We start from the raw sequence: 56,236 nt of genomic DNA, 5'->3' as shown, positions 1-56,236 counted from the left end.
CTAGGGGCGCCCGGCCAGGGTGAACGGAGTGGGGCTTGGCTCTGGAGGAGCAGTTTTTGAGGCCGTTTGTGCTGAGCCTGTCGAAGCATGTCGGTGCTGCGGCTCCTCCACCGGTCCTCACATCGTGCCAAAAAACCGGTAGCACACCGCAATCGCCGCCACCACGCCCGCGAACTCGGCGATCAGCGCGCAGCCTACCGCATGGCGTGCGCGCTGGATTCCCACCGCGCCGAAATACACCGCCAGCACATAGAACGTGGTTTCGGTGCTGCCCTGGATGGTGGCCGCGGCCAGGGCCGCAAAGCTGTCCACGCCCTGGCTCTGCATGGTCTCGATCAGCATGGCGCGCGCCGCGCTGCCCGAGAACGGCTTGACCAGCGCCGTCGGCAGTGCGTCGACAAAGCGCGCATCCCAGCCGCCCGCATCGACCAGCCAGCGAATGCCCGACAGCGCATAGTCGAGCGCGCCCGATGCGCGGAACACCCCCACTGCGCAGAGCATGGCGACCAGATAGGGCAGCAGCCCCCGGGCGACGTCGAAGCCTTCCTTGGCGCCTTCGATGAAACTGTCGTAGACCGGCAGCCTGCGCCAGGCGCCCAGGCACACGAACAGCAGGATCAATCCAAACAGCGTGAGATTGCCCAGCAGCGACGACAGCGTGGCCAGCGCCGCGGCGCTGAGCGTGGTGAGCAGCGCCATGAAGCCGCCCAGCAGCAGGGCCACCGGCAGCAGATAGGCCAGCACCACGGGATCCCAAAGCCGCAGGCGCTGCACCAGACCAACGGCCAGCAACGCCACCAGCGTCGATGCCGAGGTGGCCAGAAGAATCGGCAGGAACACCAGCGTGGGGTCGGGCGCGCCCTGCTGCATGCGGTACATGAAGATCGTCACCGGCAGCAGCGTCAGCGACGAGGCGTTGAGCACCAGGAACAGGATCTGCGCGTTGGTCGCGGTATCAGGGCGCGGGTTCAGCGTCTGCAATTCGCGCATGGCCTTGAGGCCCATGGGCGTGGCCGCATTGTCGAGGCCCAGCGCATTGGCGGCGAAGTTCAGCGTGATCAGGCCCAGCGCCGGATGGCCGCGCGGCACTTCCGGCATCAGCCGCGCGAACAGAGGCCCCAGCGCCCAGGCCAGCCATTGCACCACGCCGGCTTTTTCCGCGATGCGCAGGAAGCCGAGCCACAGCGTCAGCGTGCCAAAGAGCAGCACCATGACTTCGACCGACAGCCGGGCCATGGCGAACAGCGCCTGGACCATGGCCGCAAACACCTGGCTTTGCCCGCCGACGAGCCACTGGGCCAGAGCGGCCACGGCCGCAATGATGAAAAAGCCCAGCCACAAGGCATTGAGCATCGGGAGTCTCCTGCTGGAAGAGGCGGCCCAACGGGGCGTTTGCCATCTGGCCGCTATTGTCGGGGCAGGCAGCGCGCCGTCGCTGCATGACAGCGCATAAATCCCGTGACCTGCCCGAAAATGTTCCAAAATGTCACGAAGTTGTCTTGCGCGCTTTGCATCATCTGGCCATTGCTGCCCGTCCGCCTGCCTGTGCCCGTTCCGTGACTGCCCTGTACGCCCGCTGCCTGTATCTGCTTTTGCAACTGCGCCCGCCTGCTTCCCCGATGCCCTTGCGCATGGGTTGGCGCGGCATGCGGATGGCCTGCATTGCGGGGGCACTGCTGGTGTTGGGCTTGGTGTGGTGGCTGGCCTGGCAGAGCGTCGAAGCCGAGCGCGAGCAGTTGCAGCTGAGCACGCGCCAGCAGCAGGCCAGCCTGGCGGCGGTGGTGGCGGAGAATCTGGCGCAGGTGGTGAACAAGGGCCGGCTGATGGCGCTGGCCGCGGGCGACGCGCTGGCTGGCCATGGGCGCGGGGAGCACTCCGCCGCCGAGGTGCACCGCCGGCTGTCCCCGATGCTGGTGGCGGAGCACAGCTTTGCCCGCTATCTGCTGCTCGACGCGGCATTTGCGCCCGTCGATTCCTCGTATCCGATCGCTCGCGCCGAACTGGCGCCGCTGGTGGCCGCGTTGCGCCAGGTGGGGCCCGCGCCCGGGGAGTCGGCACGGCTGCTGCCGGCGGCGCGCGACGCGGCATCGGGCCACCCCGACCTCTGGCAAATGCCGCTGGCTTATGCGCTGCGACCGGTGGAGGCCGACAACGTGCGCGTGGCGGGCGGCTATCTGGTGCTCATGCTGGACCTGGGCTACTTACTCAACCTGTACCGCGACGTAGAAATGGGCGCGGGCAGTTCCATCCACCTGCTCGACGCGCAGGGACGGGCGCTGGCGGAGCTGGGCGCGCAGGGCCTCACCATGCCGTTTTCGCGCAGCCAGGCGGCGCCGATGGCGCTGATGTCGGGCAATCGCGGTGCGGCGGTGGCGGCGCTGCAGCCGGGCGCCGCTGCCAGCCAGTTCAGCTGGCGGCGCAGCGCGCAGTCGCCGTTCATCGTCGTGGCGAGCCGGGGCCTGGAATGGGTCGATGCGCCCATGCGCGAGGGCAGCCGCAAGGTCTGGACGCTGCTGGGCGTGCTGAGCCTCTGCCTGCTTCTGGCGGTCGGCGGGATGCTGCGCGTGCTGCGCCACCAGGAAGGCCTGTTTGTCGCACTGAGCGTGGCCAACCGCGACAAGCACACGCTGATCGACCAGCTGGAGCAGGAAAAGGCGAAGGCACTGGAACTGGCGGCGAACGACCATCTGACCGGGCTGCACAACCGCCGCATGTTCAACGAACTCGTGGCCAGCCACCTCGCGCTGGCGCGGCGCAGCCGCAAGTTCTACGCCCTGATGTACCTCGACCTGGACCGTTTCAAGGCCATCAACGACACGCTGGGCCACCATGTGGGCGACCTGCTGCTGCAGGCCGTGGGGCAGCGGCTGCGCCAGCTGCTGCGCAGTTCCGACATCATTGCGCGCATGGGCGGCGACGAGTTCGCGGTGCTGGTCACGGGCATGGATGCGATGGCCGACATGGACGCGCTGGCGGCCAAGCTCATCGAGCAGCTGAGCCAGCCCTACGACGGGCTCGAGGGCCACAGCCTGCAGGTCACGCCCAGCATCGGCGTGGCCTTCTTTCCGCGCGATGGCCACGACGTCACGCTGCTGTGCCGCAATGCCGATGCCGCGATGTACGCGAGCAAGCGCGCCGGCCGCGGCCGCTTCAGCTACTACGATGCCACGGCCAGCGCCGACAGCGCGCGCAGCTACGCGCTCGAGCGCCAGTTGCCGCGCGCGGTCGCCGACCGGCAGCTGGTGCTGCATTTCCAGCCCAAGGTGCGGCTGCATGACTGCCGCATCATGGGCTTCGAGGCGCTGGTGCGCTGGCAGCATCCCGATTACGGGCTGATCTACCCGGGCGAGTTCATTGCCGCGGCCGAGGTCACGGGCGCGATCCGCGCTCTGGGCGACTGGGTCCTGCAGGCCTGCTGCGAGCAGGCGGCGGCCTGGCGCGGCCAGGGGCTCGAGCCGGTGCCGATTGCCTTCAATGTCTCGCCGGTGCAGCTGCGCGACGGCGCATTTGCCGAGCGCCTGGCCGCGCATATCGCGCAGCACGGGATCGAGGCCGGCGACCTGAGCATGGAAATCACCGAAAGCTGCCTGCTCGAGCCGCGCGCACTGGCGCTGAGCGTGCTCGAACAGGTGCGCGCGATGGGCGTGTCGATTGGCCTGGATGATTTCGGCACCGGCTTCTCCAGCCTGAGCCAGATCAAGGACCTGCCGATCGACACCCTCAAGCTCGACCGCTCCTTTGTCAACGACATCCGCAGCAGCAGCGAGGCCGGGGTGATCGTGACCTCGGTGATCACGCTCGCGCACAACCTCAAGATGCGCGTGGTCGCCGAGGGTGTCGAGCTGATGGACCAGCTGGTCTATCTCAAGACCGCCGGCTGCGATGAAGCCCAAGGCTATTTCCTCAGCCGCCCGGTGGGCTCGCATGCCGCGGAGGACTTGCTGCGCGCGGGCTATCTGTACCCGGCGTGAAAAGGCGCTGCGCATGACACTCTCGACCCACGACGCCGTGAAGCGGCGACAAATGCTGGCGCAATGGCTGTCCATCGGCCTGGGGGCCGCTGGCACGGCGCGGGCCCAAGCGCGTTCTGCGCCCGCGCAGTGCGCACCGCTGCCGCAGCTGCGCTTTGCCGTCATTCCCAAGACCCAGGACGATGCGCAGACCCGGGCCTACGGCTTGATGGCCCAGGCGCTGTCCGCGGCGCTGGGAATGCCGGTCGAGATGGTTCCCGCTGCGTCCTATTCGGCCGTGGTCCAGGGGTTGCAGGCGGGGCGCATCGATGTGGCCGAACTCGGGCCTGCAACCTATGTGCAGATGCAGCGCAATGGCGCGGTGGCGCTGCCGTTTGCGGCCTTGGTCAACAGGCCCGGCACATTGAACCGCTACCACGCGCTGCTGGTGGTGCGCCGCGGCTCGCGCTGGCGCGGCTGGCAGGACCTGCGCGGCGCGACGCTGGCCCTGGTCGATCCGGCCAGCACCTCCGGCGCCTTGCTGCCCCGGCTTGCGATGCGCAAGCTGAGCGGCATGGAACTCGAAGCCTATTTTTCGCGCGTGTCCTATGCCGGCTCGCACAACCGCGCGCTGGCCGCCGTGCGCGACGGGCTGGTCGACGCGGCATTCGTCTCGAGCGAGCGCCTGGCGCTGGCGCAGGAGCGCGGGCTGGTGGCGGCCGGCGAGCTGCGCACGCTCTGGACGTCGGCACCGCTGCCCACCGATGCGCTGGTGATGCGCAGGCAGCTGTGCCCGGCGTTGCAGGCCCGGCTGCGCCAGGTCTTCGTGCAGCAGCAGGCGCTGCTGCAGCCGGCGCTGCAAGCCCTGGGCAAGCAGGGCGTGGTGGCGGTCGAGGCCAGCGACTACGCCGAGGTGGCGCGCATGCTGGGCCCTGGCGCGCCTTGAGCTGCCTCAGCGCGCCTTGGGCTCGAGGCGCAGCAGCTGGCCGTTGCCGGCGTCGGTCAGCACGTACAGCAAGCCGTCCGGGCCTTCGCGCACGTCGCGCACGCGCTGGCCCAGCCTGGGCAGCAGCAGATGGCGCGCGGTGACACGGCCGTCCCGGACTTCCAGGCGCTCGAGCATGCGGCTCTTGAGCGCCCCGACCACCATCTGCCCCTTCCATGCCGCGCCATATTTGTCGCTGCTGATGAAGGCCATGCCCGACGGCGCAATGGACGGCACCCAGTAGTGCAGCGGCTGCTCCATGCCGTCCTGCGCGGTGATGCCCTTGCCGATCGCGCCGCCGCCATAGTTCTCGCCATAGGTGATCACGGGCCAGCCGTAGTTCTTGCCGGGCGCGGGGCGGTTGATCTCGTCGCCGCCCTGCGGGCCATGCTCGTGCACCCACAGCTGGCCGTCCGGGCCCAGCGCCGCGCCCTGCGGGTTGCGGTGGCCCCGGCTCCAGATCTCGGGCAGCGCGTCGGCGCGCTGCCTGAAAGGGTTGTCGGCAGGCACGCTGCCGTCTTTGCCGACGCGCACCACCTTGCCGAAGTGGCTGCGCAGGTTCTGCGATTCCTCCTTCGCGGTGGAGCGCTCGCCCAGCGCCAGGAACAGCGTGCCATCGGACTTGCCGTCCACCTGGCGCTCGACGATGCGGCAGCCGAAATGCAGCCGGCTCGCGTACTTGGGCTGCTGCGAGAAGATCACCTTCACGTCTTCAAGGCGCGTCGCGTCGCTGGAGAGCCGGGCGCGCGCGAGCGCCGTGCTGTTGACGGCGGTATCGCCATTCGGGCCGGGTTCGGAAAAGCAGAAGTACAGCGTGCGGTTGCGCGCGAAATCGCTGTCGAGTTGTACGTCGAGCAGGCCGCCTTGTCCGCCTGCGGCAATGGCCGGCAATCCGGCCAGCGGTGCGAGCAGGCGGCCGTTGGCTTCGACGATGCGCATGCGGCCGGGCTTTTCGGTGACCAGAAAGCGCCCGTCCGGCAGGAAGGCCAGCGCCCAGGGATTTTCCAGCCCGCTGGCAACCGGTCTTGCCTCGACATCCGGTGCCCCGGCCGCGGCCGGTGTCGCGGCCAGCGGCTGCGCATGCGCGGCGGGCGCCAGGGCCAGGGTCAACAGGGCGGCCGCGGCAGCGACGGGGAGGGCAAAGACAGGGCGCATGGGCAATCATCTCCTCGGACAAGTGGACAAAAGGGCTGCCTGCATTGTTTTCCGGCCACCCCCGATCTGCGCGATGTCCCTGCGCGGGGATTGGATAAATGCCGCTGCGGCCTGTGCGCTGGCGGAAATTTCCAGCGCCACCATGCGAAAAAAACCAAAGCGGCTTTGGCAAACTTGCTGCAATTGCTGCGCCGCAGGTGTATAACCTGCACCCTTTGGGGTGCGCATCCCGGTCGGGGCGTGCGCGCCTTTCACCTGAAGGAAATATTCATGGGCGCGCAGTGGAAATCAAAGGGCAAGGCACTGGTTGCCGACGCCAAGGGCAAGCTGTTTGGCAAATTGGCCAAGGAAATCATGGTGGCCGCCCGCGGCGGTGCCGATCCGGCCGCCAACTCCAAGCTGCGCCTGGTCGTCGAGCAGGCCCGCAAGGTGTCGATGCCCAAGGACACCCTGGAGCGCGCGATCAAGAAGGGCGCGGGCCTCACGGGCGAGACCGTCAACTTCGAACATGTGATCTATGAAGGCTATGCGCCGCACCGCGTGCCGGTCATGGTCGAATGCCTGACCGACAACCTCAACCGCACCGCGCCCGAGATGCGCGTGGCCTTCCGCAAGGGCCAGATGAGTGCCGTGGCCTGGGATTTCGACCATGTAGGCATGATCGAGGCCGAACCTGCCGAAGCCGGCGCCGACGCCGAACTGGCCGCCATCGAGGCCGGTGCCCAGGACTTCGAAGCCGGCGAAGCCGAAGGCAGCACGCTGTTCATCACCGACCCGACCGATCTGGACCTGGTCGCGAAGGCGCTGCCGGCGCATGGTTTCACGGTGCTGTCCGTCAAGCTTGGCTACAAGGCCAAGAACCCGATCAGCGCGTCGAGCCTGAGCGCCGAGCAGCTCGAAGAAGTGCAGGCCTTCCTGGCGGGCATCGACGACAACGACGATGTGCAGAACCTGTTCGTGGGTCTGGTGGACTGAGCTGCCACCGGGCGCGCCGGCAGCGGCTGCGCGCCAGCGTAAAAAAACCGCCTTGGTTGCCCAAGGCGGTTTTTTTGTTATTTCGTGCCGAAGATCCGGTCGCCGGCGTCGCCCAGGCCCGGCAGGATATAGCCGTGGCTGTCGAGCTCGCGGTCGATGGCCGCCGTGTAGATCGGCACATCGGGGTGGGCCTTCTGCATCGTTGCAATGCCTTCGGGCGCGGCCAGCAGACACATGAACTTGATGGACTTGGGGTTCATCTGCTTGAGGCGCGCCACGGCGGCCGCGGCCGAGTTGCCGGTGGCCAGCATCGGGTCGACGACGATGATGTCGCGCTCGGCCATCTCGGAGGGCATCTTGAAGTAGTACTCGACCGGCTGCAGCGTCTCGGGGTCGCGGTACAGGCCGATGTGGCCGATGCGCGCGCCCGGCACGACGTTGAGCATGCCGTCGAGGAAGCCGTTGCCGGCGCGCAGGATCGAGACCAGCACCAGCTTCTTGCCGTCGATGACCTTGCCGGTCATGGTTTCCATCGGCGTTTCGATCTCGATGTCCTGCAGCGGCATGTCGCGCGTGATCTCATAGGCCATCAAGGTGCTGAGCTCGCCGAGCATGCGGCGAAAGCTGTTGGTGCTGGCTTCCTTGCGGCGCATCAGCGTGAGTTTGTGCTGGACCAACGGGTGGTCGATGAGATGAACTTGGCTCATGTTGTTCTATGGATTCAACAGGGATATGGAGGGACTGCGCACAAGTGCGCAGGCCGGGCGTCAGTCCGCCAGGAAGCGGGCGTAGCGTTCGAGGTCGACATTGCCGCCACTGATGATGACGCCAACGCGCGCACCCGCAAGCGCAACGCCGCCATGCAGGGCTCCGGCAAATGCCAGGGCGCCGGTGGGCTCGACCACGATTTTCATGCGTTCGGCAAAAAAGCGCAGCGCCTGCACCAATTGCTCGTCGGAAACCGTGAGTATGTCCTCGACCGCAGGCCGGATCACGGCAAAGGTGATATCGCCCAGGGACTGCGATTGTGCGCCATCGGCAATGGTCTTGGGCGTGGGAATGCGCACCAGCGTGCCGCTGCGCAGCGATTGCTGGCCGTCATTGCCGGTCTCGGGTTCGACACCGTAGACCTTGCACTGCGGCGCAAGTGCCTGCGCGGCCAGCAGACTGCCCGACAGCAGGCCGCCGCCGCCCAGGCAGACAAACAGGTAGTCGAGGTCGGGCACCTCTTCGAACAACTCCTTGGCCACCGTGCCCTGGCCGGCGATCACATCCGCATGGTCGAACGGTGGAATCAGCGTCATGCCGCGCTCGCGGGCCAGTTGCGCGCTGATGGCTTCGCGGTCTTCGGTGAAGCGGTTGTAGGTGACCACCTGGGCGCCGTACTCGCGCGTGGCCGCCATCTTCGCCGCCGGCGCATCTTCGGGCATCACGATCACGGCCGGCATGTCGAGCAGCTGCGCCGACAGCGCAATGGCCTGCGCGTGGTTGCCGGACGAGAATGCCAGCACGCCACCCTTGCGCTGCGCGTCCGTGAACTGCGACAGCGCGTTGTAGGCGCCCCGAAACTTGAATGCGCCCATGCGCTGCAGGTTCTCGCACTTGAAGAACAACTGCGCGCCCAGCTGTGCATCGGCAGTACGCGAGCGCATTACGGGGGTGCGGTGGGCGACGCCATCGAGCCGGCGCGCGGCGGCCTCGACGTCGGCATACAGGGGAACGGAGATCGCGGTGGATGGCATAGATGCGTGATGAGTGGAGAGGGCTGCCAGCCATCATAGCGAGCGGCTCGGGCCAGAGCCGGCGAACTGCGTGGTTCCAAAAAGCCGAACAAGGTTCCATAGAGATCGCGCTTGTTTGTAAAAAAATGTAAATATACTTGTATTTTCTGAAGTTTCACAAATTACTGAAAATAATGCAAGGTCTTATACAGGACTCTTATAAGAATGCATCTTATTTACATTCATGGATTCATTTATCGAGCTATCCATGCTTTTGCGGGACTGCGGATTGGAGATCGGCGCAGTTGCGGGCATTACTCATGCGGACGTTCCCGGTGGCACTGCAGCGCCCGCTACTTTTCATCCGACAATCTGTGGGTTTTTTGATCATTGTCAAACGACCAAGGGTGTTGCCTGATTGATTTGTGTGTCATTTTTCACGTTGGAATTTTGTGCAACGATTCGTGAACATTTGTACGTTCAACCGCTAACAGCACAAAAATCATGCATGTGAAGACCCTTGCGGCAGCCCTGTCGGCTGCTGCGATCATGGCGCCCGCCAGCCTGCTGGCCCAGCCCACCAACAATTTCACTCTGGTTCAGGGCAAGACCGCGTCGATGGGCAAGCTGGTTGCCGCCGCCAATGGCCAGACCGTCTATGCCCTGCTGACCGACTCGCAGAAGGCGGACGAGAAGGCCGCAGCCCTGGCCGCATGCGACAAGGCCTGCCAATCCCAGTTCACGCCCGTGAAGGCAGTGGGCGCCAAGCCCCAGGGCTGGCTGCTGGCGCAGGGCCTGGTGGGTGCGGTCAAGCGCGCCGACGGCACGCTGCAAGCCACCTTCAACGGCCTGCCGCTCTATACCTTTGCGGACGACCAGGCCGCTGGCGACGTGAACGGCCAGGGCTTCAACAAGGTGGCTTATGTGGTCTCCACCGTGGGCAAGCTGAACACCGCTGCCCCCAAGCAGGCGCAAGCCGCCGTTCCCGCCGCCAAGACCGTGGCTCCGGTCGACGCCGCGCTGTTCGAGCTGGGCAAGGAAAAGTACGCCGCGACCTGCTCGGGCTGCCACGGCCCGAATGGCGAAGGCGCGTTTGGCGCAGCGCTCAAGGGCAACAAGATGATTGCCAATGACGACGCCTTCATCAAGCAGATCCTCGTCGGCAGCGGCGACATGCCCAGCTTCGCGCCCATGCTGGCCGACGCCGACGTGGCCGCCATCGCCACCTTCGCGCGCAATGCCTGGGGCAACAAGCTCGGCGGCATCACCGTGGACCAAGTCAAGAAACTGCGCTGAGCCACCGGCCTGAGAAGCGTGCCGCCGCCGCTGGCGGGCGCTGCTCTCGGCCGCCTCCTGCGTGTTCAAACCATCTGACCGAATTTGCATTCATGAATTTCAAGACCCTCGCCCTGGCCGCTGCGATCAGCGCCACCTTCGTGCCCGCAGCGTTCGCTGACATGGCCGCCTATCGTCCCGTGACCGACGCCAACGTGCTCAACCCCGAAGCCGGTGAATGGCTGATGTGGCGCCGCACGGTGGACAACCAGGCCTACAGCCCGCTGGAACAGGTCAACGCCAAGAACGTCGGCGAACTGCGCATGGAATGGTCGTGGTCGCTGCCCGTGGGCGGCCTGACCGAAGTCGCGCCCCTGGTGCGTGACGGCGTGATGTTCGTCGGCATGAACCGCTCCGTGGTTCAGGCCCTGGATGCCACCAATGGCAACCTGATCTGGGAATACAAGCACAAGAACCCGGAATGGACCGGCGGCTACCACGCCAGCCAGGCCGACCGCCAGCGCAACAACATCGTGTTGTACAAGGACAAGGTCTACCTGACCACGGCCGACGCGAAGATCGTCGCGCTGGACGCCAAGACCGGCAAGTCGCTGTGGGAAACCCAGGCTGCCGACTGGAAGAAGGGCTTCAGCTACACCGCCGGCGCCATGGTCGTCAACGGCTTGATCTACACCGGCATGTCCGGCTGCTCGATTGCCGACACCGGCGGCGGCTGCTTCATCATGGCCCACGATGCCGAGACCGGCAAGGAAGTCTGGCGCGTCAACACGCTGTCCGATCTGACGCGCAAGGAAGTCGAAGCCTCGTGGAACGGCATCCCTCCCGAAAACCGCTACGGCGGCTCGGCCTGGATCACCGGCGCCTATGACGCCAAGCGCGACACCTTGTTCTGGGGCGTGGGCATGCCCATCCCCTGGGCCGAGTCCGTGCGCGGCACGCAGGGCGGCGCGACGCTGTACACCAACTCGACGCTGGCCATCGATGCCAAGACCGGCAAGGTCAAGTGGTACTACCAGCATCTGGGCCGCGACGACTGGGATCTGGACAGCGTGTTCGAACGCGTGCTGGTCGAGTCGGAAATCGCGCCCGATGCCAAGGAAGTGCGCTATATGAGCGCCAAGGTCAAGCCGGGCAAGAAGTACGACGTCATCGTGACGGTGCCGGGCAAGTACGGCACGGCCTTCGTGCTCGAGCGCGACACGGGCGACCTGCTGTGGGCGCGCGACACCGCCTACCAGAACGTGGTCAAGGGCTTCACCAAGGATGGCAAGTCCATCCCCAACGCCGACCTGATCTCGAAGACCATCGACCAGACCGTGCACGTCTGCGGCGGCCGTTCGCTGGGCAAGCTGTGGCAAGCCGGCGCCTACAGCCCCAAGACCAACTCCTTCTACTTCCCCATGGCGGAGTCCTGCCGTGACCTGACGCCCAACCCGGGCGAATACGTCACCGGCGGTGCGCTGGGCTTCCAGAAGTCGGGCCCGGCCCAGGCGGCTCCCGGCGAGACCAACACCGGCCGCTTCTACGCGTTCAACGTGAAGACCGGCAAGATGGAGTGGGTCAAGAAGCAGGCCGCGCTGTTCACCTCGTCGGCGCTGACCACGGCGGGCGACCTGGTGTTCGTGGGCGACAGCATGCGCAACTTCACGGCTTTCGAGCAGGCATCGGGCAAGCAGCTGTGGAACAGCAAGCTCAACACCTCGGTGTCGGGCAACCCCATGACCTACAGCGTCAACGGCAAGCAGTACATCGCCATCACGACGGGTCCGCACGCACAGACGCCTACGGCGGTGGCGGTGAACCCCGAGCTGAAGAACGTGAACGACACCGGCCACTCGCTGTTCGTGTTCGCGCTGCCTGAAGCCAAGGCCGCCAAGTAATCCAGGCCAGGGCCGCAGGGCCCGCCAATGGAGCAAACCCGCGGGCAGCGATGCCCGCGGGTTTTTTTATGGCATCGCCGCTATTTCTTGTTGCCCAGGATGCCGCCGAGCACCCCGCGCAGTATCTGCCGGCCCAGCGAATTGCCCATGGTGCGCACCGTGGACTTGGCCATGGTCTGCACCAGGCCGTCATGCTTGCCGCCGCGCGGACCGGTGCGGCCGAACAGCAGTTCGTTGAGCCCGCCCAGCATGCCGGGCTCGGCCGCATCCGCAGCCTGGCCCTTGCCGGCGCCCGCAGACGTGGGCGCCTTGGCCACAGGTGCGGCCTCGGCGGTGCGCTGCCTGAGGATTTCATAGGCCGATTCACGGTCCTCGGCCTTTTCATAGATGCCCGCCACCAGCGACGACTGCAGCAATGCCTGGCGCTGGGCCGCGGTGATCGGGCCGATCTGGCTGCCCGGCGGAATCACATAGACGCGCTCGGTGATGCCCGGGCGGCCCTTTTCATCGAGGAAGCTGACCAGCGCCTCGCCCACGCCGAGCTCGGTGATCGCCGCCTCGATGTCCAGGCCCGGGTTCTGGCGCATGGTCGTGGCCGTGGCCTTCACGGCCTTCTGGTCGCGCGGCGTGAACGCGCGCAGCGCATGCTGCACGCGGTTGCCGAGCTGGGCCAGCACGCTGTCGGGTATGTCCAGCGGGTTCTGCGTGACGAAATACACGCCCACGCCCTTGGAGCGCACCAGGCGCACGACCAGTTCGATGCGCTCGAGCAGCACCTTGGGCGCATCGGCAAACAGCAGGTGGGCCTCGTCGAAGAAAAACACCAGCCGGGGTATTTCGGGATCGCCGATTTCCGGCAGCTTCTCGAACAGCTCCGACAGCAGCCACAGCAAAAACGTGGAGTAAAGCCGCGGCGCATTCATCAGTCTGTCTGCCGAGAGGATGTTGACCACGCCCTTGCCAGCAGCATCGGTCTGCATCAGGTCCTCGATGTTGAGCATCGGCTCACCGAAGAACTGGTCTCCGCCCTGGCTCTCGATCTGCAGCAGGCCGCGCTGGATCGCGCCCACGCTGGCCGCGCTGATGTTGCCGTACTCGGTCGTGAACTGCCTGGCGTTGTCGCCCACATGCTGCAGCATGGCGCGCAGGTCCTTGAGATCGAGCAGCAGCAAGCCGCTGTCGTCGGCGATCTTGAACACCAGGTTCAGCACTCCCATCTGCGTGTCGTTGAGCGCGAGCATGCGGCCCAGCAGCAGCGGGCCCATGTCGGAGACCGTGGCGCGCACCGGGTGGCCTTGCTGGCCGAACACGTCCCACAGCGTGGCGGGGCAGGCCAGCGGCTGCGGTGGCGCGATGCCGCGTTCCTTGAGCGAAGCCGCGAGCTTTTCGCCGATACTGCCGGGCTGGCTGATGCCGGCCAGGTCGCCCTTGACGTCGGCCATGAACACCGGCACGCCGATCTGCGAGAAGCTTTCGGCGAGCTTTTGCAGCGTCACCGTCTTGCCGGTGCCGGTCGCGCCGGTGATCAGGCCATGGCGATTTGCCAGGGCCGGCAGCAGCGCACATTCTGTGGCAGAGTGCTGAGCGATCAGAAGTGGTGGGGCCATATCGGGATTCCTCCGGAGAAGGGTGCCGGCAAAAGTAAAATCGCCACCAGTAGATTAAATCAATACCAAAGGAATTCCTGTGGCAGGACACAGCAAATGGGCAAATATCCAGCACCGCAAAGGTCGCCAGGATGAAAAACGGGGCCGCATCTGGACCCGTATCATTCGGGAAATCATGGTGGCCGCACGCACCGGCGGCGGCGACCTGGATGCCAATCCCCGGCTGCGCCTGGCGGTTGAAAAGGCCAAGGCGGCCAACATGCCTGCGGACAACATCAAGCGCAACATCGACAAGGCCACGGGCAATCTCGAAGGCGTGAACTACGAGGAAATCCGCTACGAAGGCTACGGCATCGGCGGCGCGGCCATCATCGTCGACACCATGACCGACAACCGCGTGCGCACCGTCGCCGACGTGCGCCACGCCTTCAGCAAATATGGCGGCAACATGGGCACCGAAGGCTCGGTGGCCTTCCAGTTCAAGCATTGCGGCCAGATCATCTTCGCGCCCGGCACGTCCGAAGACCGCGTGATGGAAGTCGCGCTCGAAGCCGGTGCCGAGGACGTCGTGGTCGACGCGGAGGGCGCCATCGAGGTGCTCACCGCAGCCCCCGACTTCGAGGCCGTGCGCAACGCGCTCGAAGCCGCGGGCCTCAAGCCCGACGCGGCCGAGGTGACCATGCGCCCAGAGAACACCATCGCCCTCGAAGGCGATGACGCGACCCGCATGCAAAAGCTGCTGGACATGATCGAAGACCTGGATGACGTTCAAGACGTTTACCACAACGCAGACTTATGAAAATTCTTGTGATTGGCGGCGGAGGCCGTGAGCACGCTTTGGCGTGGAAGATGGCGCAATCGCCCAAGTCCACCAAGGTGTATGTCGCACCGGGCAACGGTGGCACGGCGCTGGCGGGCGGCAAGCTCGAGAACCTGGCGCTGACCGATGTCGTGGCGCTGCGCGAATGGGCGCAGGCCGAGAAGGTCGGCCTGACCGTGGTCGGCCCCGAGGCGCCGCTGGCAGCGGGCGTCGTGGACGAGTTCCGCGCGCACGGCCTGCGCGTGTTCGGCCCGACCAAGGCTGCGGCGCAGCTGGAAAGCTCCAAGGCGTTCTCCAAGGCCTTCATGGCGCGCCACAACATCCCCACGGCAGCCTACGACACCTTCACCGACGCGGCGCTGGCCCATGCCTACGTGGACCGCATCGGCGCGCCCATCGTGGTCAAGGCCGACGGCCTGGCCGCCGGCAAGGGCGTGGTCGTGGCGCTGACGCTGCAGGAAGCGCATGATGCGGTCGACTTCATGCTGGTCGACAACAAGTACGGCGTGAGCCACAACGCGGGCGGCGCGCGCGTCGTCATCGAGGAATTCCTCGAAGGCGAAGAGGCCAGCTTCATCGTGCTGTGCGACGGCAAGAACGTGCTGGCGCTGGCCACCAGCCAGGACCACAAGCGCCTCAAAGACGGCGACGAAGGTCCGAACACCGGCGGCATGGGCGCGTATTCGCCCGCGCCCGTGGTCACGGCCGACGTGCATGCACGCGCGATGCGCGAGATCATCCTGCCGACCATCCGCGGCATGGAGCGCGACGGCATTCCGTTCACCGGCTTCCTGTACGCGGGCCTGATGATCGACGGCTCGGGCCACCCCAAGACGCTGGAATTCAACTGCCGCATGGGCGATCCCGAAACGCAGCCGATCATGATGCGCCTCAAGAGCGATCTGGTCGACGTGATGAGCGCCGCCGTCGACGGCAAGCTCGATCAGGTCGAGCTCGAATGGGACCGCCGCACCGCGCTGGGCGTGGTCATGGCAGCGCACGGCTACCCCGAGTCGCCGCGCAAGGGCGATGCGATCACCGGCCTGCCGGCCGAAGCCGACGATGCGATGGTGTTCCATGCGGGCACCGAGCTGGTCGACGGCGTGCCGCGTGTCAACGGCGGGCGCGTGCTGTGCGTGACGGCGCTGGCCGACAGCGTCAAGCAGGCGCAGGCGCGCGTGTACGACGTGGCGCGCAGCATCCATTTCGATGGCATGCAGTACCGCCGCGACATCGGCTTTCGCGCCATCAAGAGCTGAGGTGCAAGCCATGAATGCGTCCACCGCCACCCCGGCCTCGGTGGCCCATGTGCGCGCCTACCTGACGGGTCTGCAAGACGCCATCACCAGCGCGCTCGAAGCCGTCGAAGGCGAGGGCGGCGGGCGCTTCCTGGCGGACGCCTGGCACAAGGGCCCCGAGGAGCGCCTGCAGGGCGAGGGCATCACGCGCATCATGGAGGGCGGCCGCGTGTTCGAGCGCGCGGGCTGCGGCTTCTCGCATGTGCGCGGCGCGCAGCTGCCGCCTTCGGCGACGCAGCACCGGCCCGAGCTGGCCGGCGCACCGTTCGAGGCCATGGGCGTGTCGCTGGTGTTCCATCCGCGCAACCCCTATGTGCCGACGGTGCACATGAACGTGCGCATGATCTCCGCGGGCCACCCGGGGCGCGAGCCCACGCGCTGGTTTGGCGGCGGACTCGATCTCACGCCCTGCTATGGCTTCGAGGAAGACGCGGTGCAATTCCACCGCAGCTGCCGCGATGCGCTCGAGCCCTTCGGCCATGGGCTTTACCCGCGCTTCAAGACCTGGTGCGACGAGTATTTTTTCCTCAAGCACCGCAACGAGCAGCGCGGCGTGGGCGGCATCTTCTTCGACGACTTCTGCGAACTCGCGCCCGAGCAGAGCTTTGCCATGTTGCGTGCGGTCGGCGACAGCCTGCTCAAGGCCTATCTGCCCATCGTCGCGCGCCGCAAGGACATGGCTTATGGCGAGCGCGAAATCGAGTTCCAGCGCTACCGGCGCGGCCGCTATGTCGAGTTCAACCTGGTCTGGGACCGCGGCACGCACTTCGGCCTGCAGTCGGGCGGGCGCACCGAATCGATCCTGCTGTCCATGCCGCCGCATGCCTGCTGGAGCTACCAGCGCGAGGATGCGCCGGGCACGCCCGAAGCCGCATTGACGCGCGATTTCCTGGTCCGGCGCGACTGGCTGTGAGAGGAGCCGCCCGTCTCTGTGGCGGGCTTGCGTTGCGCAGCGCGGGGTTATGCCGCGAAAAACTATAATTTCGATAGCTGTGCATGCATGCGTGCCACATCCATCATTCCAAAAACGATTGACCCGGTCCACGGAACGGGCAGCCGCTGCAGGCGTTGAGCCCCGAAGCGCGCTATATTGACCCATCTTTTCTATACATCGCCTGATGACCACCACCCCCAAAACAGAAACCGCCGCCAAGAAAGACGTCACCAAGCTCCAGCGCGCCATCGTCGATGGCCTGGAGGACGTCAAGGCGCAAGACATCCAGGTCTTCAACACCGAACACCTGTCGCCGCTGTTTGAACGCGTGATCGTGGCATCGGGCACGTCGAACCGCCAGACCAAGGCGCTCGCGGCCAGCGTGCGCGATGCCGTCAAGGAAGCCGGCTTCGACAAGCCGCGCACCGAGGGCGAAGACAACGGCGAGTGGATCATCGTCGATTGCGGCTCGGCCGTGGCGCACATCATGCAGCCCGCCATCCGCCAGTACTACCGCCTGGAGGAAATCTGGGGCGACAAGCCGGTGCGCCTGAAGCTCGGCGCCGCCAAGCCCGCGCCTTCGGCTGCCAATCTGCTGGCCGACAAGAAGGCCGCGCAGAAGGCTGCCAAGGCCGATGCCAAGGCCGCTCCCAAGTCGCGCGCCAAGCCCAAGGCCGACGAGGGCGTGAAGGCACCGGCCAAGAAGGCCGCAGCCAAGAAGCCGGCCGCCAAGACCGCCGCCAAGGCCCTGGCCGCTCCGGCCGCCAGCGCGAAGACGGCGGCGAAGACCGCCGCCAATGCCGTGGCCAAGGAAGCTGCCAAGACGGCTGCAAAGAGCGCCGCCAAGGCGGCTGCCAAGCCGGCGGCCGAAAAGCCCGCCGCCAAGAAGGCAGCGCCCGCCAAGGTCAAGACCGTGGTGGTCAAGCCTTCGGTGCCGCGCACCGCCAAGCCGGCGGCGCCTGCCGCGAAGCGCGCACCGCGCAAGGCCTCCTGATCCGCGCATGAAGCTGTTGATCGTGGCCGTGGGCCAGCGTGTGCCTGACTGGGCGCAGACGGCCTACGGCGACTACGCCAAGCGCTTTCCCCCTGAACTCAAGGTGGAACTCAAGGCGGTGAAGACCGAGCCGCGCGGCTCCAAGACCCTCGAGACGCTCTACGCCGCCGAGCGCGAGCGCATCGAGGCGGCCATTCCGCGCGGCATGCGCATCGTGGTGCTGGATGAACGCGGCACCAACCTGACGACCAAGGCGCTGGCGCAGCGCCTGCAGGGCTGGCAGCTCGAAGGCGACGACGTGGCGCTGATCATTGGCGGGCCGGACGGCTTGGACCCGGCCTTCCGCCAGGCCGCGCACGAGCGCATCCGGCTGTCCGACCTGACGCTGCCGCATGCGATGGTGCGGGTGCTGCTGATCGAGCAGCTCTACCGCGCGTGGTCGGTGAATGCGGGCCACCCTTACCACCGCGAGTAATTCTGTCGAGCGCCGACAAGGCAGCCTCGGGGCTGCCTTTTTTTGTGCCCGGAGGACGGCTCGGCCGGTGCAGGCCTGCAAACGCCACCGTTGCCGGAAAAAGCGCATGAATATTGTGCCGCGTGGGTGCCGCGGCCGCGCGCCAACTGTTAGATTCCGATGTCTGCCAGACCGCCGCGCTGGCGCGGCACCCACTTGAATACCGAGAAAATCCATGGAACTGCTGAATGAGTTTTTCACCTCGCTGAACGGCATCGTCTGGGGCGTGCCGATGATCGTGCTGATCCTGGGCACGGGTTTCTACCTGCAGATCCGGCTGGGGTTCATGCCGCTGCGCAACATCGTCCATGGTTTCCGCATGATCTGGCGCAGCCGCCGCATCGACGACAGGGCCGATGGCGATATCTCGCCCTACGCCGCGCTGATGACGGCGCTGTCCGCCACCGTGGGTACGGGCAACATCGCCGGCGTGGCCACGGCGATTGCCGTGGGCGGCCCCGGCGCGCTGTTCTGGATGTGGATGACCGCGCTGTTGGGCATGGCCACCAAGTACGCAGAGGTCGTGGTGGCCGTGAAATACCGCGAACGCAATGCCAAGGGCCAGTGGGTCGGCGGCCCGATGTACGCGATCAAGAACGGCCTGGGGCGCCACTGGCGCTGGATGGGCACGCTGTTTGCGGTCTTCGGCGGCTTTGCCGGCTTCGGCATCGGCTCCATGGTGCAGGCCAATGGAATCGCCTCGGCCATGCACAGCGCCTTCGGCCTGGAGAACTGGGTCACCGGCTTGGCGCTGGCACTGCTCGTGGGCGCGGTCGTGCTTGGCGGCATCACGCGCATCGGCGCCGTGGCCGAGAAGCTGGTGCCCGCCATGTGCGTGCTCTACATTGCCTGTGTGCTGTGCGTGCTATGGGTCTTTGCCGACCGGATTCCAAGCGCTTTTGCACTGATCTTCGCCCAGGCCTTCAATCCGACGGCGGCCACGGGCGGCTTCCTGGGTTCGACGGTACTGATGGCGCTGCGCATGGGCGTGGCACGCGGGATCTTCTCCAACGAAGCCGGCCTGGGCACCGCCGGCATCGCGCAGGCCGCGGGCGCAACCAAGGACCCGGTGTTCTCGGGCCTGGTCGGCATGATGGGTACCTTCATCGACACCATCATCGTCTGCACCATGACCGGCCTGGCCATTGTCGTCAGCGGCGTCTGGAACTCGGGTGCTACCGGCGCGGTGCTGTCCACGCAGAGCTTCGAGGCGGCGCTGCCCGGCATCGGCAAGTACCTGCTGGCGCTGTCGCTGGCGGTGTTTGCTTTCACCACCATTCTGGGCTGGGCTTACTACGGCGAGAAGTGCTGGACCTACCTGGTCGGCCCGATCTGCGAGAAGCCGTTCCGTATCCTGTGGACGGTGGCCGCCTATTTCGGTGCCGTGGCCACGCTGGACTTCGCCTGGCTGGTGGCCGACACGCTCAATGCGCTGATGGCGATTCCCAATCTGATCTCGCTGCTGCTGCTTTCGCCGGTGGTCGTGCAGCTCACGCGCGAGTACTTCGCGCGTCGCGACGCCGCCGCGCAGTAGGGCGTCGGCGGAGCCGCGACGGCTGCGTGGTACTATCTTTTTCATAGCCTTCGACGCTTGCCATGCAAGGGTTGCAGCCGTCTTTTCTGCCTGCCATGTCCGATTTCATCTACCTCGCTTCGCAAAGCCCGCGCCGCCGCCAACTGCTGGAGCAGATCGGTGTATGCCACGAATTGCTGCTGCCCAATACCGCCGGCGATCAGGCCGAAGATGCCGAAGCCATCGAACTGGCGCTGCCCGGCGAAGCGCCGCGCGACTATGTGCAGCGCGTGACCGGGCTCAAGCTCGATGCGGCCGTGGCGCGCCATGCGCGCCGCGGCCTGCCGCCCGCCGCCATCCTGTGCTCCGATACGACGGTGGCGCTGGGCGCGCGGATCCTGGGCAAGCCCGAGGACGAAGCCGACGCGGCGCGCATTCTCGCGCTGCTCGCCGGCCAGGAGCATGAGGTGCTCACCGCGGTGGCGCTGCAGCAGGGCGCGCAGCGTTTCACGGCGCTGTCTGTCTCGCGCGTGCGCTTCGCGCCCATGACGCGCGCGCAGATCGACGCCTATGTCGCCACGGGCGAGCCCATGGGCAAGGCCGGCGCCTATGGCATCCAGGGCGCGGCCGCAGCCCATGTGGCGCATCTGGAAGGCAGCTATACCGGCATCATGGGCCTGCCGCTGTTCGAAACCGCCGGGCTGTTGCGCCAGGCGGGCTGGCCTCTCTGAATTCTTCCAACACCATGCAACAAGACATTCTGATCAACTGGTCGCCGCAGGAAACGCGCGTCGCCATCGTCGAAAGCGGCGCGGTGCAGGAGCTGCACATGGAGCGTCCGCTCGAGCGCGGCCTGGTGGGCAATGTCTACCTGGGCAAGGTGGCGCGCGTGCTGCCGGGCATGCAGTCGGCGTTCATCGACATCGGCCTGGAGCGCGCGGCGTTCCTGCATGTGGCCGATGTCTGGCAGCGCCAGGAGGGCGGGGAGGCGCCGATGTTCGCGCGCAAGGACCTGCCGCCCAAGCCCATCGAAAAGCAGATCTTCGAGGGCCAGTCCATCATGGTCCAGGTGATCAAGGACCCGATAGGCACCAAGGGCGCGCGACTGTCGACGCAGATCAGCATTGCCGGACGGCTGCTGGTATTCCTTCCGCAGGACGACCATGTGGGTGTGTCGCAGAAGATCCCGCCCGCCGAGCGCGATGCGCTGCGTGCGCGGCTTCAAGGCCTGGTGGGCGACAAGGCCAGCGGCGGTGGCGGCGGCTTCATCCTGCGCACCAATGGCGAGGATTCGAGCGACCAGGAACTGTCGGAAGACATTGCCTACCTGCGCAAGACCTGGGCGCGCATCAAGCAGTTTTCGGTGCAGCGGCCCGCGGGCTCACTGCTGCACCAGGACCTGAACCTGCTGCAGCGCGTGCTGCGCGACCTGGTCGGCGAACAGACCCAGACCATCCGCATCGACTCGCGCGAGCAGTTTGCGCTGCTGCAGTCCTTCGGCCGCGAGTTCATGCCCGCGGCCGTGCCCAAGCTGCAGCTGTACAAGGGCGAGCGGCCGATCTTCGACCTTTACTCGATCGACGAGGAGATCGCCAAGGCGCTCGGCCGGCGCGTGGACCTGAAGTCGGGCGGCTATCTGATCGTCGACCAGACCGAGGCGCTGACCACGATCGACGTCAACACCGGCGGCTTCGTCGGCGCGCGCAATTTCGACGACACCATCTTCAAGACCAATCTCGAGGCCGCGCAGGCCATCGCGCGCCAGCTGCGGCTGCGCAACCTGGGCGGCATCATCATTGCCGACTTCATCGACATGGTGCGCGAGGAGCACCAGCAGGCGGTGCTCACCGAGTTCCGCAAGCAACTCGGCCGCGACCGCGTCAAGACCATGATGGCGGCCGGATTCTCGCAGCTGGGCCTGGTCGAGATGACACGCAAGCGCACGCGCGAATCCCTGGCCCACATGCTGTGCGAGCCATGCCCGCAATGCACGGGCAAGGGCAGCGTCAAGACCGCGCGCAGCGTCTGCTACGACGTGCTGCGTGAGATCCTGCGCGAGGCGCGCCAGTTCAACCCCCAGGAATTCCGCGTGATTGCCTCGCCGAAGGTCGTGGACCTGTTTCTCGACGAGGAGAGCCCGCATCTGGCGAGCCTGTCGGATTTCATCGGCAAGCCGATCTCGCTGCAGGCGGAGAGCGCCATGGGGCAGGAACAGTACGACATCGTGCTGCTTTGAGGGCGCGCCGCCGCGACGCCTGAAGGCGTGCGCTGCAGACAGCGCGCGCGCCGGCGTTGCGGCATTTTCGCCATGGGCCGCGTCCCCGGCAGGTGAAAGCTGCCGCCGCAGATATGATGGTCGACATCTCTGTTGCGGAGCTGCCCTATGTCGAGCCGGGTTTGTCTTCTTCGCCGCGACCTTTGCGCTGCCAGCTGAACGGGCGCGGACATGGTCGTCGATCTTCTGCACTCGCTGGCCCTGGTGCCGCTGACCCTGCTGCCCATCATGAACCCGCTCAGCGCAGCGCCGGTGTTCTCGATGACCGTCGGCAACGACACCACGGCCGCGCGGCAGCTCGCGCGCCAGGTGGCGATCAACTGCTGGTTCGTGCTGGTGGGCTCGATGCTGGTCGGCACCTATGTGCTGAGCCTGTTCGGCATCTCGTTGCCGATCGTGCGCATAGGCGGCGGGCTGCTGGTCGCGGCTTCGGGCTGGCGCATGCTCGATCGCAACGATGACGACGAAGTCCAAGCCGCCGTCAAGCGCAGCCAGCCCTCGGGCTGGAGCCACGCCGAGGTGATGCGGCGCAGCTTTTTTCCCATCACGTTTCCCTTGACCACGGGTCCGGGAGCGATCGCTGCGGCGATCGCGATCGGCGCGGGCTTGCCACGCCAGCTCGAGCTGTATGTGTCCGGGGCTTTCGTGGCCGTGCTCGGCGCGACCGTCACGGTCGGCGTGGTCTACCTTGTCCATCGCCACTCGGCGACCCTCATGCGCAGGCTGGGCGAAGTCGGCACGCTGGTCATGACGCGGCTCATGGCTTTCATCCTGCTGTGCATAGGGATAGAGATCATCTGGACCGGATGGGCCGAGTTGAACGGCATCCCACCTCACTGAAGAAATGGACGAACCCATGGACACCTTGCTGATTCTGGTACAAGGCGCAATGCTGCTGGGCCTGATTGCGGTCGGCGTGCGTTTCAAGGGCATGGCCATAGGCCTGTTCGGCGCGCTGGGCGTGTTGCTGTTCGTGCTGCTGTTTCGGATAGCGCCGGGCGCGGTGCCGGTCTCGGCCATGCTGATCATCATGTCGGTGGTCACGGCCGCCGGCGCGATGCAGCTGGCCGGCGGCATCGACTACCTGGTGGCGCAGGCACAGAAGGTGATACGCCGCTTTCCCAACCAGATCACCTACGTGGCGCCGCTCACGACCTTCATCTTCTGCGTGGGCGCGGGCACGGGCAATATCTATTATTCGCTGATGCCGGTGATCTACGAGGTAGCGCTGGCCAACAAGGTGCGTCCCGAGCGCCCGCTCGCGCTTTCTGCCACCGCCGGCCAGTTGGCGATCACGGCCAGTCCCGTGTCGGCAGCGATGGCGGCCATGGTGGGCCTGCTGGCGCCGCTGGGCTTCCACATCACCGACATCCTGATGATCACCATGCCGGCCTCGATCGCGGCGATCGTCGTCGGCGGCCTGGTGATGAGCCGCATGGGCAAGCCGCTGGATCAAGACCCCGAATACCTGCGCCGCATCGCCAGCGGCGAGCTGACGCCGCCCGCCGCCGACGCCCAGCCCAAGGCGCCGACGCGCGCGGGCAAGCTGTCCGCGCTGCTGTTTCTGGGCGGCGTGCTGTTCATCATCAGCGCCGGCATCTTCTCCCAGCTGCGCCCGCAGGTGATGGTCGATGGGCGCCTGGTGGGCGTTGACCTGGCCCAGCTGATCCAGATCACCATGCTCACCGTGGCCGCGGCCATCGTGGCGCTGGCCAAGGTCAAAGCCAGCGAGATCGTGAAAAGTTCCTTGTTCGACTCGGGCATGGTGGCCGTGGTCGCGCTGTTCGGCGTGGCCTGGATGGCCAACACCTTCATCGCCGCGAACCAGACGGTCATCGTCGACGGGCTGGGTTCGCTGGCTCGGCAGGCGCCGGCGATGATCGCGGTGGCCCTGTTCGCCGTGGCCGCGATGACGACGAGCCAGTCCAGCGCCACCTTCGCCATCATTCCCATCGGCATCGCTCTGGGCCTGGAGCCCGCCACGCTGGCCGCGATGTGGCCGGCCGTGGTCGGCGTTTTCCTGCTGCCCACCAATGGCTCGCAGATCGCCACCGTCGAACTCGACCGCACCGGCAGCACGCGCATAGGCAGCGCGGTGATCAACCATTCCTTCCTGGTGCCGACGCTGCTCTATGCGGTCGTGGCCGTGGGCCTGGGGTTGTTGATCTCGCGTGTCGCCGGAGGTGGCGCATGAGCGCCGGGCTGCTTTGGCTGGAGCCCGGGCGCAGCTATGGCTTCGACGACCTGGTGTTCTGGCAGGACCGCGAGCGCAAGGCTTTCGCAGCCGTGGCAGGGACGATCCACACCGTGGTGCTGGGGCCGCACGCGAGCGCCGGCTTTCCCGCCGAGCTCAAGCCTTTCATCGCGCCCGGCCTCACGCGGCGCAAGCAGTTCGACTATTCCGATGTGCTGACCAGCGCGCTGGGCCGGGCCTGGGCCGCGGCCGATCCCGGCGTGGTGTTCGTCGAGAATCCGCATTCGCGGCTGGTGCTCGATCCCAACCGCGCGCCGCCGGCACAGCCGCTGCAGGACCTGCGCGCCTTCTGGGCGCGGCTCGCGCAGGTGCGCGCGGGCGCGACGGACGTATCCTTCGCGGGCGTCGATGCGATCCGCCCCATCACCTTCTCGGGCGAGGATGTGCTGCGCGAGCCGGCCGACGAGGCGGGCTGGACGGCGTTGGCCGCAGCCTTGTCGCGCAGCCAGGCCCAGGGGCCGCTGGCGTATGGCGCGGCCGTGGAAAGCGTGATGGGCCAGGTCTGCGAGCAGGGGCCGGCGCGGGGATTGCTGGTCGTGAGCCTGCACGACACGATGAATACCAAGATGCGCGCCGACGGCGCCATCGTGGTCGAGCGGCCCGTGGCCGATCGGCTGCCGGCCTGGGTGAACCTGGGCAATCGCGGCGATGCGCAGGGAGAGGGCCAGGCCGTGAGCCTGCCCGCGCCCGCGCTGCGCCGCCTGGCGGCCCGCTGGGGCCACGCGCTGGGTGCCACTGCTGCCGAGATCACGCTCAATGTGCCCTACAAGGGCGCGCACGAAACGCTGCACTGGGGCCAGGCGCTCGCGGCGCGGGCCGGCAGCGGCGCCGTCCAGGCCGAGTTCCGCCGCGAAGCCTTGCTCGGCCCGCAGGCCGTGGCGCATCTGCAGCAGCCCGGCAGCGATTGGCCGCAGGGGCTGGACGCGCGCCTGGCGGACATTGCGCGCAAACTCGCCCGCGCCTGAGGCCGGCAGGCTTATCGCGCCGGCTAAGTGCGGTGCTGAACAGCATCCGCGTGATGACGAGCGCGCTCAGCCGAGCGCGGTATCGAGCACCATCATCATGACAAAGCCCAGCATCAAGCCGGTGGTGGCAAAGACTTCGTGGCCCTTGCGGTGGGATTCGGGAATGATTTCGTGGCTGATGACAAACAGCATGGCACCCGCGGCAAAGCCCAGGCCCCAAGGCAGCAGCACAGCGGAATGGCCGACGATGGAGGCGCCCACCACGGCGCCCAAAGGCTCGACGAGACCTGACGCCATGCCGATGGCAACCGCCAGCATGCGGCCGTAACCCGCAGCCAGCAGGGCGGCAGCGACGACAAAGCCTTCGGGCACGTCCTGGATGGCGATGCCTATGGCCAGCGCGTTGGCGCGCACCACTTCATCGTTGCCCGCATAGCCGACGCCGATCGCCAGCCCTTCGGGAATATTGTGCAAGGCGATGGCAATGACGAACAGCCAGGTGCGGCGCAGCTGCTGTGCGTTCGCGCCTTCGCGGCCCTTGATGAAATGCTCGTGCGGCAAAAGCTTGTCCATGGCGAGCAGCACCAGGCCGCCCAGCAGGATGGCCGTGCCGACCGACACGCTGGCCGTCCAGGCGCTGCCGCCGGCCTCGCGCACCGCGTCGATGCCCGGTATCACCAGCGAGAAAGCGCAGGCAGCAAGCATCACGCCCGCGCCAAAGCCGAACATGGTGTCTTGCAGGCGTTCGGACGGGCGCTGGGCGAGCAGCACCGGCAGGGTGCCAAGCGCCGTGGCCAGCGCCGCCACGCCGCCTGCCAGCAGCGCGCCGCGCGCGGCGGGATTGCTTTGCAGGCCGTTCCAGATCAGCGCACACAGGGCCCACAGGCCGACGACCGAGATCGCAAGCCCGATCCGGGTCTTGAGCCGCAACCGTTGCCCGCCGGGCGGACCGGCGGGACCCGCGGCGGGCGAAGAGCGCTCATCCATGGGGTCGTCCTCTCAGGCTTGTCGCGCCTGGGCGTATCGGCGTGCCACCTCGGCCCAGTCGATGACGTTGTAAAAAGCCGCGATGTATTCGGGGCGGCGATTCTGGTACTTCAGATAATACGCATGTTCCCAGACATCGAGGCCGAGGATGGCGGTATTGCCCGATCCTATGCCAACCATGGCCGGGTTGTCCTGGTTGGCGCTGCTCTCCACGGCCAGCTTGCCGGCCTTGTCCACCGTGAGCCAGGCCCAGCCGCTGCCGAAGCGGGTCAGCGCAGCCTTGGTGAACGCGGCCTTGAAGGCGTCGAGTCCGCCCAGATCGGCGTCGATGGCGCGTGCGAGCTCGCCTTCGGGGGCGCCGCCGCCCTGGGGCGACATGACTTTCCAGAACAGGCTGTGGTTGGCATGGCCGCCGCCGTTGTTGCGCACGGGCGCGCGCAGCGCCTGGGGCAGCGACTCGACCTGGGCGACCAGGGCCTCGATCGGCAGCGCGGCATATTCACTGCCTTCCAGCGCTGCATTGAGGTTGTTCACATAGGTCTGGTGGTGCTTGGTGTAGTGAATCTCCATCGTCTGCGCATCGATATTGGGCTCCAGGGCATCGTATGCATAGGCAAGCGGGGGCAGGGTATGGGGCATCGGTTGAGGTCTCTGCTGTGGGTGAAGGAAAACCCAGGCTGCGTCGCGATGGCGCAATGCTGGAATCGTCCTTGCATCCTAAATGAGAATCATTTCTTGCATAAAACCCCTTTTTCGCTCATAGGTATGAGCCAGCCGAAGCGGTAGTTTGCGCGCCTGTGGCACCCGCCTTTTGCCGGCGCCCGGCCGCAGGGCGCGGGGCAAGCCGCCTTAGAGGCGGCGCAGGCGTTCCAGCGCGGCGTGCAGCGTCGTGTCTTCCTTCGCAAAGCAAAAACGCACCACGCGCTGGTCGAAGCCATCGCCATAGAACGCCGACAGCGGAATCGCGGCCACGCCGATCTCGCGCACCAGCCACTGGCAGAAATCGGCTTCGCTCAGGTCGCTGACGGCCGAGATGTCCACGCACTGGAAGAAGCTGCCGGTGCAGGGCAGCAGCTTCAGGCGCGAGCCCTCGAGGCCGGCGCGGAACAGGTCGCGCTTGGCCTGGTAGAAGGCCGGCAGGCTCTGGTAGCGCGCGGGCTCGGCCATGTAGCTGGCCAGGCCATGCTGCATGGGGGTGTTCACCGTGAACACATTGAACTGGTGCACCTTGCGGAACTCGGCCATCAGCGCCGCGGGCGCGGCCACGCTGCCGACTTTCCAGCCCGTGACATGGAAGGTCTTGCCGAAGCTCGAGTTGATGAAGGCGCGCGCGGCAAGGCCCGGAAATCGCGCCGCGCTCTGGTGCTCGGCGCCGTCGAACACCATGTGTTCATAGACTTCGTCGCTGATCAGCAGCACATCGGTGGGCGCGAGCAGTTCCTCGAGCGTGCGCATCTCCGCGGCAGTCCACACCGTCGCGCTGGGGTTGTGCGGCGTGTTGATGATCAGCAACCGGGTGCGCGGCGTGATGGCGGCCGCGATTTTGGCGAAGTCGGGGCGGAAGGTATGCGGGGTCAGCGGCACGCGCACGGCGACGCCGCCGGCGAGCGCGATGTTCGGGATGTAGCTGTCGTAGCAGGGGTCGAGCACGATGACTTCATCGCCGGGATGCACGCAGGCCAGGATGGCGGTGAGAATGCCCTGCGTCGCGCCCGCGGTGATGGTGATCTCGGTGTCAGGGCTGTAGCTGCGGCCGTGCAGCGCGGCAATCTTCTGCGCCACGGCCTGGCGCAGCGCGGGCACGCCAGGCATGGGCGGGTACTGGTTGTGGCCGGCACGCATGGCCTGGTCCACGGCATCGATCAGCGCCGGATCGCAGGCGAAATCGGGAAAGCCCTGGCCCAGGTTGACCGCCTGGTGTTCGCTGGCCAGCGCCGACATGACGCTGAAGATCGTGGTGCCGACGGCGGGCAGCTTGCTGGCGAATTGCGGAGTGCGTGGGGAGGCAGAGTTCATGGAGCAGCAGAAACGAAAGCGCACTGGCCGACGGCGCAGCGCGGGTCAGTCGGACGGGTCAGAGTTCGTAGTCGGCGACATGGCCGTTCATCGCGCGCACCACCAGTTCGCGGCTCAGGCGGTCGCTGAGCAGTTCGGCGAACTTGTAGACGAAGTTGCGCAGGTAGGCGCCGCGCTTGAAGGCCACGCGCGCGACGTTCTGGCCGAACAGATGGCCCATGGGGCGCACGACGAGGTCGGCCGCGTGGTCATCGCGCATGGCCATCTCGGCCACGATACCGATGCCCAGGCCCAGGCGCACATAGGTCTTGATCACGTCGGAATCGATGGCCTCGAGCACCACGCGCGGCTGCATGCGCCGGGTCGCGAACGCCTGGTCGATCTTGCCGCGGCCGGTGAACGAGGGGTGGTAGGTGATCAGCGACTCGTGCGCGATGTCGTCCAGCGAGATGCGTTCCTTCTGCGCCAGCGGGTGCTGCGGCGGCACCACCAGCACGTGCTCCCATTCGTAGCAGGGCAGGGTCACCAGCTCGGGATAGTCGGACAGCGACTCGGTGGCCATGCCGATCTCGGCGACTTCATCGATGACCATGCGCGCGACCTCGGCGGGCGTGGCCTGGTGCAGGCTGATGTTGACCTTGGGATAGGCCGCGCGCAGCTTGGCCACGGGCGGGGGCAGCACGTAGCGCGCCTGGGTATGGGTGGTGGCAATGCTCAGTGTGCCGCTGTCCTGGGCGCTGAACTGCTCGCCGATGCGCTTGAGATTGCCGACTTCGCGCATGATCAGCTCTATGCTCTGCAGCACATGCTGGCCCGGCTCGGTGATGCGCTTGAGGCGCTTGCCGTGGCGCGCGAAGATGTCCACGCCCAGCTCTTCCTCGAGTTCGATGATGGCCTTCGAGACCCCGGGTTGCGAGGTGTGCAGCGCCTTGGCCGCCTCGGTGAGGTTGAGGTTGCGGCGTGCGGCTTCCTGGACGAAGCGGAATTGATGCAGGTTCATATCTGATTTCTGCTAAAAGCGTCCTTTATTATGACGCATTTGTCTAACAAAAAACAACTGATACGCTCCCTGCAGCGCCGCCATATCCGCCTGCCAGCCTCACAGCGGTGGCTGGGTGGCGATATCTGCAAGCAACGCCGTGACGCGTGCATCTTCTCCCACCGACGGCTGCACCTCGACGGCCACCCCCGGATGGCGCGCCTCGAGCGCGGCCACGAGCTGGGGGATGTCTTCGCGCGCGTGCTTGCCGGTGCCAAGAAACATGGGCGTGATGCGCAGCTGCCGCACGCCCTGGGCCACCAGCGCATCGGCGGCCTGCTCCAGCGCGGGCTCGGTGTATTCGAGATAGGCGCAGCAGCAGAGCAGCTGCGGATGGGTGCGCGCCATTTGTGCCTGCACCGCCTCCATGGGCGCGCGCCACAGGGGATCGCGCGAGCCATGGCCCAGCAGGATCACGCCGAAGTGAGGGGAGGTGTGGTCCATGTTCATCGCCTGAGGACGAGCCAGCTGAACGCGCCCAGCGACAGCAGGCTGTAGATGAAGCCCGGCGCCGCCGCCGTGAGCCAGGGCGACCAGTTCTGCAGGTTGCCGGCGTAGCCGAACACATTGTTCAGCAGGAAGAAGCTGATGCCTGCCATGACGCCGCCAAACACGTAGGCCGCGATGCCTCCCGAGCGGAAGTGCAGGTAGGCGAACGGCAAGGCCAGCACCACCATGACCAGGCAGCTCAGCGGGTAGAACACCTTGCGCCAGAACTCGATCTCATAGCGCTGCGCCGACTGGCCGTTGGCCTCGAGGTGGCGGATGTACTGGAACAGGTCGAGCGTGGCCATGCGGTCGGGTTTGAGCAGCGAGGCGGCAATCATTTCCGCGCTGATGCGGGTGTCCCAGCGCAGCGTATCTAGGCGCGTGCGCTCGAGCCGGGCCTGCTCGCCTTCGACCACGTAGACGCTGCGCGTGACCTTGCGCAGCTCCCACACGTCATTGCGTGCGTCGACGGCCGCGGACTCCGCCCGCGTCTGCGAGGCCATATGGCCCTGCGCATCGAACTCGAAGATGCGCACGCCCAGCAGTTCGCCGTCATTGCCCAGCGCGTTCACGTTGACCGCAAACGAGTGGTCGCCCTGGCGCTCCTTGAGCCAGGCACCGGTGGCCCCGGTGGACAAACGGCCGAGTTGCGCGGCCTTGACGGTCTGCGCCACGCGCTCGGCCGCGGGCGCGATATAGTCGCCGACCGCAAAAGTCAGCACCACGAAGCCCAGGCCTAGCACCAGCAGCGTGCGCAGCGCCATCCACGGCCCCATGCCACTGGTGCGCATGATGGTGAATTCGGAACTCTGCGCGAGCCGCGACATGACGAAGATCGTGCCGATCAGCACCGTGATCGGCAGCAGCTCGTAGAGGTGGCTGGGCAGGCTCAGCAGCACGAACATCAGCGCGTGCGAGGGCTTGTAGAGTTCGCCGCCGGTGCGGCCAACCCAGCGCAGCTCGTCGATCAGGTCGAAGAAGAAGAACAGCCCGAGGAAGGCCAGGGTCACGAAGCCCACGGCGGACAGCGCATCGCGGTAGATGAGTCGGCGCAGGACTTTCATGGCGTGGCTTTCTTGCGTCGGTTGGACCAGAGCGAGCGAACGGACCAGCGGTTGTGCCGGGCCACCAGCACGCCGAGCGCGCAGACCAGCGTGGCGCCGTGCAGCAGCGCCAGAAAGCTCAATGCGCCGATGCGGCCCGCGCCGACCCAGCTCTGCCCCAGGGTCATGAGGTTGTAATAGACGATGAAGGCGAACAGCGCGATCATCAGGCTCGAGCTGCTGCCCGCGCGCGGGTTCACGCTGGCCACTGCCAGGCCCAGCACGACGAAATTCAGCGCCGCGAACGGCAGCCCCAGGCGCCAGCCCAGTTCCGCCTGGTAGGCCGGCTCGGCGCTGCTCCACAGCGCATGCGTGTACTGGCTGCGCGCCGAGGCATCCTCCTCGACGCTGCCGCCGCCCGTTCCGAGCTGCAGGCCATATTCCTTGAATTCGCTGATCTTCACGCCGGGCGTGCCGGTCTGTGTCTCGACGCGCTGGCCGTCACTCAATATGACCGTGCGCTGGCCGTTCTCGACCACCAGGCGCGCACTGCGCGCCGAGGTCACCGATTCGGAATCGGCCTGGGTGGTGACGATGAACACATTGCTGGCGGCCTGCGCGCCCGGGGTGTCCTTGTCGATGAAGAAGACGCGCGAGCCATCGGACGACTCCTGGAATTCACCGGGCGCGATGCGGTCGATGTCGCTGCGCTGCGAGTATTGCGCGCGCAGCTGCTGCACCTGCTGGTTCGACCAGGGCCAGACCAGCGTTGCCAGCACGGCGATGACCGCCACGACCGGCCAGGCAAAGCGCAGCAGCGCCGGCAGGAACGACACCAGCCCGCGTCCGCTCGCAAACCAGATGACCATTTCGCTGTCCCGGTACATGCGCGAGAGAGACCCCACGACGGACACGAACAGGCTGAGCCCCAGTATGGTCGGCAACTGGCCCAGAACCGTGAACCCCATCACCATGATCACATCGGACGGGTTGACATTGCCGCGCGATGCCTGACCCAATGTGCGAATCAGCATCATGGTCATGACGACAGTGACCAGCACCACCAGGGTGGCGCCAAAGCTGCGGGCCAGCTCTTTGCGTATGGATGAATCGAATAACATTGGCTGAAAGGAAAACGCCGATTATGAACTTTGATCTCAAGGCACTGACCATCGCGGCAGCCGCCAATGAAAAATGTGACCTGCTGGTGTTGCTTGTCGCCGAGCCCACGCCCGCTGCGTCCGATCCTCTGTCCTCGCTCGTGGCCCTGGCCCTCAAGCATGGTGACTTGCAGACCGAAGCCGGCAAGTCGTTGTCGCTCTACCACCTTCCCGCCATTGCCGCGCGCCGCGTGCTGCTGGTCGGCGCGGGCGATGGCTCGGCCAAGGCGGTGCGCAAGGCACTGGCCGCAGTCGGCCCGGCGTTGACCGGGTCAGCGCTCAAGCGCGCCGTAGTGTGCTTCAGTTTCGATGTCCCTGCGCCGGCGCTGACCGCGGCCGTGCAGGTGCTCGCTGATGCCACCTACGTATTCTCCGCCACCAAACCCTCGGCCAAGCCCTGCAGCCTGGAAAAAGTGCTGTTCGGCGTTCCCGCCAAGGCGCCGCTGCAGTCGGCATTCGACTGCGGCGTGGCGCTGGCGCTGGGGCAGGGCGTGACGCGCGAGTGGGCCAACCGGCCGCCAAACCATGCGACCCCGACGCGCCTGGGCGAAGCCGCCAAGGCGCTGGCCAAGCTGCCCGGCATCGAGTGCAAGGTGCATGGTCCGGCCGAAGTCGAGAAGCTCGGCATGGGCGCGTTCCTTGCGGTGGCCCAGGGCTCGAACGAACCGCTGCGCCTGATCGAGCTGCACTACCGCGGCGGCGCCCGCAACGAGGCGCCCGTGGCACTGGTCGGCAAGGGCATCACCTTCGACACCGGCGGGATTTCGCTCAAGCCTGCGGCGGAAATGGACGAGATGAAGTTCGACATGGGCGGCGCGGCCAGCGTGCTGGGCGTGTTCCGCGCATTGGCCGAGCTGCGCCCCGCGATCAATGTGGTCGGCCTGATTCCCGCCTGCGAGAACATGCCCGATGGCCGTGCGGTCAAGCCTGGCGATGTGGTCACCAGCATGAGCGGCCAGACCATCGAGGTGCTCAATACCGACGCCGAGGGCCGGCTGGTGCTGTGCGATGCGCTGACCTACGTGGCGCGCTTCAAGCCCCGCGCCGTGATCGATATCGCCACCCTCACGGGCGCCTGCGTGGTGGCGCTGGGCGGCCTGCGCAGCGGCCTGTTCTCCAATGACGAGGCCCTGGCCCAGGCGCTGGAGAACGCCGGCGAAGCATCGCAGGACCTGTGCTGGCGCATGCCGCTCGACGACGAATATGCGGAAGGCCTGAAGAGCAACTTTGCCGATATGGGCAACGTGGCCGGCCGTGCGGGCGGCGCGGTGACGGCGGCCAAGTTCCTGCAGCGCTACGTCGGCGACATGGCATGGGCGCATCTGGACATCGCTGGCACGGCGTGGAAGGGCGGCACCGCCAAGGGTTCTACCGGACGTCCCGTGGGCCTGCTGGTGCATTACCTGCTGGACGCCGCCCAGACGGCGGCGCCGGCCAAGCCTGCCAAGCCGGCCAAGGCCGCGAAGCCGGCGAAGTCCGCCAAGGTACTGGCATCGCCCGATGCGGCAGCTGCGGTCAAGGCGGTCAAGGCCGTCACCGCCGAGGCCGAGGCGCCGGACGCTGCGTCCGGACCCCTGGTTTGAGCCAGTACAGCGCTCAGGCCATGACCGAAGTCGCCTTCCACTTCAATGCGCCGGACCGGCTGGCCTATGTCTGCCGCTTCGTGCGCAAGGCCATGCGCAATGACGTGCGCGTGGTGGTGACCGGACCGCAGGCGGTGACGCAGGCGCTGTCTTCCATGCTGTGGAAGATGCCGCCGACCGAGTTCCTGGCCCATGCCTGCGAGGGCGATGACGCGCAGGTGTTTGCGGCATCGCCCGTGGTGCTGGTGCAGGATGAGCGTTGCGCGCCGCACCGGGACCTGCTGCTCAACCTGTGGGAGCAGGTGCCCGCGCACTTCGCGCCGTTTGCGCGTGTGGTCGAGGTGGTCAGTGCGCACGACGAGCAGGACCGGGCGCAGGCCCGGCTGCGCTGGAAGCACTATGCGGGCCTGGGCCTGCCCATCGTGCGCCACGATCTGGTGTTGAAGGGGGCATGATGGGCTTTGCTGGCAAACCACCGCCGCGCTATGTGCCGACCTTGACCGAAGTGGTCAACGAGCCCGAGGCGCTCGCCATCGGGCCGGAGGCCGCGGTTCATCGCGCCGACCCGCTACCGGAGCCCGTGCCGGAGTGGGAATCCTCATCTGTGCCCGAGCAAGAACCATGGTCTGCGCCTCAGGCCGAGTTCGGGCCGGAGCCGGAACCCGAGCCTGAGCCCGAACCAGAGCTCGCACCGCCCGAATCCGCGGCGCCGCTGCGCGCTGCCGCGCCGGTGGTGCGTCCCGAGGCCGAGACCTGGCTCCATGCCGAGGAACTGCTGGTGCAGCGTCTGCTCGAACGCGTGGACCAGGTGCTCGATGAGAGGCTGCGCGAGACCATCGCCCAGGTGGTGCAGGCGCAGACGCGCTCGCTCACGCTGCGCCTGCAGGAGGAACTCGAGTCCGTGGTGCGCCAGACGGTGCAGGAGGCCGTGGCGCACGAGCGCCTGGAGCAGGGCGCCCGGGCCCGGGGTTGATGCACCGCCGCGCGCGCAGCCCGGCTGCGCGGCGCGGCGCTGGCTTCAGCGTGCCGCCAGCTGGAAGTCGGGGTTGACGATCTGCGTCGGCGCGCCGTTGATGAAGTTGACCACGTTGTCGAAGGCCGCGCCGAAATACAGCTCGTAGCTGTCCTGCTCGACATAACCCAGGTGCGGCGTGCAAATGCAGTTCTCCATGCGCAGCAGCGCGTGGCCCTGCAGGATGGGCTCGCTTTCAAACACATCGATGGCCGCCATGCCGGGACGGCCGCGCTGCAACGCCGCAACCAGCGCATCGGCCTCGATCAGCTCGGCGCGCGAGGTGTTGACCAGCAGCGCCGTGGGTTTCATCAGCGACAGATCGTTCAGCGTGATCATGTGCTCGGTGGCTTCGTTCAGGCGCAGGTGCAGCGAGACCACATCGCACTGGGCGAAGAAATCCTCGCGCGAGGTCGCGGCCTGGTAGCCGTCGGCCAGCGCCTGGGCGCGCGATGCATCCCGCCCCCAGACGCGCACGTTCATGCCGAATGCGCGGCCGTAACCGGCCACGATGCGGCCAATGCGCCCATAGCCCCAGATGCCCAGCGTGCGCCCGCGCAGTACATTGCCCAGGCCGAAGTTCGGCGGCATCGATGCGGCCTTGAAGCCTGACTGCTGCCAGGCACCATGCTTGAGGTTGGCGATGTACTGTGGCAGCCGGCGCATCGCGGCCATGATCAGCGCCCAGGTCAGCTCGGCGGGCGCGACCGGCGAGCTCACGCCTTCGGCGATGGCAATGCCGTGGTCGGTGCAGGCCTGCACGTCGATGTGGCTGCCGACCCGGCCAGTCTGGGCAATCAGCTTGAGCCGCGGAAGCTTCTCGATCAGCTGGCGCGTGATCGCCGTTCTGTCGCGGATCAGCACGATGATGTCCGCGTCGCGCAGCCGCACCGACAGCTGGCCCAGGCCCTTGACGCTGTTGGTATATACCTTGGCATTGAAGGCGTCCAGGCGGCTCGCGCACTGCAGTTTGCGTACAGCGTCTTGGTAGTCGTCCAGGATGACAATGTTCATGACGGGCTCCCAGCTCACAGGCTATGGGTAGGTGGTGGCGACCCGGGCCCGTGCCTGTGCGTGGCAGGCTGGCCCGGGGCTGAAAAGAGTGGAAGCAGGCGGCGTCGCCCGCGACCTGCATGCGTTTCGCCCGCCGCCGGCAGGCAATTTTCCGGATGGCCCATTGTCCCGCATGCGCTCAGGCCTTCACGCCGGCGACGCCATGGGCACGGCCTGAATCGCGGGGTTGATTGTTACAGATTGGCTGGGCATGTAGCAAGGCGTGTAATGGCCACTCATGGAGATGCGTATGACGCCACAGGATGCGGCGCGCGTGAGTGGCCGCCCGGCGCCTGGAGTTCACGGGTCGATGCCATATTGCGCGCGGAAAGCGGTCTCGAGATCTGCGCAGTCCTGCAGCGTGAGGTCGGCCCGCTTGCGGTCCTCGGGAGCGCGCGCGACTTCCTTGTTGCAGACCTTGATGGCTTCGCGCGCGACCCACTGCTCGTTGCCTTCGGGCGTGGACAGCAGCGAGCCGATCAGCATCAGCAGCGCAAATGCGCCTACCGGCAAGCCGATGAGCCAGGGCACGAGGCGGCTGCGCGCGGCGGGCGCCGCATGGATGGCGGGTTGTTTCCCGCACTGGGGGCAAGGCAGGCTGCTGTCGGCCAGTGCATGGCCGCAGGTGGGGCAGATAGGAGTGGGCATACCGCATTATGGGCGCAGCCCTCACGCTCCATGGCCGGCTTCAGGCAGCGGGCGCGTTGTTGCGCCGGTTGGTCCAGGAATCGACGATCAGCCGCTGGCCCATTTCATTGGCGCAGCGCAGGTGCAGCAGGATGCTGCCGCCCTTGCCGTCGTAGCGCACGGCCGAAGTGGTCAGCGGCTGGCCGCAGGAAAAGCAGGCGAAGCCATGTTCATGGGCTTGCAGGGGCAGGTCGGGAATGCGGGTGATATCGGCAACGTAGGTCATGTAATTCCTTGTGCCTTCCCTATCGGCCGTTGGCGCGCGTACTGTAGGGTGCTGGTTGCCGGGGCGCACGACACTCGATCCATAGGGTCACTTGCACACTCGCTGCGACGCGGCGCGCACACCGATAGAATTGACCCGGGACAATGCGCCATCGCCGGCGGTGTGCTATTTGGCGCGCAAGGTCCTGACTGCACTCCCCGCGCCCTGAATCAGCGCGGTTTTTTCTTGAGAGTGTTCAGATATTTCAGACAATCTTGAAAATTGTGCCTTCCTGCCGCAGACGGTCTGCACAGCGCACCTGATATGAGCCGAGTGATGACCTGATGACCAGTAGCCAGCCCCTTTACGACTTGGAACCCCTGCTGCACTTGATGCTGATCGGCGCGGTGATTGCACTGGCGCCGCTGGCCTGGGTCTGGTTTCGCAACCGCCAGCATGGCCCGGCCGAACGTCTGCTGGCACTGAGTGTCTTCACGCTGTTCCTGACCTTCGATCTGGTGATGTTCGGGGCGTTCACGCGCCTCACGGACTCGGGCCTGGGCTGCCCCGACTGGCCCGGTTGCTACGGCAACGCGAGCCCGCTGGGCGCGCATGTCGAAATCACGGCGGCGCAGACCGCGATGCCGACCGGGCCGGTGACCCATGGCAAGGCCTGGGTGGAGATGATCCACCGCTACCTCGCAACCGGAGTGGGCGTGCTGATCATTGCGCTGACGCTGCTGAGCTGGCGCCTGGCACGCAGGATGCCGCTGTCCGCGGGCCGCAGTCCGTGGTGGCCCACCGTGAGCCTGGTCTGGGTGTGCATCCAGGGAGCGTTCGGGGCGCTCACGGTGACCGAAAAACTGTTTCCTGCCATCGTGACCCTGCATCTGCTGGGCGGCACGGTGCTGCTGGCGCTGCTGTGCGTGCCCGCCGTGGCGCACGGCCTGGCCGTGCGGGGGCGCGCGCCCGAGCCGCTGGCCCCCTGGCTGCGCCGCGCCCTGGCTGGCGGCTTGGCGCTGCTGACGCTGCAGATCGCGCTCGGCGGCTGGGTCAGCACCAACTACGCGGTGCTCGCCTGCACCACCTTCCCGACCTGCCAGGGCAGCTGGTGGCCGGCAATGAATTTCTCCCAGGCATTCGAGATCTGGCGGCCGCTGGGCATGCTCAAGGATGGCAGCCATCTCGATTTCGAGGCCCTGACCGCCATCCATTACCTGCACCGCCTGGCCGCCTATGTCGTGGTGCCGGTGCTGGTGGCGCTGGTCTTTGCGCTGCGCCGCGGCCAGGCGCTTGCGCGCCAGCGCCGCTGGCTGGCCATCCTGCTGCTGCTGCAGGTGATGACCGGCTTGTCGAACGTTCTTTTTGACTGGCCGCTGCTTGCCGCCGTGCTGCACACCGGAGGCGCTGCGGCGCTGGTGGGCGTACTGGTCTGGAGCCTGGCGGCCAGCCGCACCTCTCGCGCGGACCCGGAGCTGCGCCAATCTCCCCCGAAGAAAGCCTTCGCTCGCGCATGACCACGGATACCCTGCTTTCCCCCGCTTCCCGCTTCTCCCAGTTCTACGCCCTGACCAAGCCCAGGGTGGTGCAGCTGATCGTGTTCTGCGCGCTGATCGGCATGGTGCTTGCCGTGCCCGGCTGGCCTTCGGCGCAGCAGTGGCTGCACATGGCGGTGTCGTGCATCGGCATCTGGCTGGTGGCGGCCGCGGCCGCGGCCTTCAACTGCCTGGTGGAAAAGCACATCGATGCGCGCATGCAGCGCACCTCGTGGCGTCCGACGGCGCGCGGCGAGCTGTCGAGTTCGCAGGCACTCGCATTTTCGGCCGCGCTGTGCACGGCGGGATCGGTCATCCTGTTCATCGGCAGCAATCCGCTGACGATGTGGCTCACACTCGCCACCTTTGTCGGCTATGCGGTCATCTATACCGTGGTGCTCAAGCCGCGCACGCCGCAGAACATCGTCATTGGCGGGGCTTCGGGCGCGATGCCGCCGGTGCTGGGCTGGGCCGCCATGACCGGTCAGGTCGGGCCCGAGGCCTTGATCCTGTTCCTGATCATCTTCCTCTGGACGCCGCCGCATTTCTGGGCACTGGCGCTGTACCGCGTGGAGGACTACCGCAAGTCGGGCCTGCCGATGCTGCCCGTGACGCATGGCAGCGAGCACACGCGGCTGCAGATCCTGCTCTACACGGTGGTGCTGTTTGCCGCCTGCCTGCTGCCCTTCCTCTACGGCATGAGTTCCTGGCTCTACCTCGCGGCCGCGGTGATCCTGGGCGCGGGATTCTGCGCCTACGCCTGGCGCCTGCGCCGCGCGTATTCGGACGCGCTGGCCTGGCGCACTTTCCGTTTCTCGCTGGTGCACCTGAGCCTGCTGTTCGCGGCGCTGCTGGTGGACCACTACCTGTTCTTCTGAGGAAGGCCACGCCATGGACACCCGCCTGCTGCTTCTGGTCGAGGATGACGACGCATTTGCGCGCACCCTGGCGCGCTCCTTCGAGCGGCGTGGCTACCAGGTGCTGCGCGCGGCCAGCGCCGATGAGGTCAAGGCCTTGCTGCAAGAGCACCGGCCCGGCTATGCGGTCATGGACTTGAAGCTCGCGGGCAATGCGTCGGGGCTCAACTGCATACAGATGCTGCATGAGCAAAACCCCGAGGCGCTGATCGTGGTGCTCACCGGCTATGCGAGCATCGCGACGGCCGTAGAGGCCGTGAAGCTGGGCGCCTGCCACTATCTGGCGAAGCCTTCGAACACGGACGATATCGAAGCCGCGTTCGGCCGCATCGCGGGCGACACCGAAGTCGAGCTGACGCAGCAGACCAGCTCGATCAAGACGCTGGAGTGGGAGCACATCCACGAGACGCTGGCCGAAACCGGCTTCAATATTTCCGAGGCCGCACGGCGCCTGGGCATGCACCGGCGCACGCTGGCGCGCAAGCTCGAGAAGCGCCAGGTGAAGTAAACGCTGGACCGGGGCGCGCGCTCAGTGCGGCGCGAGCATGATCGAGGCCAGCGGAAAGCGGATCGTCACCTCGGCGCCGCCGTCATCGCGGTTGCGTGCCGACGCCGTGCCTTCAAGCGAACGCGCGACATTGGTCACCAGGAACAGCCCGACGCCGCGGCCCGCGCGGTCGGTCTTGTTCGACTGCTGGTACTTGCCGAAATGGCGCAGGATCTCGGGCGCGAAACCAGTGCCGCGGTCCAGCACCGTGATCACCAGCTGGTCGTCCTCGCGGCGCAGGCGCATCTCGACCTCGTCGGCCGAGGCCTCGAGCGCGTTGTCCAGCACATTGCAGATCATCTGCTGCAAGGCGGTATCCGAGATGATGGGCAGGTCCTGCGCGATATCGTTGCGGTAGCGAAAGCGTCCCGGGTGGTGGGTTTCCTGCCACTGCGCGATCAGCCGGTCCATGAAACGGAACAAGGTGGTGGGCTGGGGCGCATCGGCGCGCGCCTCGCCCGCCGACAGCAGCACATTGCTCACGATGCTCTTGCAGCGCAGCAGTTGCTGCTGCATCTCATCGAGATCCTGCTGCAGCCCGGGCTGGCGCGTGATCTCGGGCATGCGCTGCCAGTCGCCCAGGATCACCGACATCGTGGCCAGCGGCGTGCCCAATTCATGCGCCGCGCCCGTGGCCAGCAGGCCCATGCGCACGATGTGTTCCTCTTCGCTGGCACGCTGGCGCATGTCGGCCAGGCGCGAGTCGCGCCGGCGCAGGTTGCCGACGATGCGCGTGAGAAAGATCACCAGCAGCACGGTGGTCAACACGAAGCAGGTCAGCAGTCCCATCACGTAGAGGTTGTGGTCGGGCTCGATGGCCAGCGGCCGCGAGGATCCGGCCAGGTCGATGGCGCACAGCGCGGTGATGACCGCGATCACCCAGGTGTAGGCCGTGGGCAGCAGCACCGCGCTGAGCACGGCCTGCAGCAGGAACAGGTAGACGAAGGGGTTGCTGGCGCCGCCGCTCAGGTACAGCTGCACCGACAGCGCGGCGACATCGGCGAGCAGCGCGCAGAACAGCCCGAGGCTGGTGACGTTGCGCCGGCGCCATTTGAACCAATACAGATAACCGAGGTTGGTGACGATCAGCGCCATCAGCACGGCGGTCATCTCGGGCAGCGGCAGCGGAATGTCCAGGCCGTAGTGCACGATGGCAATGGTCACGACCTGGCCGACCACGGCAAGCCAGCGCAGCTGTATCAGCAGCTGCATGTTCTTGCGTTCGGTGGTCAGGTCGACCTGGGACAGCGGATCGGAGGAGCGGGCGCGTAGGGGGCGATTCACCGCTGCGATTTTGCCGCAGCCGGTGAATCGGCCGCCCTACAAGGTCTTGGGCTCGGGCTGGCTGCGGCGCCGTTCCCAGCGCACCACCACGGCCGCGGCGACCAGTACCATGGCGGCCATGCCATACCAGGTCAGGGCATAGACCAGGTGGCTGTTGTGGAACGAGATCACGGTCATGCCCGGACGCGGCCAGGCCTGAGCGGCCACCGGCTGGCCGGGGCGGCCCGCATCGATGAAGTAGGGCGCGGCACGCTCCAGGCCCTGGGCCGCGGCAATGGCCGCGACATCGCGCGAATACCAGCGCTGCTGCGCGGCATCGTTGTCCCGCAGGAAACCGCCGCCCGGCTCGGCCATGCGCAGCAGGCCGGTGACGGTCTGGGGCGCGTCGCCCGCGCCGCTGCGGTCGGGCTGCCAGGCCTGGCGCTCGCCGGCGGGAATGAAGCCGCGGTTGACCAATGTCTGGCTGCCATCGGCGGCCTGCAGCGGCGTGAGCACCCAGAAGCCCGCGCCCAGCTCGGTGACGGCCTGCGCCAGCACCGTCTTTTGCGGCAGGAATTGCCCCGCCAGCGTCACGGGCAGGTATTCGTGCTGCTGCGCGTTGACCTGAGGCCACTCTGCTGGCGCAGGCGCGGCCACGGGCGCGGCGCGCACGCGCTCGTTGACACGCTCGATCAGGTCGAGCTTCCAGGCACGGCGCTGCAGCTGCCAGGTGCCCAGGCCCAGGAAGGAAACAAACAAGGCCACGCCCACGAATGCGAGCATGGCCTTGAGAGCAGTGGAGCGCGGACCCGCGGGTCCGGCGCTCGATGCTTTGGCTTCGGCAGTGGTCAAGGCTGCGGTGTCGTCGTGGCGGCAGGCGACATGTCGTGGTTGGGCATCATGTTGGCGTTCATGTGGAACATGACCCAAAGCGTGCCCGACAGCGCGATGACCACGAAGATGATGGTGAAGATCGTCGACAGCAGCGTCCAGCCGGCTTCGATCTTGCTGTCGATGTGCAGGAAATAGTACATGTGCACCAGGATCTGCACGATGGCAAATGCGCCGAGCACCAGCACCGCAGTGGCGCGGCCTTCGATGACCTTGGCCATGATCAGCCAGAACGGGATGGCCGTCAGGATCACCGACAGCACGAAGCCCGTCATGTAGCCGGAGAAGCTGCTGTGCGGGCCGACCTCGTGGTGGTGGTCGTCATGCGCGTCGTGCGCATGGCCGGCGTGGATGTCGTGTGCGCTCATTACAGCACTCCCATCAGGTAGACAAAGGTGAAGACGCCGATCCAGACCACGTCCAGAAAGTGCCAGAACATCGACAGGCACATCAGGCGGCGGTTGTTCTCGTGCGTCAGGCCATGCTTGTTGATCTGCAGCATCAGCACGACCAGCCAGATCAGGCCGAAGGTGACGTGCAGACCGTGGGTGCCGACCAGCGTGAAGAACGACGACAGGAAGGCGCTGCGGCCCGGGCCCGCGCCCTGGTGCAGCAGGTGCGAGAACTCATAGAGTTCCAGGCCCAGGAAGCACAGGCCCAGCACGCCGGTGACGGCCAGCCAGCCCAGCGTCGCGCCGACTTGCCTTTGCTGCTTCTTGAGCATCGCGAAGCCGAAGGTGATCGACGACAGCAGCAGGAAGGCGGTGTTCATCGCCACCAGCGGCAGGTCGAACAGGTCGGCGCCGGTCGGGCCGGCGGCGTAGCTGCGGCCCAGCACGCCATAGGTGGCAAACAGGGCAGCGAAGATGAGGCAGTCGCTCATCAGGTAGAGCCAGAAGCCCAGCGCCGTACCGTTGGCCGGGTGGGGTTCCTCGGCCAGGTGGTATTCGCGGGGTTCAATGGCGCCCGCGGCGCCAGCGTTCATGCGGAGTTCAGACATTGCGTGCAAGCAGTTCAGTGCGGGCATCTTCAGTCGCAGCAACTTCCGATGCTGGGATGTAGTAGTCGCGCTTGTAGTTGAAGGTATGGACGATGGAGATCAGCACGATGGCGGCAAACGACAGGCCGGCAACCACCCACATGTGCCAGATCATCGCGAAACCGAACAGCGTCGCCACCATGGCGATCACGAAGCCGGCACCGGTGTTCTTGGGCATGTGCAGCGCCTTGAAGCCCGTCAGGGGTCGCTTGTAGCCATGCTTCTTCATGTCCCACCACGCGTCGATCTCGTAGACCTGGGGCGTCATGGCGAAGTTGTAGTCAGGCGTGGGCGAAGCCGTCGACCATTCCAGCGTGCGCGCATCCCATGGGTCGCCCGTCAGGTCGCGCAGTGCCGCACGGTTGCGGAAGCTGACCCAAAGCTGCATCAGGAAGGCGGCAATGCCACCGGCGACGATCATCACGCCGACGAAGGAGATGTACAGCCAGATGTTGTACGACGCGTCCTCGAACACGTTGACGCGGCGCGTGGCGCCCATCAGGCCCAGCACGTACAGCGGCGTGAAGGTGACCCAGAAGCCGACCAGCCAGCACCAGAACGACACCTTGCCCCAGAACTCGTCGAGCATGAAGCCGAAGGCCTTGGGGAACCAGTAGTTGATGGCGGCAAACAAGCCGAACACCACGCCGCCGATGATGACGTTGTGGAAGTGGGCGATCAGGAACAGGCTGTTGTGCAGCACGAAGTCGGCCGGGGGAACGGCCAGCAGCACGCCGGTCATGCCGCCGACGGCAAACGTGGCCATGAAGCCCACGGTCCACATCATCGGCACGGTGAAGCGGATGCGGCCCTTGTACATCGTGAACAGCCAGTTGAAGATCTTCGCCCCGGTCGGGATGGAGATGATCATCGTGGTGATGCCGAAGAACGAGTTCACGCTCGCGCCCGAGCCCATGGTGAAGAAGTGGTGCAGCCACACCAGGTAGGACAGGATGGTGATCGCCACCGTCGCATACACCATCGAGGTGTAGCCGAACAGGCGCTTGCGGCTGAACGTGGCGGTGATTTCGGAGAAGATGCCGAAGGCCGGCAGGATCAGGATGTACACCTCGGGGTGGCCCCAGATCCAGATCAGGTTCACGTACAGCATGGCGTTGCCGCCCATGTCGTTGGTGAAGAAGTGCGTGCCCAGGTAGCGGTCGAGCGACAGCAGCAGCAGCGTGGCCGTCAGCACCGGGAAGGAGGCGACGATCAGCGCGTTGGTGCACAGCGAGGTCCAGACGAAGATCGGCATCTTCATCAGCGTCATGCCCGGAGCGCGCATCTTGACGATGGTCACCAGCAGGTTGATACCGGACAGCGTGGTGCCCACGCCGGCGATCTGCAGCGACCAGATGTAGTAGTCAAGCCCCACCCCCTCCGGGTTGTGCCCCAGATTGGACAGTGCCAGCCAGCCCGAGGTCGAGAACTCGCCGACGAACAGCGACACCATCACCAGGATGGCACCGGCGGTGGTCATCCAGAAGCTGAAGTTGTTCAGGAACGGGAAGGCCACGTCGCGCGCGCCGATCTGCAGCGGCACGATGTAGTTCATCAGGCCGGTGACCAGCGCCATCGCCACGAAGAAGATCATGATCGTGCCGTGGGCCGTGAAGATCTGGTCGTAGTGGTGCGGTGGCAGGAAGCCCAGGCCGTCGACGGTGGCGATGGCCTGCTGGGCACGCATCATCAGCGCGTCGGCAAAGCCGCGCAGCAGCATGACGATGCCGAGGATCATGTACATGATCCCGATCTTCTTGTGGTCGATGCTGCAGATCCAGTCGCGCCACAGCGGGCCCCAGAGCTTGAAGCGGGTCAGCAGCGCCAGCACTGCCAGGCCGCCGAGGATCACGCCGGCAAAGGTGGCCAGCAGGATGGGCTCGTGCAGCGGTATCGATTGCCAGCTCAACCGTCCGAAGATCAGTTGCGCTGTATCTAGTTGGTCAGACATAAAGGGTCTCTTGTGAGGTGGACAGCAAGGCCGGCAGGGCCGGCGTGCTGGCCACCGAATTGCTTATTGCTGGATGACGGCTTCGGTGGCGACGCCGGGTTCGAGCGCGGCCGTGATTTTCGCGGCGTCTTCGGTCGTGCAGATGTCGGCCGACAGGTTCAGGCCCTTGGCGCGCGCATAAGACTCGCCGCCGGCCTTGTCGATGGCCATCATGGTGTGCATGCACATCTGGCCTTCCTCGACACAGCGGTTCAGCACCGTGTGGTAGAGCTTGGGGTCGACATTGCCGTAGCGCTCGACCGGGTGGCGCTCGGTGGGCTTGGCCAGGTCGAGATAGGTCGTGCGGTCCAGCGTCTTGCCTTCGGCCTTGGCCTTGGCGATCCACTCGGCAAAGCCTTCGTTGCTCAGGCCGTGGAACTTGAACGTCATGCCGGAGAAGCCCGGGCCGCTGTAATGCGAGGACATGCCCTTGTAGACGCCTTCCTTGTTGATCACGGCGTTGAGCTCGGTCTGCATGCCGGGCATGGCATAGATCATGCCGGCCAGGTCAGGCACGTAGAACGCGTTCATGGTCGTGGTCGAGGTCAGCTTGAAGTGGATCGGGCGATCGACCGGTGCGGCAAGTTCGTTGACCGTGGCAATGCCTTGCTCGGGGTAGAAGAACAGCCACTTCCAGTCCATGGCCACGACTTCCACCGTCAGCGGCTGCACGTTCTCGGCCAGCGGGCGCGCATGGTCGATGCGGTCCAGGGGACGGTAGGGGTCGAGCTTGTGGGTGCTGATCCAGGTGATCGCGCCCAGGATGATCACGATGATCAGCGGTGCGGTCCAGATCACCAGTTCGAGCTTGGTCGAGTGGTGGAAGTCCGGATCGTATTCGGCTTCGGTGTTCGACTGGCGGTACTTCCAGGCAAAGAAGAACGTCAGCAGGATCACGGGAACGATGATCAGCAGCATCAGGAAGGTGGCCAGCATGACCAGATCACCTTGCTGCGCGGCGATATCGCCTGCGGGGTTGAGAACCACGGCGTTGCTGCAGCCGGTGAGGGCGGCGACAAGCGCGGTCGCTGTGAGCCACGCAGGCCCACGGATTTCCTTGGATTGAAGCATGTCATGGGCGCGCCGGAGCGCGCTTAGGTGTAAACGTGGAATTGGAACCAGCGTAAATGTAATAAAAAGGAGCAAATTGTCGATTGGACATTTTGTCCCACGTCAATACGTGGGTGTATTGCGCCATTCTTGGTGGATCAGCGGATTTCGATGTAGGCGGGTGAGCCGAAGCGATGTCGGCCGGCATCAGGCCGGCCGGAGGAAGCAGTCAATGGCGGGGCTGTAGTTCTTGGCTGACGCGCGCAGGCGCCAAAGCCGTACCAGGCTCTCTCATTGACCAGCGTAGAAACAGCTAGTCAATTGAATGGGAGGTATCTTCATGAGCGCAGCCAGTTACACAGCACCTTCCTCTGGGGGCTTCGAAAGTCCCGAATCCCTGTCGCGTGCCGACACGCACGAGGAGGTCACTCCCGGCGACATCGCGGTCGGCGTGACCATCGGCCGGACCTCGGAATATTTCGACTTCTTCGTGTTCGGCATTGCCTGCGTGCTGGTGTTTCCCGCATTGCTGTTTCCTTCTCTTTCGCGCATCGACGGCACGCTGGCATCGTTTGCGATCTTCTCGCTGGCCTTCATCGCGCGCCCGTTCGGCACCGCCATCTCCATGGCCATCCAGCGGCGCTGGGGCCGCGGCACCAAGCTGACCATTGCGCTGTTCCTGCTGGGCAGCTGCACCGTGGGCATGGCCTTCCTGCCGGGCTACGAACGGCTGGGCTTCTGGGCCATCGTGCTGTTTGCCACGCTGCGCATCGGCCAGGGCCTGGCGCTGGGCGGCACCTGGGACGGCCTGCCGTCGCTGCTGGCGATCTCGGCACCGCGCCAGCGCCGCGGCTGGTTCTCGATGGTGGGCCAGCTGGGCGCGCCCGTGGGCTTCTTCCTGGCCGCCGGCCTGTTTGCATTCGTGTACGCCCAGACCACGCCCGAGGAATTCCTCGCCTGGGGCTGGCGCTTCCCGTTCTTCGTGGCGTTTGCCATCAACGTCGTGGCCCTGTTTGCGCGCCTGCGCCTGGTCGTCGGCCAGCTGTACTCGCATCTGCTGACGGAAAACGTGCTCGAGCCGGTTAAGGTCAGCGAGGTGGTGCGCTCCGAGGGCCGCAATGTGGCGATCGGCGCATTCGCGGCACTGGCCAGCTTTGCGCTGTTCCACCTGGTGACGATTTTCCCGCTGTCGTATATCGAGCTGTATTCCGAGCAGCCGGTGGTCGATGTGTTGCGCGTGCAGATGCTGGGCGCGGTGCTGGCCGGCATTGCGATGGTGGGATCGGGCTGGCTGGCCGACCGCTTCGGCCGGCGCAATACGCTGGGCACGATGGCGGCGCTGATCTGCGTGTTCAGCTTCGTCGGCCCGGGCCTGCTGGGCAGCGGCCAGGCCGGCAACAACGCCTTCCTGCTGATCGGCTTCGTGCTGCTGGGCCTGTCCTACGGCCAGTCCTCGGGCACGGTGACGGCGAACTTCACGCCGCACTACCGCTATACCGGCGCGGCATTGTCGACCGACATGGCCTGGCTGGTGGGCGCGGCCTTCGCGCCGCTGGTGGCGCTGGCCGTGTCGGCGCGCTTCGGCCTGTTCGGCCTGGGCATCTACCTGCTGTCGGGCGGCATCTGCACCCTGGCGGCACTGGCCATCAACCGCGCGATCGAAGCCAGGGACAGCGAAAGCACTCCCTGAGCGTACGGGCCCGGCGCCGGCCGGCCCTGAACCAACGCCTGTCCGCGTCTCTTGCGCGGACAGGTTTTTTTTCGTCCGTTCTGCCGAATATGCGCGGGTTTCACATGGCAATGGCGGCTGCCGCTCAGCACAGCCCGCACAAATCTATAATGGAAGATTGTCCCGCCGCAAGGCGGCGCCGCGCAATTCCAAACCTTACGCCATGAGCCAACCCACTTTTTCCGTTGCCGAAATCCGGAAGTCGTTTCTGGACTTTTTCGCCTCCAAGGGCCACACCATCGTGCCGTCGAGTTCGCTGGTGCCGGGCAACGACCCGACGCTGATGTTCACCAATTCGGGCATGGTGCAGTTCAAGGACGTGTTCCTCGGCACGGACAAGCGCCCCTATACCCGCGCCACCTCGGTGCAGGCCTGCCTGCGCGCGGGCGGCAAGCACAACGATCTGGAAAACGTCGGCTACACCGCGCGCCACCACACCTTCTTCGAGATGCTGGGCAACTGGTCGTTTGGCGACTACTTCAAGCGCGAATCGCTGAAGTGGGCCTGGGAACTGCTGACCGAGGTCTACAAGCTGCCCAAGGAGCGCCTGCTCGCGACGGTCTACGCCGAGGACGACGAGGCCTATGAGATCTGGACCCAGGAAATCGGCCTGCCGCCCGAGCGCGTGATCCGCATCGGCGACAACAAGGGCGGCCGCTACAAGTCCGACAACTTCTGGATGATGGCCGACACCGGCCCCTGCGGTCCGTGCTCGGAAATCTTCTACGACCACGGCGCGCACATTGCCGGCGGCCCTCCGGGCAGTCCCGATGAAGACGGCGACCGTTTCATCGAGATCTGGAACAACGTGTTCATGCAGTTCGACATGGACGAAAAGGGCCAGGTGCATCCGCTGCCCGCGCCCTGCGTCGACACCGGCATGGGCCTGGAGCGCCTGGCCGCGATCCTGCAGCACGTGCACAGCAACTACGAGATCGACCTGTTCGCGGCGCTGATCAAGGCCGCCGGCCGCGAGACGCATACCGAAGACCTGAGCAACCCTTCGCTCAAGGTCATTGCCGACCATATCCGCGCCACCTCCTTCCTGGTCAGCGACGGCGTGATTCCGTCGAACGAAGGCCGCGGCTACGTGCAGCGCCGCATCGTGCGCCGCGCCATCCGCCACGGGTACAAGCTGGGCCAGAAGACGCCATTCTTCCACAAGCTGGTCAAGGACCTGGTGGCCGTGATGGGCGATGCCTACCCCCAGCTGCGCGCCCAGGAAGAGCGCATCACCGCCGTGCTCAAGGCCGAGGAAGAGCGCTTCTTCGAGACGCTTGCCAACGGCATGGAAATCCTCGACAACGCGCTTGCGGGCGACGTCAAGGTGCTGCCCGGCGACGTCGCCTTCAAGCTGCATGACACCTATGGCTTCCCGCTGGACCTGTCTAACGACGTGGCACGCGAGCGCGGCCTGAGCGTCGACGAGGCCGGTTTCCGCGCCGCGATGGAAGAGCAGAAGAACAAGGCGCGCGCCGCCGGCAAGTTCAAGATGGACCGCGCGCTGGAGTACACCGGCGCGTCCAACGCCTTCACCGGCTACGGCGCGCTCGCGGCCCCGGCCAAGGTGCTGGCGCTGTATGCCGACGGCACGAGCGTGCAGGCGCTCGAGGCCGGCCAAAGCGGTGTCGTCGTGCTGGACAGCACGCCGTTCTATGCAGAATCGGGCGGCCAGGTCGGCGACGAAGGCGTGATCACTGCGGGCAGCACGCGCTTTGCGGTGCAGGACACGCTCAAGATCAAGGCCGATGTGTTCGGCCACCACGGCGTGCTGGAAACCGGCCGCCTGGCGGTGGGCGACAGCGTGTCGGCCGAAGTCAATACCGAGGTGCGCGCCGCGACCATGCGCAACCACTCGGTCACGCACATCATGCACAAGGCGCTGCGCGAAGTGCTGGGCAGCCATGTGCAGCAAAAGGGCAGCCTGGTCAACGCCGACCGCACGCGCTTCGATTTCACGCATGGCGCGCCCGTGACCGATGCCGAAATCCGCGAGATCGAACGCCGCGTGAACGCCGAAATCCTGGAGAACTCGGCCACCGATGCCGCGGAAATGGACATCGAGAGCGCCAAGCAGACCGGCGCGATGATGCTGTTCGGCGAGAAGTACGGCGAGACCGTGCGCGTGCTGGGCATCGGCAGCAGCCGCGAGCTGTGCGGCGGCACCCATGTGCAGCGCACCGGCGACATCGGCCTGTTCAAGATCGTCGGCGAAAGCGGCGTGGCCGCAGGCGTGCGCCGCATCGAGGCCGTGACCGGCGCGAATGCGCTGGCCTACCTGCAGTCGCTCGAAGACACCGTGGCCCAGGCCGCGGGTGCGTTCAAGGCCCCGGCCACCGAACTCACGGGCCGTATCGGCCAGGCGCTCGACCAGATCAAGGCACTGGAAAAGGAAATCGCGGCGCTCAAGGGCAAGCTGGCATCCAACCAGGGCGATGAGCTGGTGAACCAGGCCGTCGACGTCAAGGGCGTGAAGCTGCTGGCCGCGCGCCTCGAAGGCGCCGACGCCAAGACCCTGCGCGACACCATGGACAAGCTCAAGGACAAGCTGGGTACGGCGGTCATCGTGCTGGCAGCGGTCGATGGCGACAAGGTGCAGCTGGCTGCGGGCGTGACCAAGGATTGCATCGGCAAGCTCAAGGCCGGCGAACTCGTGAACCACGTTGCGCTGCAGGTCGGCGGCAAGGGCGGCGGCAAGCCGGACATGGCGATGGCCGGCGGCACCAATGCCGCGGCGCTGCCGGAGGCGCTGGCTTCGGTGCAGGGCTGGGTCAGCGAGCGCCTTTGAGCCCACGTCCCGGCGCGGGCGCCTGCGTGGCGCCGGCGCCGGGCAGCGCAAGCTGATTTCCAAGGAGACGACATGGTCGTAATGCATACCGTGCTGGCCATCGTGCTGGTGATTGGCCTGATCATCTGGCTGCGTGTCGATCCCGTGATCTCCCTGGTGCTGGGCTCGCTGTATCTCGGGCTGGCCAGCGGCGTCGGCTTTGCGGACACGCTCGGCGCCATCACCGGCGGTTTTGGCGAGATCATGGGCAAGGTGGGCCTGCTCATCGGCTTCGGGGTCGTCATCGGCTCGCTGCTGCATGCCACCGGCGCGTTCAGTCGCATGGTGCAGGCGCTGGTCGCGGCCGTCGGCGCCAGGCGCCTGCCGTATGCGATGGCCGGCGCGATGTCGACGCTCTTTCCCTCGATCTATGTCGATGTGCAGGTGGTGCTGGGCGCGCCCGTGGCGCGCTCTGCGGCGCCGCTGCTGGGCCGCAACGGCCTGCCGCTGCTCGCGGGCGCGATCGGCACGGGCATCTTCTCGGGCTATGTGTTTGTCGTTCCCGGGCTGGCGGTGATTCTCGTGGCCGGCCAGATGAACGTGAGCCTGGGTGCATGGCTCGTGGGCGGGCTATGCATCGGTCTCGCGACGGCGCTGCTGACCACCTTTGTGTTCAGCCTGCTGCTGCGCACCAACTACTGGAAGCCTGAAACCGACGAGGATGCGAGCGAGGCCATGGTCGAGACCGAGGCCCAGGATGCGCAGGCGCCGCCAGCCGGCGGCCCGGGGCTGCTGCTCGCGGCGGCGCCCATCGTCGTGCCGCTGCTGATGATCGCATTTGGCGCGTTTGCCAAGCTTGCGGGTTACAGCAGCGAGCTGATCGGTTTCATCGGCAACGCCAACCTGGCGCTGTTTGTCGGGCTGCTGGGCGCCTATCTGCTCGCCCGGCGCTACATTGGCGTGGAGCGCACCGGCGAGGTCTTGACCGATGGCTTCAAGACCAGCGGCGAGATCCTGCTGATCACCGGCGTCGGCGGCTCGCTGGGCGCGATCATCACCGCTTCGGGCATGGGCGTGGAACTGGGCAAGCTGTTCTCGCACGACGCGGGCGGGCCGGCGCTGCTGAGCATCGTGCTGGCCTGGTTCGTGGCCGCGGTGCTGCATGTGGCCATCGGCTCGGTGTCGGTGGCGGCATTGACCGCGGCCAGCATCATCGGGCCGGTCCTGTCGCAGATCGCGATCTCGCCGGTGGTCATCGGTTTCGCCATTGCCTCGGGCGCGCTGTTCGCGGTGCAGGTCAACAGCAACTTCTTCTGGATGTTCAAGGGCCTGATGGGGTTGTCGACCAAGGGCGCGCTCAAGACGCTGACCCTGGTGACCTCGATCGCGTCGATCATCTCGCTGCTGCTGGTGATGCTCGCCAGCCTGTTTGGCTGAGGCCGCGCCATTTCGCTGCGCAGCCTCGATCTCAACCTGCTCAGGGCGCTTGACGCGCTGCTGCAGGAATGCAGCGTGACGCGCGCCGCCGCGCGCCTGGGCCTGACCCAGCCGGCGATGAGCGGCATGCTGACGCGGCTGCGCGACAGCTTTGGCGACCCGCTGTTCGTGCGCGCCCAGCGCGGCATGGTGCCCACGCAGCGCGCGCTCGACCTGCGCCTGCCGCTGCAGCAGGTGCTGGCCGAAATTGACGCATTGCTGCAGCCGCCGCAGTTCGATCCGTCGACGGCGCGCTTCACCTTCACCATTGCCTCGACCGACTACGCGCTGCGCGCGATTGCGCTGCCGTTTCTCGCCGCGCTCAAGCCGCAGGCGCCGCATATCCGCGTGGCGCTGGTGCCGGTCGAGAACGGCCAGACGCCCGCACAGCTCGAGCGCGGGCAGATCGGCCTGGCGCTGCTGACGCCGGAAAAGACGCCTCCCGAGTTGCATGCGCGCGCGTTGTTCCGCGAACGCTATGTCTGCGTGCTGCGCTGCGGCCACCCGGCGGCGGGAAAGGCGTTGACGCTGGAAGAGTTCTGCGCGCTGGACCATGCGCTGGTGTCGTATGACGGCGGCGGTTTCCACGGCGTCACGGACGATGCGCTGCAACGGCTGGGCCAGCGGCGCGAAGTCACGCTTTCGGTGAAGTCCTTTCTGATCCTGCCCGATCTGCTGCGCGCCAGCGATATGGTGGCCATTCTGCCCGCGCGGCTGGTACAGGGCCAGCCGGGACTGGTGATTTCCGAACCACCGCTTGACGTGCCGGGCTTCACCAAGTGTGCAGTGTGGCACGGGCGCACGCACCATGATCCCGCGCACCGCTGGCTGCGCGACCTGCTGTTTCGCACCTGCGCCGAACGCCAGCCGCCGCTGTCATAGCACGGCGTGATGGGGATCATAAATTTCCAGCATTTGATTTATTTCAGCGTGGCGCCATGTGCGGCCTTGCTGCAGAAATTCTGCTGCCGCATCTTTCCCTTTCCCCTTCAGTCTCCCAGAAGAACATGTCTGCCCTGTTTTCCCCGTTCACCCTCAAGGATGTCACGCTGCGCAACCGCATTGCCGTGCCGCCCATGTGCCAATACAGCGCCGTCGATGGATTCACCAACGACTGGCACCAGATCCACTACCCGTCGATTGCGCGCGGCGGCGCGGGGCTGGTGATCGTCGAAGCCACGGGCGTGTCGCCCGAAGGCCGCATCACGCCCGACTGCCTGGGCCTGTGGAGCGATGCGCATGCCGAGGGGCTGGCGCGCATTGCGGCATCGATCAAGTCTGCAGGTGCCGTGCCCGGCATCCAGATCGGCCATGCGGGACGCAAGGCCAGCGCCTTCCGGCCCTGGGATGGCGATGACCATATTCCCGAGGGCGACGCACGCGGCTGGCAGCCGATTGCGCCGTCGGCGATTGCATTTGGCGGCGGCTTGCCGCGCGTGCCCAGCGAGATGACGCTGGCCGACATCGTGCGCGTCAAGGCCGACTTCGTCGCGGCGGCGCGGCGCGCGCGCGATGCCGGGTTCGAGTGGCTGGAGCTGCATTTCGCGCATGGCTATCTGGCGCAGAGCTTTTTCTCGGCGCATTCCAACCAACGCACCGATGCCTATGGCGGCAGCTTCGACAACCGCGCGCGCTTCCTGCTCGAGACGCTGGCCGCCGTGCGCGAAGTCTGGCCGCAGAACCTGCCGCTCACGGCGCGCTTTGGCGTGATCGAGTTCGACGGCAAGGACGAGGAAACGCTGGCGGAGTCGATCGAACTGGTCAAACAGATGCGCGAACGCGGCCTGGACCTGCTCAACGTCAGCGTCAACTTCGTGATTCCCGACGTCAAGATTCCCTGGGGCACGCCGGCGTTCCTCGCGCCGATTGCCCAGCGCGTGGCGCGCGAGGCCGGGCTGCCCGTGGCATCGAGCTGGGGCATCGACAATGTGCAGGACGCCGAACGCGTGGTGGCCGAGCAGCAGATGGACCTGGTGATGATCGGCCGCGCGATGCTGGCCAACCCCCACTATCCGTACGCGCTGGCCCAGGCGCTGCAGGTCGAGCGCCCGGACTGGACGCTGCCCGCGCCCTACGCCCACTGGCTCGAGCGCTACCGCGGCGCGGGCAAGGTGGCGGCGCAGTAAGACCGGCGCAGGGAAGTCAACGCGACTTCCCGTGCTTCAGACCTTCTTGAAAACCAGGTCCCACACGCCGTGGCCCAGCTTGAGGCCGCGGTTCTCGAACTTGGTCAGCGGGCGGTAGTCGGGCTGGGGCGCATAGGCCTCGGCGGTGTTGGCCAGCGTCGGCTCGGCCGACAGCACTTCGAGCATCTGCACCGCATAGGGCTCCCAGTCGGTGGCGCAGTGCAGGTAGCCGCCGGGCTTGAGGCGCGAAGCCAGCTTGGCGATCAGCGGCGACTGCACCAGGCGGCGCTTGTTGTGCTTGGTCTTGTGCCAGGGGTCGGGGAAGAAGATGTGCACGCCGTCCAGGCTGCCTTCGGTCAGCATGTTGTCGATGACCTCCACCGCGTCATGGCGCAGGATGCGGATGTTGTGGATGTCCTGCTCGCCGATGCGCTTGAGCAGCGCGCCGACGCCGGGTTCATGCACCTCGCAGCACAGGAAGTCGTCTTCGGGGCGCACGCGCGCGATGTGCGCCGTGGCTTCGCCCATGCCGAAGCCGATCTCGAGGATCAGCGGCGCGCTGCGGCCGAACACGGCCGCCGCGTCCAGCGGGGCGGCCTGGTAGTTCAGCAGGAACTGCGGCCCGACTTCGGCATAGGCCTTGGCCTGGCCGATCGTCGTGCGGCCGGCGCGCAGCACATAGCTCTTGATGGTGCGGGGATGGACCACGCCGGCGGGGGCCGAGCCGGGCGTGGCGTCTTGGGGGGCGTCTGGGCCGGGAGCGGCCGCGTTGGTTTGGTGTTCGTTCACAGGGCGTGATTGTAGTTAGCTCGCCAGGCCGCAACCCACAGCGCCAGCGCATCGGCCCGGTTTTTGTGGGTGCAATCGGCCACCGGAAGGTCCAGTGCCGCGGCCGCTGCGTCGAGCGCCGCGCGGCTCGCGGCGGGCGTCGAGACGTCAATCGAGCGCGCGCCATGCTGCTTGGACAGCTTTTCGCCATCGGCGCGGCGCACCAGCGGGGTGTGCAGGTAGGCGGGCGTCGGCAGGCCCAGCGCCTGCTGCAGCAGCATCTGGCGCGGGGTGTTGTCGGTGAGGTCTTCGCCGCGCACCACGTGGCTCACCTGCTGGTCGCCGTCATCGACCACCACCGCCAGCTGGTAGGCCCAGAGGCCGTCGGCACGCCGCAGCACGAAATCGCCCACGGACTGCGCGAGATCCTGCGACTGCGCTCCCAGCCGGCGGTCATGCCACAGCAGCCGCCCGTCGGCCGGGTCCCATTGCGGCGCCCCGAGGCCGGCGAACGGCTGCTGCCGGCGCGCGGCTTTCTCGGTGGCAAAGCGCCAGGCGCGCGCGGGGCGCCCCTGCAAGCCGCAGCGGCAGGTGCCAGGGTAGGGCCGCTCGATATGCCGCTCGCGCGCCAGGCCCATTTGTTCCCACGCCAGTTCGATGTCGCGCCGGGTGCAGGCGCAGGGGTAGGCCAGCTGCCGCTCCAGCAACCGCTGCAGCGCGCGCTCGTACAGCGCGCCGCGCGCGGATTGCCATACCGGCGCATCGTCGGGCACCAGGCCGCAGGCATCGAGCTGCTGCAGGATCAGACGATCGGCACCGGGCATGCAGCGCGGCGGGTCGATGTCTTCGATGCGCACCAGCCAGCGCCCCTGGTGCGCGCGTGCATCGAGCCAACTGGCCAGCGCAGCAACCAGCGAGCCCGCATGCAGCGGGCCCGTGGGGGAGGGCGCGAAGCGCCCGACATAGGAGGAAGTCGTCGCGGTCGGCAAGGTCGTCAAGCCACTTTCAAGGCCAGCTCCAGGCCGGATACAAACGCATCTTCGACGCGCGCTCCCAGGCACCAGTCGCCGCAGACGCCCAGGCCGGTCTTGGGGTTCCAGAGAAACGCATGGCCCAGCGTGCTCATGGTCTGGGCGTAGGGCCAGAAGCGGCTGCTGACATGGCTGGGCGTGGCGTGGATTCCGGTGATTTCGGCAAAGGCCTTCTGCAGCTTGGCCTGGATGCGCGGGGCGTCGTCATTGCGGTGCTCCTGCGACCAGGCGGGGCTGGCCTGCACGGTCCAGCGCTCGGTGGACGAACGCCCGGGTTTGGACGATTCGCGGGCGAGCCAGGCAATGCGGTGGTGGGTGCTGCGCGCGGCGTTCCAGTGCGGGCCCAGCGTCGTGAGGCCGGGCTGCTGCGCTTGCGCAAACGTCAAGTGCAGGGTCCAGCAGGGCGCGATGTCGATGTCTTCGAGGGCCTGGCAGTGCAGATCGGCCAGCCCGGTAGGGGCCAGCAATGCGCGCGCCTGGGGCGCGGGCAGGGCCAGCAGCACGGCATCGAAGCCGGCATGCACGGTCTGCTGCGAAGGGTCGAGCGAGTCCTCGGTCTGCAGTTGCCAGCGCCCGGCCTCGAGCCGGTCGCGCTCGAGCGCGGTCACGCGGCATTGGAGGTGCACGCGCCCGGCAGCGATCAGCGGCTTGGCCCAGGCCTCGGGCAGGCTTTGCATGTGGGGCGTGGCCACCCAAT

At 66.5% G+C, this 56,236-nt stretch carries 51 protein-coding genes (1 of these 51 running past the window's edge); 27 read left to right on the top strand and 24 right to left on the bottom strand.

Annotated features, from left to right (window positions below):
* Positions 1 to 117: 117 nt before the first annotated feature.
* A complete protein-coding gene (locus tag HUK68_RS09935) occupies positions 118 to 1,353 on the bottom strand; it encodes a nucleoside recognition domain-containing protein (protein WP_175504058.1) in 1,236 nt (411 codons plus the stop codon).
* 266 nt (positions 1,354 to 1,619) lie between these two features.
* Between HUK68_RS09935 and HUK68_RS09930 the strand changes: the two genes are divergently transcribed.
* Together HUK68_RS09930 and HUK68_RS09925 are read left to right on the top strand one after the other, a co-directional pair.
* Positions 1,620 to 3,971, top strand: coding sequence for a putative bifunctional diguanylate cyclase/phosphodiesterase (locus tag HUK68_RS09930; RefSeq protein ID WP_244146306.1), 2,352 nt, complete (start codon positions 1,620 to 1,622; stop codon positions 3,969 to 3,971).
* A 13-nt stretch (positions 3,972 to 3,984) separates the two neighbouring features.
* Positions 3,985 to 4,896, top strand: coding sequence for a phosphate/phosphite/phosphonate ABC transporter substrate-binding protein (locus HUK68_RS09925; protein ID WP_175504057.1), 912 nt, complete (start codon positions 3,985 to 3,987; stop codon positions 4,894 to 4,896).
* 6 nt (positions 4,897 to 4,902) lie between these two features.
* Here the strand turns inward: HUK68_RS09925 and HUK68_RS09920 are convergent, their stop codons facing one another.
* The gene (locus HUK68_RS09920; protein WP_175504056.1) at positions 4,903 to 6,090 is read right to left on the bottom strand and encodes a PQQ-dependent sugar dehydrogenase; all 1,188 of its coding nucleotides are present in this window, start codon (positions 6,088 to 6,090) and stop codon (positions 4,903 to 4,905) included.
* Between the two features lie 270 nt (positions 6,091 to 6,360).
* Between HUK68_RS09920 and HUK68_RS09915 the strand changes: the two genes are divergently transcribed.
* Positions 6,361 to 7,065 (top strand): YebC/PmpR family DNA-binding transcriptional regulator, encoded by a 705-nt coding sequence (locus HUK68_RS09915; RefSeq protein WP_175504055.1) that lies wholly within the window; start codon positions 6,361 to 6,363, stop codon positions 7,063 to 7,065.
* A 77-nt stretch (positions 7,066 to 7,142) separates the two neighbouring features.
* On the opposite strand, the gene upp is transcribed toward HUK68_RS09915, so the two are convergent.
* The gene (gene upp, locus HUK68_RS09910) at positions 7,143 to 7,772 is read right to left on the bottom strand and encodes a uracil phosphoribosyltransferase (protein WP_175504054.1); all 630 of its coding nucleotides are present in this window, start codon (positions 7,770 to 7,772) and stop codon (positions 7,143 to 7,145) included.
* A 60-nt stretch (positions 7,773 to 7,832) separates the two neighbouring features.
* Positions 7,833 to 8,807 (bottom strand): threo-3-hydroxy-L-aspartate ammonia-lyase, encoded by a 975-nt coding sequence (locus tag HUK68_RS09905; protein ID WP_175504053.1) that lies wholly within the window; start codon positions 8,805 to 8,807, stop codon positions 7,833 to 7,835.
* 483 nt (positions 8,808 to 9,290) lie between these two features.
* On the opposite strand from HUK68_RS09905, the gene HUK68_RS09900 reads away from it, so the two are divergent.
* Positions 9,291 to 10,082 (top strand): c-type cytochrome, encoded by a 792-nt coding sequence (locus HUK68_RS09900; protein WP_175504052.1) that lies wholly within the window; start codon positions 9,291 to 9,293, stop codon positions 10,080 to 10,082.
* Positions 10,083 to 10,174: 92 nt separating this feature from the next.
* A complete protein-coding gene (locus tag HUK68_RS09895; RefSeq protein ID WP_175504051.1) occupies positions 10,175 to 11,962 on the top strand; it encodes a pyrroloquinoline quinone-dependent dehydrogenase in 1,788 nt (595 codons plus the stop codon).
* Positions 11,963 to 12,042: 80 nt separating this feature from the next.
* Here the strand turns inward: HUK68_RS09895 and HUK68_RS09890 are convergent, their stop codons facing one another.
* The gene (locus tag HUK68_RS09890) at positions 12,043 to 13,569 is read right to left on the bottom strand and encodes a helicase HerA-like domain-containing protein (protein ID WP_175504050.1); all 1,527 of its coding nucleotides are present in this window, start codon (positions 13,567 to 13,569) and stop codon (positions 12,043 to 12,045) included.
* Positions 13,570 to 13,648: 79 nt separating this feature from the next.
* Between HUK68_RS09890 and HUK68_RS09885 the strand changes: the two genes are divergently transcribed.
* The 11 genes from HUK68_RS09885 to HUK68_RS09835 all read left to right on the top strand — a co-directional run bounded on the left by HUK68_RS09885 (position 13,649) and on the right by HUK68_RS09835 (position 25,136).
* The gene (locus HUK68_RS09885; RefSeq protein ID WP_175504049.1) at positions 13,649 to 14,368 is read left to right on the top strand and encodes a YebC/PmpR family DNA-binding transcriptional regulator; all 720 of its coding nucleotides are present in this window, start codon (positions 13,649 to 13,651) and stop codon (positions 14,366 to 14,368) included.
* Entirely contained in the window at positions 14,365 to 15,648 is a 1,284-nt protein-coding gene (gene purD / locus HUK68_RS09880) for a phosphoribosylamine--glycine ligase (protein WP_175504048.1), read from the top strand. The genes HUK68_RS09885 and purD overlap by 4 nt, the downstream gene beginning before the upstream one ends.
* A gap of 10 nt (positions 15,649 to 15,658) precedes the next feature.
* Entirely contained in the window at positions 15,659 to 16,600 is a 942-nt protein-coding gene (gene hemF / locus HUK68_RS09875; protein ID WP_175504047.1) for an oxygen-dependent coproporphyrinogen oxidase, read from the top strand.
* A gap of 205 nt (positions 16,601 to 16,805) precedes the next feature.
* The gene (gene rsfS, locus HUK68_RS09870) at positions 16,806 to 17,615 is read left to right on the top strand and encodes a ribosome silencing factor (RefSeq protein ID WP_175504046.1); all 810 of its coding nucleotides are present in this window, start codon (positions 16,806 to 16,808) and stop codon (positions 17,613 to 17,615) included.
* 7 nt (positions 17,616 to 17,622) lie between these two features.
* A complete protein-coding gene (gene rlmH / locus HUK68_RS09865) occupies positions 17,623 to 18,090 on the top strand; it encodes a 23S rRNA (pseudouridine(1915)-N(3))-methyltransferase RlmH (protein ID WP_175504045.1) in 468 nt (155 codons plus the stop codon).
* A gap of 214 nt (positions 18,091 to 18,304) precedes the next feature.
* On the top strand, positions 18,305 to 19,663 hold the full coding sequence (locus HUK68_RS09860) for an alanine/glycine:cation symporter family protein (RefSeq protein WP_175504044.1): 1,359 nt from the start codon (positions 18,305 to 18,307) through the stop codon (positions 19,661 to 19,663).
* Positions 19,664 to 19,758: 95 nt separating this feature from the next.
* Positions 19,759 to 20,373 carry a Maf family protein gene (locus tag HUK68_RS09855; RefSeq protein ID WP_175504043.1) on the top strand — a complete coding sequence of 205 codons (615 nt, stop codon included), beginning with the start codon at positions 19,759 to 19,761 and terminating at the stop codon, positions 20,371 to 20,373.
* A gap of 14 nt (positions 20,374 to 20,387) precedes the next feature.
* Positions 20,388 to 21,878 carry a ribonuclease G gene (rng, locus tag HUK68_RS09850; protein WP_175504042.1) on the top strand — a complete coding sequence of 497 codons (1,491 nt, stop codon included), beginning with the start codon at positions 20,388 to 20,390 and terminating at the stop codon, positions 21,876 to 21,878.
* A 210-nt stretch (positions 21,879 to 22,088) separates the two neighbouring features.
* Entirely contained in the window at positions 22,089 to 22,757 is a 669-nt protein-coding gene (locus tag HUK68_RS09845) for a MarC family protein (protein ID WP_175504041.1), read from the top strand.
* Between the two features lie 16 nt (positions 22,758 to 22,773).
* Positions 22,774 to 24,111, top strand: coding sequence for an anaerobic C4-dicarboxylate transporter family protein (locus tag HUK68_RS09840; protein ID WP_175504040.1), 1,338 nt, complete (start codon positions 22,774 to 22,776; stop codon positions 24,109 to 24,111).
* Complete coding sequence (locus tag HUK68_RS09835) at positions 24,108 to 25,136, top strand: N-formylglutamate amidohydrolase (protein ID WP_175504039.1); 1,029 nt, start codon at positions 24,108 to 24,110, stop codon at positions 25,134 to 25,136. Before HUK68_RS09840 ends, HUK68_RS09835 begins: the two co-directional genes overlap by 4 nt.
* A gap of 66 nt (positions 25,137 to 25,202) precedes the next feature.
* Here the strand turns inward: HUK68_RS09835 and HUK68_RS09830 are convergent, their stop codons facing one another.
* The 7 genes from HUK68_RS09830 to lptF all read right to left on the bottom strand — a co-directional run bounded on the left by HUK68_RS09830 (position 25,203) and on the right by lptF (position 31,831).
* Positions 25,203 to 26,123, bottom strand: a complete 921-nt coding sequence (locus HUK68_RS09830) for a ZIP family metal transporter (RefSeq protein WP_175504038.1) — start codon at positions 26,121 to 26,123, stop codon at positions 25,203 to 25,205.
* Positions 26,124 to 26,135: 12 nt separating this feature from the next.
* Positions 26,136 to 26,762 carry a superoxide dismutase gene (locus HUK68_RS09825; RefSeq protein WP_175504037.1) on the bottom strand — a complete coding sequence of 209 codons (627 nt, stop codon included), beginning with the start codon at positions 26,760 to 26,762 and terminating at the stop codon, positions 26,136 to 26,138.
* Positions 26,763 to 26,972: 210 nt separating this feature from the next.
* Positions 26,973 to 28,139, bottom strand: a complete 1,167-nt coding sequence (locus HUK68_RS09820; RefSeq protein ID WP_175504036.1) for a pyridoxal phosphate-dependent aminotransferase — start codon at positions 28,137 to 28,139, stop codon at positions 26,973 to 26,975.
* Positions 28,140 to 28,197: 58 nt separating this feature from the next.
* Complete coding sequence (locus tag HUK68_RS09815; protein ID WP_175504035.1) at positions 28,198 to 29,139, bottom strand: CysB family HTH-type transcriptional regulator; 942 nt, start codon at positions 29,137 to 29,139, stop codon at positions 28,198 to 28,200.
* Positions 29,140 to 29,238: 99 nt separating this feature from the next.
* Positions 29,239 to 29,622, bottom strand: a complete 384-nt coding sequence (locus HUK68_RS09810; protein WP_175504034.1) for a sirohydrochlorin chelatase — start codon at positions 29,620 to 29,622, stop codon at positions 29,239 to 29,241.
* Positions 29,623 to 29,624: 2 nt separating this feature from the next.
* Positions 29,625 to 30,731 (bottom strand): LPS export ABC transporter permease LptG, encoded by a 1,107-nt coding sequence (gene lptG, locus HUK68_RS09805; RefSeq protein WP_175504033.1) that lies wholly within the window; start codon positions 30,729 to 30,731, stop codon positions 29,625 to 29,627.
* Entirely contained in the window at positions 30,728 to 31,831 is a 1,104-nt protein-coding gene (lptF, locus tag HUK68_RS09800; RefSeq protein WP_175504032.1) for an LPS export ABC transporter permease LptF, read from the bottom strand. The genes lptG and lptF overlap by 4 nt, the downstream gene beginning before the upstream one ends.
* Before the next feature lie 23 nt (positions 31,832 to 31,854).
* Here lptF and HUK68_RS09795 point away from each other — a divergent pair, with 23 nt between their 5' ends.
* The 3 genes from HUK68_RS09795 to HUK68_RS09785 are packed head-to-tail and all read left to right on the top strand — an operon-like array spanning position 31,855 to position 34,426.
* On the top strand, positions 31,855 to 33,453 hold the full coding sequence (locus HUK68_RS09795; RefSeq protein WP_175504031.1) for a leucyl aminopeptidase: 1,599 nt from the start codon (positions 31,855 to 31,857) through the stop codon (positions 33,451 to 33,453).
* A 20-nt stretch (positions 33,454 to 33,473) separates the two neighbouring features.
* On the top strand, positions 33,474 to 33,908 hold the full coding sequence (locus HUK68_RS09790) for a DNA polymerase III subunit chi (protein WP_175504030.1): 435 nt from the start codon (positions 33,474 to 33,476) through the stop codon (positions 33,906 to 33,908).
* Positions 33,905 to 34,426: a hypothetical protein gene (locus HUK68_RS09785; RefSeq protein WP_244146305.1), complete on the top strand. Its 522-nt coding sequence runs from the start codon at positions 33,905 to 33,907 to the stop codon at positions 34,424 to 34,426. Before HUK68_RS09790 ends, HUK68_RS09785 begins: the two co-directional genes overlap by 4 nt.
* Before the next feature lie 45 nt (positions 34,427 to 34,471).
* Here HUK68_RS09785 and HUK68_RS09780 read toward each other — a convergent pair whose 3' ends face one another.
* From HUK68_RS09780 to HUK68_RS09770, 3 genes are all read right to left on the bottom strand, one after another.
* Complete coding sequence (locus HUK68_RS09780; RefSeq protein ID WP_175504029.1) at positions 34,472 to 35,479, bottom strand: D-2-hydroxyacid dehydrogenase family protein; 1,008 nt, start codon at positions 35,477 to 35,479, stop codon at positions 34,472 to 34,474.
* 339 nt (positions 35,480 to 35,818) lie between these two features.
* A complete protein-coding gene (locus HUK68_RS09775; protein WP_244146304.1) occupies positions 35,819 to 36,166 on the bottom strand; it encodes a hypothetical protein in 348 nt (115 codons plus the stop codon).
* 40 nt (positions 36,167 to 36,206) lie between these two features.
* Positions 36,207 to 36,431 (bottom strand): hypothetical protein, encoded by a 225-nt coding sequence (locus HUK68_RS09770; RefSeq protein WP_175504028.1) that lies wholly within the window; start codon positions 36,429 to 36,431, stop codon positions 36,207 to 36,209.
* A 323-nt stretch (positions 36,432 to 36,754) separates the two neighbouring features.
* Between HUK68_RS09770 and HUK68_RS09765 the strand changes: the two genes are divergently transcribed.
* From HUK68_RS09765 to HUK68_RS09755, 3 genes are read left to right on the top strand one after another with little or no spacing between them, the layout of a single operon-like run.
* Positions 36,755 to 37,927 (top strand): COX15/CtaA family protein, encoded by a 1,173-nt coding sequence (locus HUK68_RS09765; protein ID WP_175504027.1) that lies wholly within the window; start codon positions 36,755 to 36,757, stop codon positions 37,925 to 37,927.
* Positions 37,924 to 38,823: a heme o synthase gene (cyoE, locus tag HUK68_RS09760; protein WP_175504026.1), complete on the top strand. Its 900-nt coding sequence runs from the start codon at positions 37,924 to 37,926 to the stop codon at positions 38,821 to 38,823. Before HUK68_RS09765 ends, cyoE begins: the two co-directional genes overlap by 4 nt.
* A 13-nt stretch (positions 38,824 to 38,836) precedes the next feature.
* Positions 38,837 to 39,370 (top strand): response regulator transcription factor, encoded by a 534-nt coding sequence (locus tag HUK68_RS09755; protein ID WP_175504025.1) that lies wholly within the window; start codon positions 38,837 to 38,839, stop codon positions 39,368 to 39,370.
* A 21-nt stretch (positions 39,371 to 39,391) separates the two neighbouring features.
* Here the strand turns inward: HUK68_RS09755 and HUK68_RS09750 are convergent, their stop codons facing one another.
* From HUK68_RS09750 to cyoA, 6 genes are all read right to left on the bottom strand, one after another.
* Positions 39,392 to 40,621: an ATP-binding protein gene (locus tag HUK68_RS09750; RefSeq protein WP_175505798.1), complete on the bottom strand. Its 1,230-nt coding sequence runs from the start codon at positions 40,619 to 40,621 to the stop codon at positions 39,392 to 39,394.
* A gap of 108 nt (positions 40,622 to 40,729) precedes the next feature.
* Positions 40,730 to 41,455, bottom strand: coding sequence for an SURF1 family protein (locus tag HUK68_RS09745; RefSeq protein ID WP_175505797.1), 726 nt, complete (start codon positions 41,453 to 41,455; stop codon positions 40,730 to 40,732).
* A gap of 65 nt (positions 41,456 to 41,520) precedes the next feature.
* Entirely contained in the window at positions 41,521 to 41,931 is a 411-nt protein-coding gene (gene cyoD, locus HUK68_RS09740) for a cytochrome o ubiquinol oxidase subunit IV (protein WP_175504024.1), read from the bottom strand.
* On the bottom strand, positions 41,931 to 42,563 hold the full coding sequence (gene cyoC / locus HUK68_RS09735) for a cytochrome o ubiquinol oxidase subunit III (RefSeq protein WP_175504023.1): 633 nt from the start codon (positions 42,561 to 42,563) through the stop codon (positions 41,931 to 41,933). The genes cyoD and cyoC overlap by 1 nt, the downstream gene beginning before the upstream one ends.
* Positions 42,556 to 44,553: a cytochrome o ubiquinol oxidase subunit I gene (cyoB, locus tag HUK68_RS09730; RefSeq protein WP_175504022.1), complete on the bottom strand. Its 1,998-nt coding sequence runs from the start codon at positions 44,551 to 44,553 to the stop codon at positions 42,556 to 42,558. The genes cyoC and cyoB overlap by 8 nt, the downstream gene beginning before the upstream one ends.
* A 63-nt stretch (positions 44,554 to 44,616) precedes the next feature.
* Positions 44,617 to 45,663, bottom strand: coding sequence for a ubiquinol oxidase subunit II (gene cyoA / locus HUK68_RS09725; RefSeq protein ID WP_175504021.1), 1,047 nt, complete (start codon positions 45,661 to 45,663; stop codon positions 44,617 to 44,619).
* A 319-nt stretch (positions 45,664 to 45,982) separates the two neighbouring features.
* Between cyoA and HUK68_RS09720 the strand changes: the two genes are divergently transcribed.
* The 5 genes from HUK68_RS09720 (at position 45,983) to HUK68_RS09700 (ending at position 53,740) form a co-directional block, all read left to right on the top strand.
* Entirely contained in the window at positions 45,983 to 47,332 is a 1,350-nt protein-coding gene (locus HUK68_RS09720; protein ID WP_175504020.1) for an MFS transporter, read from the top strand.
* A gap of 202 nt (positions 47,333 to 47,534) precedes the next feature.
* A complete protein-coding gene (alaS, locus tag HUK68_RS09715) occupies positions 47,535 to 50,159 on the top strand; it encodes an alanine--tRNA ligase (protein WP_175504019.1) in 2,625 nt (874 codons plus the stop codon).
* Positions 50,160 to 50,231: 72 nt separating this feature from the next.
* Positions 50,232 to 51,575, top strand: coding sequence for a GntP family permease (locus tag HUK68_RS09710; RefSeq protein ID WP_175504018.1), 1,344 nt, complete (start codon positions 50,232 to 50,234; stop codon positions 51,573 to 51,575).
* 9 nt (positions 51,576 to 51,584) lie between these two features.
* Positions 51,585 to 52,496, top strand: a complete 912-nt coding sequence (locus tag HUK68_RS09705) for a LysR family transcriptional regulator (RefSeq protein WP_175505796.1) — start codon at positions 51,585 to 51,587, stop codon at positions 52,494 to 52,496.
* A gap of 125 nt (positions 52,497 to 52,621) precedes the next feature.
* Complete coding sequence (locus HUK68_RS09700; protein ID WP_175504017.1) at positions 52,622 to 53,740, top strand: NADH:flavin oxidoreductase/NADH oxidase; 1,119 nt, start codon at positions 52,622 to 52,624, stop codon at positions 53,738 to 53,740.
* A 36-nt stretch (positions 53,741 to 53,776) separates the two neighbouring features.
* Here the strand turns inward: HUK68_RS09700 and trmB are convergent, their stop codons facing one another.
* The 3 genes in view from trmB to HUK68_RS09685 are tightly spaced (each overlapping or abutting the next) and all read right to left on the bottom strand, a layout consistent with a single transcriptional unit that may run on beyond the window.
* Positions 53,777 to 54,529, bottom strand: coding sequence for a tRNA (guanosine(46)-N7)-methyltransferase TrmB (trmB, locus tag HUK68_RS09695; RefSeq protein ID WP_175504016.1), 753 nt, complete (start codon positions 54,527 to 54,529; stop codon positions 53,777 to 53,779).
* Positions 54,526 to 55,506 carry a tRNA glutamyl-Q(34) synthetase GluQRS gene (gluQRS, locus tag HUK68_RS09690; RefSeq protein ID WP_175504015.1) on the bottom strand — a complete coding sequence of 327 codons (981 nt, stop codon included), beginning with the start codon at positions 55,504 to 55,506 and terminating at the stop codon, positions 54,526 to 54,528. The genes trmB and gluQRS overlap by 4 nt, the downstream gene beginning before the upstream one ends.
* Positions 55,503 to 56,236 carry the 3' portion of an NAD(P)/FAD-dependent oxidoreductase gene (locus HUK68_RS09685; RefSeq protein ID WP_175504014.1) on the bottom strand. 385 nt of this gene lie beyond the right edge of the window, so only the last 734 of its 1,119 coding nucleotides appear in the window; the start codon falls outside the window, past its right edge; the stop codon is at positions 55,503 to 55,505. The genes gluQRS and HUK68_RS09685 overlap by 4 nt, the downstream gene beginning before the upstream one ends.

Source organism: Comamonas antarctica, assembly GCF_013363755.1.
In the GTDB taxonomy this organism is placed as follows: Bacteria; Pseudomonadota; Gammaproteobacteria; order Burkholderiales; family Burkholderiaceae_C; genus Comamonas; species Comamonas antarctica.
This window is presented reverse-complemented; position numbering and strand designations above follow the sequence as displayed.

Bases quoted from the DNA above. Each gene is read 5' to 3' on its own strand.
- HUK68_RS09935 (WP_175504058.1), bottom strand. From the start codon at position 1,353: ATGCTCAATGCCTTGTGGCTGGGCTTTTTCATCATTGCGGCCGTGGCC.
- HUK68_RS09930 (WP_244146306.1), top strand. From the start codon at position 1,620: ATGCCCTTGCGCATGGGTTGGCGCGGCATGCGGATGGCCTGCATTGCG.
- HUK68_RS09925 (WP_175504057.1), top strand. From the start codon at position 3,985: ATGACACTCTCGACCCACGACGCCGTGAAGCGGCGACAAATGCTGGCG.
- HUK68_RS09920 (WP_175504056.1), bottom strand. From the start codon at position 6,090: ATGCGCCCTGTCTTTGCCCTCCCCGTCGCTGCCGCGGCCGCCCTGTTG.
- HUK68_RS09915 (WP_175504055.1), top strand. From the start codon at position 6,361: ATGGGCGCGCAGTGGAAATCAAAGGGCAAGGCACTGGTTGCCGACGCC.
- upp (WP_175504054.1), bottom strand. From the start codon at position 7,772: ATGAGCCAAGTTCATCTCATCGACCACCCGTTGGTCCAGCACAAACTC.
- HUK68_RS09905 (WP_175504053.1), bottom strand. From the start codon at position 8,807: ATGCCATCCACCGCGATCTCCGTTCCCCTGTATGCCGACGTCGAGGCC.
- HUK68_RS09900 (WP_175504052.1), top strand. From the start codon at position 9,291: ATGCATGTGAAGACCCTTGCGGCAGCCCTGTCGGCTGCTGCGATCATG.
- HUK68_RS09895 (WP_175504051.1), top strand. From the start codon at position 10,175: ATGAATTTCAAGACCCTCGCCCTGGCCGCTGCGATCAGCGCCACCTTC.
- HUK68_RS09890 (WP_175504050.1), bottom strand. From the start codon at position 13,569: ATGGCCCCACCACTTCTGATCGCTCAGCACTCTGCCACAGAATGTGCG.
- purD (WP_175504048.1), top strand. From the start codon at position 14,365: ATGAAAATTCTTGTGATTGGCGGCGGAGGCCGTGAGCACGCTTTGGCG.
- hemF (WP_175504047.1), top strand. From the start codon at position 15,659: ATGAATGCGTCCACCGCCACCCCGGCCTCGGTGGCCCATGTGCGCGCC.
- rsfS (WP_175504046.1), top strand. From the start codon at position 16,806: ATGACCACCACCCCCAAAACAGAAACCGCCGCCAAGAAAGACGTCACC.
- rlmH (WP_175504045.1), top strand. From the start codon at position 17,623: ATGAAGCTGTTGATCGTGGCCGTGGGCCAGCGTGTGCCTGACTGGGCG.
- HUK68_RS09860 (WP_175504044.1), top strand. From the start codon at position 18,305: ATGGAACTGCTGAATGAGTTTTTCACCTCGCTGAACGGCATCGTCTGG.
- HUK68_RS09855 (WP_175504043.1), top strand. From the start codon at position 19,759: ATGTCCGATTTCATCTACCTCGCTTCGCAAAGCCCGCGCCGCCGCCAA.
- rng (WP_175504042.1), top strand. From the start codon at position 20,388: ATGCAACAAGACATTCTGATCAACTGGTCGCCGCAGGAAACGCGCGTC.
- HUK68_RS09845 (WP_175504041.1), top strand. From the start codon at position 22,089: ATGGTCGTCGATCTTCTGCACTCGCTGGCCCTGGTGCCGCTGACCCTG.
- HUK68_RS09840 (WP_175504040.1), top strand. From the start codon at position 22,774: ATGGACACCTTGCTGATTCTGGTACAAGGCGCAATGCTGCTGGGCCTG.
- HUK68_RS09835 (WP_175504039.1), top strand. From the start codon at position 24,108: ATGAGCGCCGGGCTGCTTTGGCTGGAGCCCGGGCGCAGCTATGGCTTC.
- HUK68_RS09830 (WP_175504038.1), bottom strand. From the start codon at position 26,123: ATGGATGAGCGCTCTTCGCCCGCCGCGGGTCCCGCCGGTCCGCCCGGC.
- HUK68_RS09825 (WP_175504037.1), bottom strand. From the start codon at position 26,762: ATGCCCCATACCCTGCCCCCGCTTGCCTATGCATACGATGCCCTGGAG.
- HUK68_RS09820 (WP_175504036.1), bottom strand. From the start codon at position 28,139: ATGAACTCTGCCTCCCCACGCACTCCGCAATTCGCCAGCAAGCTGCCC.
- HUK68_RS09815 (WP_175504035.1), bottom strand. From the start codon at position 29,139: ATGAACCTGCATCAATTCCGCTTCGTCCAGGAAGCCGCACGCCGCAAC.
- HUK68_RS09810 (WP_175504034.1), bottom strand. From the start codon at position 29,622: ATGGACCACACCTCCCCTCACTTCGGCGTGATCCTGCTGGGCCATGGC.
- lptG (WP_175504033.1), bottom strand. From the start codon at position 30,731: ATGAAAGTCCTGCGCCGACTCATCTACCGCGATGCGCTGTCCGCCGTG.
- lptF (WP_175504032.1), bottom strand. From the start codon at position 31,831: ATGTTATTCGATTCATCCATACGCAAAGAGCTGGCCCGCAGCTTTGGC.
- HUK68_RS09795 (WP_175504031.1), top strand. From the start codon at position 31,855: ATGAACTTTGATCTCAAGGCACTGACCATCGCGGCAGCCGCCAATGAA.
- HUK68_RS09790 (WP_175504030.1), top strand. From the start codon at position 33,474: ATGACCGAAGTCGCCTTCCACTTCAATGCGCCGGACCGGCTGGCCTAT.
- HUK68_RS09785 (WP_244146305.1), top strand. From the start codon at position 33,905: ATGATGGGCTTTGCTGGCAAACCACCGCCGCGCTATGTGCCGACCTTG.
- HUK68_RS09780 (WP_175504029.1), bottom strand. From the start codon at position 35,479: ATGAACATTGTCATCCTGGACGACTACCAAGACGCTGTACGCAAACTG.
- HUK68_RS09775 (WP_244146304.1), bottom strand. From the start codon at position 36,166: ATGCCCACTCCTATCTGCCCCACCTGCGGCCATGCACTGGCCGACAGC.
- HUK68_RS09770 (WP_175504028.1), bottom strand. From the start codon at position 36,431: ATGACCTACGTTGCCGATATCACCCGCATTCCCGACCTGCCCCTGCAA.
- HUK68_RS09765 (WP_175504027.1), top strand. From the start codon at position 36,755: ATGACCAGTAGCCAGCCCCTTTACGACTTGGAACCCCTGCTGCACTTG.
- cyoE (WP_175504026.1), top strand. From the start codon at position 37,924: ATGACCACGGATACCCTGCTTTCCCCCGCTTCCCGCTTCTCCCAGTTC.
- HUK68_RS09755 (WP_175504025.1), top strand. From the start codon at position 38,837: ATGGACACCCGCCTGCTGCTTCTGGTCGAGGATGACGACGCATTTGCG.
- HUK68_RS09750 (WP_175505798.1), bottom strand. From the start codon at position 40,621: ATGCAGCTGCTGATACAGCTGCGCTGGCTTGCCGTGGTCGGCCAGGTC.
- HUK68_RS09745 (WP_175505797.1), bottom strand. From the start codon at position 41,455: ATGCTCGCATTCGTGGGCGTGGCCTTGTTTGTTTCCTTCCTGGGCCTG.
- cyoD (WP_175504024.1), bottom strand. From the start codon at position 41,931: ATGAGCGCACACGACATCCACGCCGGCCATGCGCACGACGCGCATGAC.
- cyoC (WP_175504023.1), bottom strand. From the start codon at position 42,563: ATGTCTGAACTCCGCATGAACGCTGGCGCCGCGGGCGCCATTGAACCC.
- cyoB (WP_175504022.1), bottom strand. From the start codon at position 44,553: ATGTCTGACCAACTAGATACAGCGCAACTGATCTTCGGACGGTTGAGC.
- cyoA (WP_175504021.1), bottom strand. From the start codon at position 45,663: ATGCTTCAATCCAAGGAAATCCGTGGGCCTGCGTGGCTCACAGCGACC.
- HUK68_RS09720 (WP_175504020.1), top strand. From the start codon at position 45,983: ATGAGCGCAGCCAGTTACACAGCACCTTCCTCTGGGGGCTTCGAAAGT.
- alaS (WP_175504019.1), top strand. From the start codon at position 47,535: ATGAGCCAACCCACTTTTTCCGTTGCCGAAATCCGGAAGTCGTTTCTG.
- HUK68_RS09710 (WP_175504018.1), top strand. From the start codon at position 50,232: ATGGTCGTAATGCATACCGTGCTGGCCATCGTGCTGGTGATTGGCCTG.
- HUK68_RS09700 (WP_175504017.1), top strand. From the start codon at position 52,622: ATGTCTGCCCTGTTTTCCCCGTTCACCCTCAAGGATGTCACGCTGCGC.